45 protein-coding genes and 1 pseudogene (1 of these 46 running past the window's edge) are annotated in these 57,671 nt (G+C 68.2%); 24 read left to right on the top strand and 22 right to left on the bottom strand.

Going from position 1 to position 57,671, the window contains the following annotated elements; genetic code table 11:
* From SAHL_RS13835 to rpmH, 5 genes are all read right to left on the bottom strand, one after another.
* Positions 1-784, bottom strand: the beginning of a protein-coding gene (locus SAHL_RS13835) for an FMN-binding glutamate synthase family protein (protein ID WP_123592005.1). Its footprint begins 833 nt before the window's first position; 784 of the gene's 1,617 nt are visible here — the first part of the coding sequence; its start codon is at positions 782-784; its stop codon lies beyond the left edge, outside the window.
* 74 nt (positions 785-858) lie between these two features.
* Positions 859-2,214, bottom strand: a complete 1,356-nt coding sequence (gene mnmE, locus SAHL_RS13830) for a tRNA uridine-5-carboxymethylaminomethyl(34) synthesis GTPase MnmE (protein WP_123592004.1) — start codon at positions 2,212-2,214, stop codon at positions 859-861.
* Positions 2,215-2,224: 10 nt separating this feature from the next.
* Positions 2,225-3,973 carry a membrane protein insertase YidC gene (gene yidC / locus SAHL_RS13825; RefSeq protein WP_123592003.1) on the bottom strand — a complete coding sequence of 583 codons (1,749 nt, stop codon included), beginning with the start codon at positions 3,971-3,973 and terminating at the stop codon, positions 2,225-2,227.
* A gap of 14 nt (positions 3,974-3,987) precedes the next feature.
* On the bottom strand, positions 3,988-4,386 hold the full coding sequence (gene rnpA / locus SAHL_RS13820) for a ribonuclease P protein component (RefSeq protein ID WP_123592002.1): 399 nt from the start codon (positions 4,384-4,386) through the stop codon (positions 3,988-3,990).
* Between the two features lie 9 nt (positions 4,387-4,395).
* Positions 4,396-4,530 (bottom strand): 50S ribosomal protein L34, encoded by a 135-nt coding sequence (rpmH, locus tag SAHL_RS13815; protein ID WP_123592001.1) that lies wholly within the window; start codon positions 4,528-4,530, stop codon positions 4,396-4,398.
* Positions 4,531-4,692: 162 nt separating this feature from the next.
* Between rpmH and dnaA the strand changes: the two genes are divergently transcribed.
* The 4 genes from dnaA to gyrB all read left to right on the top strand — a co-directional run bounded on the left by dnaA (position 4,693) and on the right by gyrB (position 10,942).
* Positions 4,693-6,021: a chromosomal replication initiator protein DnaA gene (gene dnaA, locus SAHL_RS13810; protein ID WP_123592000.1), complete on the top strand. Its 1,329-nt coding sequence runs from the start codon at positions 4,693-4,695 to the stop codon at positions 6,019-6,021.
* Positions 6,022-6,277: 256 nt separating this feature from the next.
* Entirely contained in the window at positions 6,278-7,378 is a 1,101-nt protein-coding gene (gene dnaN, locus SAHL_RS13805) for a DNA polymerase III subunit beta (RefSeq protein WP_123591999.1), read from the top strand.
* Positions 7,379-7,388: 10 nt separating this feature from the next.
* Positions 7,389-8,477: a DNA replication/repair protein RecF gene (recF, locus tag SAHL_RS13800; RefSeq protein WP_123591998.1), complete on the top strand. Its 1,089-nt coding sequence runs from the start codon at positions 7,389-7,391 to the stop codon at positions 8,475-8,477.
* Between the two features lie 44 nt (positions 8,478-8,521).
* Positions 8,522-10,942, top strand: coding sequence for a DNA topoisomerase (ATP-hydrolyzing) subunit B (gene gyrB / locus SAHL_RS13795; protein WP_123591997.1), 2,421 nt, complete (start codon positions 8,522-8,524; stop codon positions 10,940-10,942).
* A 38-nt stretch (positions 10,943-10,980) separates the two neighbouring features.
* Here gyrB and gmhB read toward each other — a convergent pair whose 3' ends face one another.
* From gmhB to glyQ, 3 genes are read right to left on the bottom strand one after another with little or no spacing between them, the layout of a single operon-like run.
* On the bottom strand, positions 10,981-11,535 hold the full coding sequence (gene gmhB, locus SAHL_RS13790) for a D-glycero-beta-D-manno-heptose 1,7-bisphosphate 7-phosphatase (protein ID WP_123591996.1): 555 nt from the start codon (positions 11,533-11,535) through the stop codon (positions 10,981-10,983).
* Between the two features lie 4 nt (positions 11,536-11,539).
* Entirely contained in the window at positions 11,540-13,612 is a 2,073-nt protein-coding gene (glyS, locus tag SAHL_RS13785; RefSeq protein ID WP_123591995.1) for a glycine--tRNA ligase subunit beta, read from the bottom strand.
* Positions 13,609-14,505 carry a glycine--tRNA ligase subunit alpha gene (gene glyQ, locus SAHL_RS13780; RefSeq protein ID WP_123591994.1) on the bottom strand — a complete coding sequence of 299 codons (897 nt, stop codon included), beginning with the start codon at positions 14,503-14,505 and terminating at the stop codon, positions 13,609-13,611. The genes glyS and glyQ overlap by 4 nt, the downstream gene beginning before the upstream one ends.
* 256 nt (positions 14,506-14,761) lie before the next feature.
* Here glyQ and glnA point away from each other — a divergent pair, with 256 nt between their 5' ends.
* The 4 genes from glnA (at position 14,762) to glnG (ending at position 19,587) form a co-directional block, all read left to right on the top strand.
* Entirely contained in the window at positions 14,762-16,171 is a 1,410-nt protein-coding gene (gene glnA, locus SAHL_RS13775) for a glutamate--ammonia ligase (RefSeq protein WP_123591993.1), read from the top strand.
* Positions 16,172-16,274: 103 nt separating this feature from the next.
* Entirely contained in the window at positions 16,275-16,964 is a 690-nt protein-coding gene (locus SAHL_RS13770) for a DUF4124 domain-containing protein (protein ID WP_123591992.1), read from the top strand.
* Positions 16,965-17,033: 69 nt separating this feature from the next.
* Positions 17,034-18,110, top strand: coding sequence for a nitrogen regulation protein NR(II) (glnL, locus tag SAHL_RS13765; protein WP_123591991.1), 1,077 nt, complete (start codon positions 17,034-17,036; stop codon positions 18,108-18,110).
* On the top strand, positions 18,100-19,587 hold the full coding sequence (gene glnG / locus SAHL_RS13760; protein ID WP_416235848.1) for a nitrogen regulation protein NR(I): 1,488 nt from the start codon (positions 18,100-18,102) through the stop codon (positions 19,585-19,587). Before glnL ends, glnG begins: the two co-directional genes overlap by 11 nt.
* A gap of 3 nt (positions 19,588-19,590) precedes the next feature.
* Here glnG and SAHL_RS13755 read toward each other — a convergent pair whose 3' ends face one another.
* Positions 19,591-20,949: an NAD(P)/FAD-dependent oxidoreductase gene (locus SAHL_RS13755; protein ID WP_123591989.1), complete on the bottom strand. Its 1,359-nt coding sequence runs from the start codon at positions 20,947-20,949 to the stop codon at positions 19,591-19,593.
* Between the two features lie 74 nt (positions 20,950-21,023).
* On the opposite strand from SAHL_RS13755, the gene SAHL_RS13750 reads away from it, so the two are divergent.
* The 4 genes from SAHL_RS13750 to SAHL_RS13735 all read left to right on the top strand — a co-directional run bounded on the left by SAHL_RS13750 (position 21,024) and on the right by SAHL_RS13735 (position 29,647).
* Positions 21,024-21,806, top strand: a complete 783-nt coding sequence (locus SAHL_RS13750) for an NRDE family protein (protein WP_184947703.1) — start codon at positions 21,024-21,026, stop codon at positions 21,804-21,806.
* Complete coding sequence (locus SAHL_RS13745; RefSeq protein ID WP_123591987.1) at positions 21,803-23,758, top strand: S9 family peptidase; 1,956 nt, start codon at positions 21,803-21,805, stop codon at positions 23,756-23,758. Before SAHL_RS13750 ends, SAHL_RS13745 begins: the two co-directional genes overlap by 4 nt.
* 151 nt (positions 23,759-23,909) lie before the next feature.
* Entirely contained in the window at positions 23,910-25,769 is a 1,860-nt protein-coding gene (locus SAHL_RS13740) for an autotransporter assembly complex protein TamA (RefSeq protein WP_245968546.1), read from the top strand.
* The gene (locus SAHL_RS13735) at positions 25,766-29,647 is read left to right on the top strand and encodes a translocation/assembly module TamB domain-containing protein (protein WP_123591985.1); all 3,882 of its coding nucleotides are present in this window, start codon (positions 25,766-25,768) and stop codon (positions 29,645-29,647) included. Before SAHL_RS13740 ends, SAHL_RS13735 begins: the two co-directional genes overlap by 4 nt.
* A 184-nt stretch (positions 29,648-29,831) precedes the next feature.
* On the opposite strand, the gene SAHL_RS13730 is transcribed toward SAHL_RS13735, so the two are convergent.
* Both SAHL_RS13730 and SAHL_RS13725 read right to left on the bottom strand, forming a co-directional pair.
* Entirely contained in the window at positions 29,832-30,413 is a 582-nt protein-coding gene (locus SAHL_RS13730) for a DedA family protein (protein ID WP_123591984.1), read from the bottom strand.
* Between the two features lie 7 nt (positions 30,414-30,420).
* On the bottom strand, positions 30,421-31,083 hold the full coding sequence (locus SAHL_RS13725) for an alpha/beta hydrolase (RefSeq protein WP_123591983.1): 663 nt from the start codon (positions 31,081-31,083) through the stop codon (positions 30,421-30,423).
* A 178-nt stretch (positions 31,084-31,261) separates the two neighbouring features.
* On the opposite strand from SAHL_RS13725, the gene SAHL_RS13720 reads away from it, so the two are divergent.
* From SAHL_RS13720 to polA, 5 genes and pseudogenes are all read left to right on the top strand, one after another.
* Positions 31,262-32,371, top strand: coding sequence for an S-(hydroxymethyl)glutathione dehydrogenase/class III alcohol dehydrogenase (locus SAHL_RS13720; RefSeq protein ID WP_123591982.1), 1,110 nt, complete (start codon positions 31,262-31,264; stop codon positions 32,369-32,371).
* Positions 32,372-32,455: 84 nt separating this feature from the next.
* On the top strand, positions 32,456-33,304 hold the full coding sequence (gene fghA / locus SAHL_RS13715) for an S-formylglutathione hydrolase (protein WP_123591981.1): 849 nt from the start codon (positions 32,456-32,458) through the stop codon (positions 33,302-33,304).
* A gap of 64 nt (positions 33,305-33,368) precedes the next feature.
* Positions 33,369-33,479, top strand: a pseudogene (gene lptM, locus SAHL_RS18540) (LPS translocon maturation chaperone LptM); the annotation flags it as partial.
* Between the two features lie 125 nt (positions 33,480-33,604).
* A complete protein-coding gene (gene lysA / locus SAHL_RS13705) occupies positions 33,605-34,867 on the top strand; it encodes a diaminopimelate decarboxylase (RefSeq protein WP_123591979.1) in 1,263 nt (420 codons plus the stop codon).
* Between the two features lie 357 nt (positions 34,868-35,224).
* Complete coding sequence (polA, locus tag SAHL_RS13700) at positions 35,225-37,927, top strand: DNA polymerase I (protein WP_123591978.1); 2,703 nt, start codon at positions 35,225-35,227, stop codon at positions 37,925-37,927.
* Between the two features lie 742 nt (positions 37,928-38,669).
* On the opposite strand, the gene SAHL_RS13695 is transcribed toward polA, so the two are convergent.
* Together SAHL_RS13695 and yihA are read right to left on the bottom strand one after the other, a co-directional pair.
* Positions 38,670-38,873: a hypothetical protein gene (locus tag SAHL_RS13695; protein ID WP_123591977.1), complete on the bottom strand. Its 204-nt coding sequence runs from the start codon at positions 38,871-38,873 to the stop codon at positions 38,670-38,672.
* Positions 38,874-38,927: 54 nt separating this feature from the next.
* On the bottom strand, positions 38,928-39,539 hold the full coding sequence (gene yihA, locus SAHL_RS13690) for a ribosome biogenesis GTP-binding protein YihA/YsxC (RefSeq protein ID WP_245968543.1): 612 nt from the start codon (positions 39,537-39,539) through the stop codon (positions 38,928-38,930).
* 171 nt (positions 39,540-39,710) lie between these two features.
* Between yihA and SAHL_RS13685 the strand changes: the two genes are divergently transcribed.
* Positions 39,711-40,676, top strand: coding sequence for a c-type cytochrome (locus SAHL_RS13685; protein ID WP_123591976.1), 966 nt, complete (start codon positions 39,711-39,713; stop codon positions 40,674-40,676).
* Between the two features lie 2 nt (positions 40,677-40,678).
* Entirely contained in the window at positions 40,679-41,332 is a 654-nt protein-coding gene (locus SAHL_RS13680; protein ID WP_123591975.1) for a thiol:disulfide interchange protein DsbA/DsbL, read from the top strand.
* A gap of 24 nt (positions 41,333-41,356) precedes the next feature.
* Here the strand turns inward: SAHL_RS13680 and SAHL_RS13675 are convergent, their stop codons facing one another.
* Together SAHL_RS13675 and SAHL_RS13670 are read right to left on the bottom strand one after the other, a co-directional pair.
* Positions 41,357-42,580 carry a L,D-transpeptidase family protein gene (locus tag SAHL_RS13675; RefSeq protein WP_123591974.1) on the bottom strand — a complete coding sequence of 408 codons (1,224 nt, stop codon included), beginning with the start codon at positions 42,578-42,580 and terminating at the stop codon, positions 41,357-41,359.
* The gene (locus tag SAHL_RS13670; RefSeq protein WP_184947700.1) at positions 42,577-43,539 is read right to left on the bottom strand and encodes a nuclear transport factor 2 family protein; all 963 of its coding nucleotides are present in this window, start codon (positions 43,537-43,539) and stop codon (positions 42,577-42,579) included. The genes SAHL_RS13675 and SAHL_RS13670 overlap by 4 nt, the downstream gene beginning before the upstream one ends.
* A 230-nt stretch (positions 43,540-43,769) precedes the next feature.
* Between SAHL_RS13670 and SAHL_RS13665 the strand changes: the two genes are divergently transcribed.
* From SAHL_RS13665 to mtnA, 3 genes are read left to right on the top strand one after another with little or no spacing between them, the layout of a single operon-like run.
* Positions 43,770-45,224, top strand: a complete 1,455-nt coding sequence (locus tag SAHL_RS13665; RefSeq protein WP_123592054.1) for a mannose-1-phosphate guanylyltransferase/mannose-6-phosphate isomerase — start codon at positions 43,770-43,772, stop codon at positions 45,222-45,224.
* Positions 45,224-46,579 carry a phosphohexomutase domain-containing protein gene (locus SAHL_RS13660; RefSeq protein WP_123591972.1) on the top strand — a complete coding sequence of 452 codons (1,356 nt, stop codon included), beginning with the start codon at positions 45,224-45,226 and terminating at the stop codon, positions 46,577-46,579. Before SAHL_RS13665 ends, SAHL_RS13660 begins: the two co-directional genes overlap by 1 nt.
* Positions 46,580-46,584: 5 nt before the next feature.
* The gene (mtnA, locus tag SAHL_RS13655) at positions 46,585-47,637 is read left to right on the top strand and encodes an S-methyl-5-thioribose-1-phosphate isomerase (protein WP_123591971.1); all 1,053 of its coding nucleotides are present in this window, start codon (positions 46,585-46,587) and stop codon (positions 47,635-47,637) included.
* A gap of 768 nt (positions 47,638-48,405) precedes the next feature.
* On the opposite strand, the gene SAHL_RS13650 is transcribed toward mtnA, so the two are convergent.
* The 6 genes from SAHL_RS13650 to SAHL_RS13625 all read right to left on the bottom strand — a co-directional run bounded on the left by SAHL_RS13650 (position 48,406) and on the right by SAHL_RS13625 (position 54,102).
* A complete protein-coding gene (locus SAHL_RS13650; RefSeq protein WP_123591970.1) occupies positions 48,406-49,080 on the bottom strand; it encodes an HAD family hydrolase in 675 nt (224 codons plus the stop codon).
* A gap of 29 nt (positions 49,081-49,109) precedes the next feature.
* Positions 49,110-49,727: a glutathione S-transferase family protein gene (locus tag SAHL_RS13645; RefSeq protein WP_123591969.1), complete on the bottom strand. Its 618-nt coding sequence runs from the start codon at positions 49,725-49,727 to the stop codon at positions 49,110-49,112.
* Positions 49,728-49,761: 34 nt separating this feature from the next.
* Positions 49,762-50,829, bottom strand: a complete 1,068-nt coding sequence (locus SAHL_RS13640) for a phosphotransferase family protein (RefSeq protein ID WP_123591968.1) — start codon at positions 50,827-50,829, stop codon at positions 49,762-49,764.
* Positions 50,830-50,842: 13 nt separating this feature from the next.
* A complete protein-coding gene (locus SAHL_RS13635) occupies positions 50,843-51,559 on the bottom strand; it encodes a TetR/AcrR family transcriptional regulator (RefSeq protein ID WP_123591967.1) in 717 nt (238 codons plus the stop codon).
* A gap of 2 nt (positions 51,560-51,561) precedes the next feature.
* Positions 51,562-52,263: a histidine phosphatase family protein gene (locus SAHL_RS13630; protein ID WP_123591966.1), complete on the bottom strand. Its 702-nt coding sequence runs from the start codon at positions 52,261-52,263 to the stop codon at positions 51,562-51,564.
* A 999-nt stretch (positions 52,264-53,262) separates the two neighbouring features.
* Positions 53,263-54,102 (bottom strand): M90 family metallopeptidase, encoded by an 840-nt coding sequence (locus SAHL_RS13625; RefSeq protein WP_123591965.1) that lies wholly within the window; start codon positions 54,100-54,102, stop codon positions 53,263-53,265.
* 60 nt (positions 54,103-54,162) lie between these two features.
* Between SAHL_RS13625 and SAHL_RS13620 the strand changes: the two genes are divergently transcribed.
* Entirely contained in the window at positions 54,163-54,747 is a 585-nt protein-coding gene (locus tag SAHL_RS13620; protein ID WP_123591964.1) for a hypothetical protein, read from the top strand.
* 295 nt (positions 54,748-55,042) lie between these two features.
* Here the strand turns inward: SAHL_RS13620 and SAHL_RS13615 are convergent, their stop codons facing one another.
* The gene (locus SAHL_RS13615; RefSeq protein ID WP_123591963.1) at positions 55,043-55,939 is read right to left on the bottom strand and encodes a 5'-nucleotidase; all 897 of its coding nucleotides are present in this window, start codon (positions 55,937-55,939) and stop codon (positions 55,043-55,045) included.
* Between the two features lie 238 nt (positions 55,940-56,177).
* Between SAHL_RS13615 and SAHL_RS13610 the strand changes: the two genes are divergently transcribed.
* Entirely contained in the window at positions 56,178-57,632 is a 1,455-nt protein-coding gene (locus SAHL_RS13610) for a DcaP family trimeric outer membrane transporter (RefSeq protein WP_123591962.1), read from the top strand.
* The last annotated feature ends 39 nt before the right edge of the window (positions 57,633-57,671 follow it).

Raw genomic sequence — 57,671 nt, 5'->3', positions numbered from 1 at the left:
CGTCGGTGACCTTCGCGCCCGGCAGCAGGCCGCCGTGGCCGGGCTTCGCGCCCTGCGAGATCTTGATCTCGATCATCCGGACCTGATCGGTGCGGGCCTTGCTCGCGAACTCGTCGGGGTCGAAGCGGCCCTCGTCCGTGCGGCAGCCGAAGTAGGCCGAAGCGATCTCCCAGATCAGATCGCCGCCGTGGGCCCGGTGGTGATCGCTGATCGCCCCCTCGCCGGTGTCCTGCGCGAAGCCGCCGAGCGCGGCGCCGCGGTTCATCGCCGCCACCGCGTTGCCGGACAGGGAGCCGAAGCTCATCGCCGAGACGTTGAGCCGGGAGGCGTCATAGGGTCGGCGACACTGATGATTGCCGATGACGAGCCGGCCGTGGCGGGCGTCGACCGACTTCGGCGCCATCGAGTGCAGGGCGAAGTTGTAGCCGGGGGCCTCGAAATCGCGAATGGTGCCGAATGGGGCGGTATCCGGCGCCGCGGCCCCGCGCGCATAGACCATCTCGCGCTGCTCGCGTGAGAACGGCCGGCCGCTGGTCTCGGATTCGAAGAAATACTGGCGCAGCTCCGGGCGGATGAATTCGAGCATGTAGCGCAGATGACCCACGATCGGGAAGTTGCGCAGCACGTTCCGGTCGGAAGCGAGATCGAACGCGCCGACCCCGACCAGCGCGGCGGGTATCAGCCACAGCACCAGCCACGCCGGCGCCAGCCAGACGAGCAGCCCGCCGGCGAGCAGCGTCAGCGCGACGAAACCGGCGTAGATCAGGCGTGGATAACCGAACATGCGACCCCTCGCATCCTATGTCGATGCATACAGCATGTGCCGGCCGATCGCGGCAGGACAATCGGGGCACCTACCTACTTGCCGATACAGAAGCTCGAGAAGATCGCGCCCAGCAGATCCTCGCTGGTGAAGGCGCCGGTGATTTCGCCGAGGGCGGTCTGGGCCACGCGCAGTTCCTCGGCCAGCAGTTCACCCGCGGCATCCACGACGAGCCGGTCGTGGCCGCGGTCGAGCGCGGCGTCGGCGCGGGCCAGCGCCTCGAGATGCCGCCGGCGCGCGACGAAATCGGGTTCGCTGTCGCCGGCCAGACCCGCGGCGCGACGCAGATGTGCCGCCAGCGCGTCGAGGCCGTCACCGGTCGTGGCCGAGAGCCGAACCGCCTCGCGGCCCGCGAGCGTCGTCTCCCCGGCCGCCGCGCCGCTGAGATCGATCTTGTTGGCGATCACGCTGACCGGGCAGCGGTCGCCGATCTCCTCGAGCAGGCAATGGTCGTCCGGACCGGGGCCGCGGCTGTCGTCCACGACCAGCAGCACCCGATCGGCCTGGGCAAGCTCGGCGCGGGCGCGGCGCACGCCTTCGGCCTCGATCGGGTCGTCGGTCTCGCGCAGGCCCGCGGTGTCCACGAGCGTCAGCGGCAGGCCGTCGATCGCCAGCTGCTCGTGCAGGACATCGCGCGTGGTCCCGGCGATTTCGGTGACGATGGCGGTGTCGCGCCGGGCCAGCCGGTTGAGCAGACTGGATTTGCCGACGTTCGGCGCGCCCAGGATCACCAGCCGCAGGCCCTCGCGCAGCCGCGCGCCCTCGCGCGCCCGATCGATGAGCGCAGCCAGCCGCCGGCGGATGTCGGCCAGGCGTCCGGCGATCTCGCCGTCGCCGAGGAAATCGACATCGTCCTCGTCTGGGAAGTCGATCGCGGCCTCGGTATAGACCCGCAGCTCGATCAGCGCGCTGCGCAGCGCCTCGATCTCGCGGGCGAAGACGCCCTCGAGCGAGCGCATGGCGGCTGACGCCGCGGCGCTGCTGCCGGCGTCGATGGCATCCGCGATGGCTTCGGCCTGATCGAGACTGAGCTTGTCGTTGAGAAAGGCGCGGCGCGAGAATTCGCCGGGTTCGGCCAGGCGCGCGCCCAGTTCGAGCAATCGGGCCAGCAGCCGATCCACGAGCACCGGGCTGCCGTGGCCCTGCAGCTCCAGTACGTGTTCGCCGGTGAACGACGCCGGGGCCGGAAGATACAGGGCCACGCCGCGGTCGAGCGCGCGGCCGTCGGCCCCGGCGAAGGCCGCAACGACGGCCCGGCGCGGCGACGGCAGCCGACCGAGCAGGGCACGGGCGATGGCCGGCACCGCCGGCCCGGAGACGCGAATCACGGCGACCCCGGCCCGACCGGCGCCGCTGGCGAGCGCGGCGATCGTGTCGGGGCCGTCGCTCACGCCGGCGCGGTCAGCTGTTGGCGGCCTTGTGGCCGAGGCCCTCGGCGTCGAGCTTGCGGTAGATGTACCACTGCTGGCCGATCGACAGCAGGTTGTTGGTGCACCAGTAGAGCACCAGGCCCGCCGGGAAGAAGGCGAAGAACACGGCCAGACCCACCGGCATGATCTGCATGATGCGCTGCTGCATCGGGTCCATGGTCACGTTCGTGGTCAGCCGCTGCTGCAGGAACATGGTCACGCCGAAGACCACCGGCAGGATGTAGTACGGGTCCGGCGCGGACAGATCCTGGATCCAGAGCATGAACGGCGCATGGCGCAGTTCCACCGATTCCCGCAGCACCCAGTATAGCGAGATGAACACCGGCATCTGCACGAGCATCGGCCAACAGCCGGCCAGCGGGTTGAAGCCCTCCTTCTTGTAGAGCTCCATCATCTTGGACTGCAGCTTCTGGCGGTCGTCGCCGTACTGCTCCTTGAGCTGCTGCATGCGCGGTGCGAACTTGCGCATGCGCGCCATCGCCCGGAACTGCGTCTCGGAGAGCTTGTAGAAGCAGAGCTTGATGAGGAAGGTCAGCAGGATGATCGCCACACCCCAGTTGCCGACCAGCGCGTGCAGGTGCTCCAGCACCCAGAAGATGGGCTTGGCGAGCACCGTCAGCCAGCCGTAGTCCACGGTCAACCCCAGCCCCGGCGCCACGGCGTCGAGCTGGTCCTGCAGCTTGGGACCGACGAACAGCGTGGTCTCGAACTCGGCGCTCGCATCGGCCGCGATCGATTCCTTGGTGCCGATGAACCCGCTGGCAAACCCGCCCTGCGCCCCGGAGACGTCCTTGGGCCGGGCGAAAAAGCGCGCCTTCGCGTCGGGGGGCGGAATCGCCGCACCGATGAAGTAGTGCTGGATCATGGCGATCCAGCCGCCCTCCTGGGTCAGCTGGACGGGGTTCTCGGCGAGCTCGCCGTGGGATTCGTTGCGATAGCTGTAGCTCCCCTCGTCCTTGCGCTCGTACCAGCCGACGCCGAAGAACGCCTGGGCGAAGGGCACATCGCCGGTGATCTCGTGCGGGGTGCGCCAGAAGCGCACGTACTGCGACAGCGTCCAGGGTTCGCCGGACCGGTTGCGGACCTCGTGGCTGAGCCCGATCCGGTAGCTGTCGCGGTGGAAGGTATAGACCTTCGTGACCTCGTGGCCGGTGTCGTTGGTCCAGGTCAGCGGGACCCGCAGGGTATCCTCGCCGTCGGCGAGCTTGTATTCGTTCTTTTCGCTGCGATAGGTCGTGTTGTGATCGGGCGCGTCCGCCGAATCGCCCACCAGGCCGCTCTGAGCGATGAAGAAGTTGGGCAGGCTGTCGTTGATCAGCCGCAGATTGGTGTCGGGCCGATCGGAGGAGACCGGCACGCCGCGCAGCTGAACCTGACGCAGGTCGCCGCCGCGGGTATCGATCACGAGATCGAACTTGTCGGTAACGACGTGAACGCGCTGTCCCTGAGCCATGGCATCGCCGACGACCTGACCGGGCGCACTCGCGTCATCCGAGGCGGCGCCGCGATCGCCGTCACTCGTGCCGGCTTCGTCGCCCGCATCCGGTGCCGAGGCCAGATCCGGCACGTCGTCATCTTGGCGGTAGTCCCCGGCCGTGGCGTCGGCGCTGTCGGCCGTGGCCTCCGCCTGCGTCGGCGCATAGTCCGTCTGCCAAGCCTGATACAGAAAGAAGCAGATGACGCCGACGGCGCAGAGCAGAGCGAAACGAATGTTTTCCATGCGCGGCTAGATCCCTAACGTTGGCGGTCGCCGCCGGCCGCGGCATCGAGGGCCGCGACAGGTGCCGCGTTGCGGGCCACTCGGGGCCAGACGCCGGCAAGTTGCGCGAACAGCGCCTTGTTGTCCATGGCCGCCGTCCGGCTGCGTGCCAGCACCACGACATCCACCGAACCGAGCTCGGGGCGTGCGTGCCGAAACGATTCGCGCAGGACGCGCTTTATCCGATTCCGGTCCACCGCCCGCGCGATTCGCCGCTTGGCCAGCGCGAGGCCCAGCCGTGCCGGCTGGCCGTCACCGGCTGCCGCAATCAGCACGAACCCCGGGCAGACCGTCTTGTCGCCCTGAGCGAACACCGCTCGGAACTCGGCTGCATTGCGCAGGCGCGCTCGCGGCGGAAATGACGCCTGCGACACCCGGGGCGGCTAGGGCGCGAGGCGCTTGCGGCCCTTGGCGCGGCGCGCGGACAGAACGCGGCGACCGTTCTTGGTCGCCATGCGCGCACGAAAGCCGTGCGTGCGCTTGCGATGCAGATTACTCGGCTGATACGTGCGTTTCATGAGGCTCTCGATCCGGCGCCCGGCAGGGCACTCTTCGTTAAAAGACCGCGGATTCTAGTCGCCCGTACGGCCGCGTTGCAAGCCTGAATCGAGCTGTGGATAACCTGTCGACACTGCGCTACCGTAGTCGGCCGGGCGTCGCGGTGCACGCCCATCCCGGCGATGGAGTTCACGACTTTGGCTGAAACGCTCTGGCAACGCTGTCTTACGCATATCGAAACGCGTCTGCCCGAGAAGGACGTCAACCTCTGGCTTCGGCCGCTGGAGGCCGATTTCAACGAAGGCGGACTCGATCTGATGGCGCCCAACGAGGTGGTACGGGATCAGGTCGAGCGCGAGCTGCGCACCCCGATCGCGAACGCGCTCAGCGAGATGGGCGAGCTGCCCAAGCGCATTCGCGTACTCGTCGGCGGCGGCCAACGCACGAGCGCACCGGCCACCGCGGAACCGGCGGCGGCCCCCTCGGCCACGCGCCACAACCTGGACGGTCGCTATACCTTCGAGACCTTCGTCCAGGGCAAGTCCAACCAGATCGCCCGGGCGGCAGCCGAACAGGCCGCCGATCCCGACAACGTCGCCTACAACCCGCTGCTCATCTACGGCGGTGTGGGTCTGGGCAAGACCCACCTGATGCAGAGCGTGGGCAACCGGCTGCTCGCCAATCAGCCGCAGGCGAAGGTCGCCTACGTACGCTCGGAGCACTTCGTCAACGAAATGGTCACCGCCATCCGGCACAACCGGATGGATCGCTTCAAGGGCCATTACCGTTCGCTCGACGCCCTGCTGATAGACGACATCCAGTTCTTCGCCGGCAAGGACCGTTCGCAGGAGGAATTCTTCCACACCTTCAACTCGCTGCTCGAATCGAACCAGCGGATCGTGATCACCTGCGACCGATTTCCGAAGGAGGTGGAAGGCCTCGAGGACCGACTCAAGTCGCGATTTTCCTGGGGCCTGTCGGTGGCCGTGGAACCGCCCGAGCTGGAAACCCGGGTCGCCATCATGCTCTCGAAGGCCGACTACCACGGGATCACACTCCCCCAGGAGGTCGCTTTCTTCATCGCCAAGCGGGTGCGCTCGAACGTTCGCGATCTGGAAGGCGCGCTGCACCGGCTCAAGGCCTCCGCGCAGATCACCGGCACGCCGATCACGGTGGACTTCGCCAAGCAGGCGCTGCACGACATGCTCGCGGTCTACGACCGGCTGGTCACGCTCGAGAACATTCAGCGCACCGTCGCCGAGTACTACAAAATGCGCCTCACGGACCTCCTCGGCAAGAAACGGACGCGATCGATCGCGCGACCGAGGCAACTCGCCATGGCGCTGGCCAAGGAACTGACCAATCACAGTCTGCCGGAAATCGGCCAGGGATTCGGTGGACGCGATCACACGACCGTTCTCCACGCCTGCCGCAAAGTCAAGGAACTGCGAGAGACGGATGCACGGGTGGACGAAGACTACGCGAACCTCAGCCGGATACTCACAAGCTGACTGTGGATAAGCCCGGGACAAACAGAAGACAGCGACAAACTCCGCAAGCCAGGAGCAATTGACCACATTCCATCCACAGCTGTGCCACAGCCTTCAAGCGATTCGGACAGCAGAGTTATAAACAAGACATATCGTTGTTTATAAATGGAAAACAAGAGAAATCAACAGCCAAGTCAGTCGTCTATTGTTACTACTACTATCTTTTCTTAGGGACTCTCAAGACAACAGGGACCACGGCTAAACGGGAGCCGCAGCCATGCAATTTTCGATACAGCGCAGGGATCTACTATCGGCCCTTCAGACCGTCATCGGCGTCGTCGAGCGACGCCAGACCATGCCGATTCTCTCCAACGTGCTGTTCAAGGCCGATAACGATCGACTCGTACTGACGGCGACCGACCTCGAACTTGAACTGATAACCGAATGTAGCGCTGTCGTCGGTCAACCCGGCAGCGCTGCCGTACCCGCACGAAAACTTCTCGACATCTGCCGAGGTCTTCCGGACGACGCCGAGGTACAGTTATCACAGGAACAACAGCAAACGCGTGTGCAATCGGGCCGATCACGCTTCACGCTCGCCACCCTATCCGCCCAGGATTGGCCCCATCTTGATGAAGTCGAAGCCGGCGATCACTTCACGATCCCGGAAAACACACTGCGAGGACTGCTCGAGCGCACTCATTTCGCGATGGCCCACCAGGATGTGCGGTATTACCTCAACGGTCTGCTACTGGCACTGCGTTCCGACCGCCTGCGATGTGTCGCCACAGACGGTCACCGCCTCGCACTCAGCGACGCCGAAGCGACCATCGACATCGAAGAACCTACGCAGGCGATCATTCCACGCAAAGCGATCACCGAGCTCGTACGCCTTCTGGACAACAGCGATGCCGAGATCAGTATCCAGTTGTCCAGCAAACACCTGCGGCTACAGCTGCCCGGCCTCGTATTCACCACGAAGCTGATCGATGGCCGTTTTCCCGACTACGAGCGGGTCATTCCGACCGACGTCGACAAGATCATGGCCGCCAACCGCGACGTCATCCGCCAGGCCTTGTCGCGCACCGCGATTCTGTCGAACGAGAAGTTCGGTGGTGTCCGACTGGCCCTGAGCGAACATACGCTTCGTCTACAGGCTCAGAACGTGGAGCGTGAGGAAGCCGAAGACGAGCTCCAGGTCAGCTACGATAATCAACCGATGGAGATCGGATTCAACGTGAATTATCTGCTGGAAGCGCTCGGTGCGATGCGCAGCGAAGAGTTCACCCTCTCACTTTCCGGCCCGGACAGCAGCGGACTACTGCAGGCGACGGACGACCCGTCGACGCGCTACGTCGTCATGCCCATGCGACTCTAGTCCCGCAAAAATGCAATTGACCCGGCTTCGATTGACCGATTTTCGCTGTTTCGAGGCACTCGAGATCAATCCAGGCCCGGGCGTCAACGTCATCACGGGCGATAACGCCTCCGGGAAAACCAGTCTCCTGGAGGCGCTTTACATTCTGGGCCGCGGCCAATCGTTTCGACACGCAACGGCTCGTCCCGCGGTCCGGGAGGGACAGACCGCATTCACGGTGCACGGCTTGATCGAGTCCGGCGAACAACGCAGCCGGCAGTTGGCGGTGCAGCGCGATCGTCGCGGCATGCACTATCGCTGTGATGGCAACCCAAGCACTACCCGCCTCGATCTCGTCAACGCATTCCCGCTCCAGCTCATCGACCCGAATCTGCATCGCCTTCTGGAACAGGGGCCGCGTTATCGCCGGCATTTTCTCGACTGGGGCGTGTTCCACGTGGAACAGGCGTTCTTTCCCGCATGGCATCGGTACCGACGCGCTCTGCGGCAGCGCAATCGCGCGTTGAAGGCGCGCTGGGCTAAAAAGGACGTCATTGCATGGGACGCCGAGCTCGTGCACAACGCCGAAATCGTTGACGCCTGCCGACGTGCCTATATCGAGGATATACGCCGTTATATGCCGGCCCAGGCGGAACGCCTGCTCGGTGAGGCGACGATCGCCATCGACTATGAACCCGGCTGGCGCCACGATGAGGGGTTCGGCGCCGCCTTGGCGGCCGGTTTGGATCAGGATCAACGCATGGGTTTCACCCAGCGCGGCCCCCACCGTGCCGATCTCCGGATATCAGTCGCTGAAACGACGGCCCGGGACTGGGTATCACGGGGGCAACAGAAAGTCCTTACAGCGGCGTTGCTGATTGTCCAGGCCCGTTTGCTGCACTTACGGCGCGGCGTGCAGCCGATCCTTCTTGTCGATGACCTCGCGGCCGAGCTGGGGCCGCAGTACCGCGACGGGCTCGCCGCGGAGATCGCCGGCCTCGGCGGTCAGTGCTTCGTTACGTTTCTGGAGGCCGCACTCGTTCCGGCCGCGCTGACACCGCGACGATTGTTCCACGTGGAACAAGGGCGCGTGACGGCCCATGGCGACGACGCGTGCTAAAATCACGCGGTTAAGCGCGAGTTCCCACTAACGGCGGTCTGGTCATGGCGGAAAACAACGGCGAATACAATTCCAGCAGCATCAAGGTGCTCAAGGGGCTGGAGGCCGTCCGCAAGCGCCCCGGGATGTACATCGGCGACACCGATGACGGTACCGGTCTGCATCACATGGTGTTCGAGGTCGTCGACAACGCGATCGACGAAGCGCTGGCCGGATACTGCCACGAGATCAAGGTCATCATCCATCGGGATCAGAGCATCACCGTCACCGATGACGGCCGTGGCATCCCCGTGGACATGCACGAGGGCGAAGGCAAGCCGGCCGCCGAAGTGATCATGACCGTGCTGCATGCCGGCGGCAAATTCGACGCCAATTCGTACAAGGTTTCCGGCGGTCTCCACGGCGTGGGCGTATCGGTCGTCAACGCGCTTTCGGACCGGCTGGAGCTCGATATTCATCGTGATGGGCAGAATTACCGCCAGCGTTACAGCATGGGTGAGCCGCTCGACGCGTTGAGTGCCGTCGGACCCACCGAACAGACCGGTACCTCGATTCATTTTCATCCGAGCGCCGATGTCTTCAGCAACATCGCCTACAGCTACGATATTCTCGCCAAACGCCTGCGCGAGTTGTCGTTCCTCAATTCGGGGGTCCGCATCCGGCTCATCGAGGAGGCCAGCGAACGCGACGTCGTATTCGAGTACGAGGGCGGCATTCGCGCGTTCGTGGAGAATCTGAACGAAAACAAGACGAAGCTTCACGAAACGGTCTGTTATTTCACCGCCGAGCGCGACGACATGGTCGTTGAAGTGGCGATGCAGTGGAATGATTCCTACCAGGAAAGCGTGTTCTGTTACACGAACAACATTCCCCAGCGTGACGGCGGCACCCATCTGGCCGGATTCCGCGGCGCGCTGACCCGCACGCTCAACGGTTACATCGAGACCGAAGGCCTGGCCAAGCGTGAAAAGGTCAATCCGGCGGGCGATGACGCTCGCGAGGGGCTGACTGCCGTCATCTCCGTGAAGGTGCCGGATCCGAAGTTCTCCTCGCAGACCAAGGAAAAGCTGGTTTCCTCGGAGGTGCGCGCCGCTGTCGAATCCTCCGTCAACGCCCATCTGAGCGATTTTCTGCTTGAAAACCCACGCGAGGCCCGCCTGATCGCCGGCAAGATCATCGAGGCGGCCCGCGCCCGGGATGCGGCGCGGCGCGCCCGTGACATGACGCGCCGGAAGGGCGCGCTCGATATCGCGGGTCTCCCCGGCAAGCTGGCGGACTGCCAGGAAAAGGATCCGGCGGCCTCCGAGCTGTTTCTGGTCGAGGGCGACTCGGCCGGCGGGTCGGCCAAACAGGGGCGGGACCGCCACTATCAGGCGATTCTGCCCCTCAAGGGCAAGATCCTGAACGTCGAGAAGGCGCGTTTCGACAAGATGCTGTCCTCGGTCGAGGTGGGAACCCTGATCACGGCGCTGGGCTGCGGGATCGGTCGCGACGAATTCGACCCCACCAAGCTGCGCTATCACCGCATCATCATCATGACCGACGCGGACGTCGACGGTTCGCATATCCGGACGCTGCTGCTGACGTTCTTCTACCGCCAGATGTTCGCCCTGATCGAGGCGGGCTACGTCTATATCGCGCAGCCGCCGCTGTACAAGGTCAAGAGCGGCAAGCAGGAACATTACGTCAAGGACGACCGCGAGCTGAGCAACTATCTGCTGCGGCTGGCGCTGGGCAAGGCGCAGCTGCGCGTGTCGGCGGACGCCCCGCCGATCGCCGACGAGGCGCTGGCGGATCTGTCGCAGCGCTACATGGACATGCTCGAGGACATCGACCGCCTGACCCGGCGTTTCGATCCGGCGACGCTCATGGAGATGACGTATCTGGAGGCGGTGACGACCGACATGTTCGCCGACGAGGGGCGCATGCAGGCCTGGGCCGACGCGCTGCAGGCGCGGCTGGATGCACGAAACGAAGCCCGCCACCGCTATGCGGTCCAGATCAAGCCGGCGACCGACGACCGGCCGCTGCATCTGCAGGTCACGCGTTTCAGCCACGGGATCCCGCATACCTTCGTCTGGCACGAGGACTTCTTCACCGGCCCTGAATACCAGCGCATGGCAACACTCGGCGGCGAGCTGCGGGCCCTGATGGGCGACGACGCGGTGGTGTCGCGTGGCGAACGCAGTGCGACGGTGGATACCTTCGATGCGGCCTACCGCTGGTTGCTCGAGGAGGCCAAGCGCGGGCTCAACGTGCAGCGCTACAAGGGCCTGGGCGAGATGAATCCGGAACAGCTCTGGGAAACTACGATGGATCCGGATAGCCGCCGGCTGATGCAGGTCAAGATCGAGGACGCGGTCGGCGCGGATCAGATCTTCACCACGCTCATGGGCGATCACGTCGAACCGCGGCGCGCTTTCATCGAGCGCAATGCGCTGATGGTCTCCAACCTGGACGTGTAACCCGGCCAGCGGCGGCCAGACCGACCGCGTGCCGGCTGCTACTGGCGCCGGCGCCTGTTCTTGCGGGCGGCGATCAAGGCGTCGGCGGCGGCGGCGAGATCCGTATGGCTCTCGACGTCCGCGAGTGCCGGAGCGTCGGTATCGACGCGCTTGCCGGTTTCGACGAATATCGGGTGCAGGCCCGCGGCCCGTGCGGCCTCGACGTCCGTGACGCTGTCACCGACGAAGGGCGCACCGCGGATCGTGCGCCCGAGTCGGCGTCCCATGTCCTCGAACAGCCCGATTTGCGGCTTGCGACAGCCGCAGCCGTCGTCGGGGCCGTGTGGGCAGAAGAAGATGCCGTCGACGTGGGTGCCAAGATCGGCGAGCATGCGTGTCATCTTGTCATGCACGGCGAACAGGCCGTCGTAATCGAACAGGCCGCGGGCGAGGCCGGACTGGTTGCTGGCCACCATCACGGTCAGACCCGCGTGCTTGAGCCGCACGATGGCCTCGAGGCTGCCCGGGATCGGCCGCCACTCCGCCGGCGACTTGATGAAGTCGTCGCTGTCTTCGTTGATGACGCCGTCGCGATCGAGGATGACCAGATTCATGGGACTAGTCTAGCGCCAATCGCGAGACGTCCACCACCTGGCGGCACAGGCCGTCGAGCGCCTTCAGCAGGGCGAGGCGGTTGTCGCGCAGCGCCGGGTCGTCGACCATCACCATGACCTGATCGAAAAAGGCGTCAAGCGGTTCGGCCAGCATCGCGACCTGCTCCAGGGCCGGTTCATAGCGCCGAGTCTGCACCGCCTCCGCGATCGCATTTTGGCGTGCCGCCATGCTTTCGGCCAGCGCACGCTCGGCCGGTTCGGTAAGACGCGCGGGCTCGAAACCCGTGCCATCCGCGGCTACCGCGTTCTTGCGCAGGATGTTGCGTATCCGCTTGTGGGCGGCGCAGACGACAGCGGCCGCGGGCAGTTCGGCGAAGGCGGTTACGGCCCGGATGCGCGCCTCGAAATCGGTCATGTCCACGAGGTCGAGGGCGGCCACGGCATCGAAGCGGTCGCCGCTGATGCCGCGATCGCCGTAATAGCCGCGCAGACGTTCCATGTGGAACATCCAGAGCGCGGCGGCCGTATCCTCGGCACCTTCAACCGGCTGCATTGCGACGGCGGTGTCGATCGCACTCGCGAGGTCGATCGGAAGCTCGGCTTCGATCAGCGTGCGCAGCACGCCGAGGGCGGCCCGGCGCAGCCCGAACGGATCCTTGTCGCCGCTCGGGCGCTTGCCGATGGCGAAGATGCCCGCCAGCGTGTCGAGACGATCCGCCAGCGCGAGCAGTTGGCCGACGCGGGTCGATGCGATCGGCGCTCCGGCGGCTGCCGGGGCGTACTGCTCGGCCAGGGCCGTGGCGACGGCCTCCGGCTCGCCGGCGTCGCGGGCGTAATAGCAGCCCATCACGCCCTGCAGGTCGGGAAACTCGTCGACCATTTCGGTCAGGAGGTCGGTCTTGGCCAGTGCCGCGGCGCGTTCGACGTGGTCGTGCTCGGCCCCGACGGCGGCGTTGAGATGCCGCATGAGGCGGCCGATGCGCGCGCTCTTGTCGGCCAGCGATCCCAGCTCCTTCTGGAAGCTCACGCGGGCCAGGCCGTCGATGTGGGCCTCGAGACCGTGCTGGCGATCCTGCTCCCAGAAGAACAGGGCGTCGGCCAGCCGTGGCCGCACCACCCGTTCGTTGCCCGCGATCACCTGGGCCACGTCGGCGCTGTCGATGTTGGCCACCGTCACGAAGGCGGGCAGGAGTGCGCCGTCCGGCCCCTCGACCGGGAAGTAGCGCTGGTGTCCTTCCAGCGTGGAGATCAGTACCTCGCGTGGCAGGACCATGAAGCGCGCGTCGAAGTCGCCGCTGATCCCCACCGGCCATTCCACGAGTGCGGATACCTCCTCCGCCAGGGCGTCGTCGATCAACGCCCGTCCGCCGCACTCGGCGGCGGCGGCCTCGACCTGCTCGACGATGCGGGCCTTGCGATGGTCGGGATCGACGATCACGCAGCCGGGATCGCGCAGCCGGGCGGCATAGTCGGCCGCTCGAGCGAGTGCGATGGGCTCGGGGTGATGGAATCGGTGCCCGCGGGTGACGCGATCCGCGCTTTCTTCGAACACCGTCAGCGGAACGATGGTGTCGTCGTGCAGCGCCACCACCCAGTGAACCGGCCGCACGAAGGCCGCCTCGGAGTCGCCCCAGCGCATGCGTTTTGGGATCGGCAGGCGGCGCAGCACCTCGTCGACCGCCGGCTGAAGCAACGACGCGAGCGGTTTGCCCGGTTCGGTGCTGCGATAGACGAGGCGTTCGCCCTTATCGCTATCCTCGCGTACGAGTGCTTCGACCCGAGTGCCCAGCGATCGGGCGAAGCCCTCGGCCGCGGCCGTCGGCGCGCCCTCGTCGTCGAAGGCGATCGCCACCGTCGGGCCGGCCTTCTCGATGGCCGCCGGCGCGGTTTCGGCCGCGACGTCGTCGATGGTCACGGCCAGACGGCGCGGCGTCGCGTGACGCGTGACGGCGCCGCGCTCCAGGCCCGCCTCGTCCAGAGCAAGGGCGAGACCGTCGGCGAATGCATCGGCCAGCCGACGCATGGCGTTCGGCGGCAGCTCCTCGACGCCGATCTCGATGAGCAGCGGTGCGGTCATGCGGCCTCGTGGGTGTTGTCGAGCATGGGAAAACCGAGCGCTTCGCGCGAGTCGTAGTAAGCCTGCGCGCAGGCGCGTGCGAGGGTCCGCACACGCAGGATGTAGCCCTGGCGTTCGGTCACGGAAATGGCGTGTCGGGCATCGAGCAGATTGAACACGTGCGAGCACTCGAGCATGCGTTCATAGGCCGGTAGGGGCAGTTCGGCCTCCACCAGCCGCCCGCACTCGCGCTCGAGTGCATCGAAGCGCGCCAGCAGCGCGTCCACGTCGGCGTACTCGAAGTTATAACGGGACTGCTCCACCTCGTTCTGATGGTAGACGTCGCCGTAGCGGATCGTACCCGCCGGCGAGGAGGACCACACCAGGTCGTAGACGCTCTCGACGTTCTGCAGATACATCGCGATGCGCTCCAGGCCGTAGGTGATCTCCCCGGCGACCGGCCGGCAGTCGAGCCCGCCGACCTGCTGGAAATAGGTGAACTGGGTGATCTCCATGCCGTTGAGCCAGATTTCCCAGCCCAGGCCCCAGGCGCCGAGCGTGGGCGATTCCCAGTTGTCCTCGACGAAACGCACGTCGTGAATCGTCATGTCCAGGCCCAGAGCCTCGAGCGACGCCAGATACAGCGATTGAATGTCCTTCGGCGACGGCTTGAGCAGCACCTGGAACTGATAATAGTGCTGCAGCCGGTTCGGGTTGTCGCCGTAGCGGCCGTCGGTGGGACGTCGCGAGGGCTGTACATAGGCCGCGCGCCACGGCTCGGGACCGATCGAGCGCAGGAATGTGGCCGGATGGAACGTGCCGGCGCCCACCGGCATGTCCAGCGGCTGCACGATGGCGCAGCCCTGTTCGGCCCAGAATGTCTGCAGCCGGAAGATGAGCTGTTGGAAATCCATGCCAGAACCCCTTGAAACAGGCCGGAAGTATAACGGAAGCCGCCCCGTTCACGGCAGATCGCGGTATGAACCAAAACAGTGCATATCGCCTCGAAAGCATCGTTTTAGTGCATTTGATGCGCGATAATGTGGCGTTTGCCGCCCCTGTGCCCCGATGAAGCGCGTCCGTGACGTGGCATGGAAACTGCGTTTATAGTGGTTGTCCTCGCGACACTGCCGCCGACACGGCAGCCGAGTCCACACACAAGGAGTCATCATGTCGAGTAGCGAAGCGCTCAAACTCATTAAGGAAAGCGAAGCCAAGTTCGTGGACTTCCGCTTCTGTGACACGCGCGGCAAGGAACAGCACATGACCATGCCGGCGCATGTCGTCGACGAAGAGTTCATGGAAGAAGGCAAGATGTTCGACGGCTCGTCCATCGACGGCTGGAAGGGCATCAACGATTCCGACATGGTGATGATGCCGGACGACAGCACCGCGGTGCTGGATCCGTTCTTCGAGGAGCCCACGGTCATCATCCGCTGTGACGTCCTCGAGCCCAACACGATGATGGGCTACGAGCGCGACCCGCGTACCGTCGCCAAGCGTGCCGAGGCCTATCTCGCCTCCACCGGCATCGCCGACACCGCCCTGTTCGGGCCGGAGGCCGAGTTCTTCGTGTTCGACTCCGTGTCCTGGCACAACGAGATGAAGGGTGCCGGCTTCTCGATCGATTCCGAAGAGGCCTGGTGGAGCAGCAACAAGGCCTATCCGGAAGGCAACATGGGCCATCGCCCCGGGATCAAGGGCGGCTATGTCCCCGTGCCGCCCGTCGACTCCCACCAGGACGTGCGCTCGGCCATGTGCCTGGCCATGGAAGAGATGGGTCTGACCATCGAAGTGCACCACCACGAAGTGGGCACTGCCGGTCAGGGCGAGATCGGCATGCTGTTCAACACGCTGGTGAAGAAGGCCGATGAGCTGCTCGTCTACAAGTACTGCGTGGCCAACGTCGCCCACAGCTTCGGCAAGACCGCGACCTTCATGCCCAAGCCCCTGGTCGGCGACAACGGCACCGGCATGCACGTGCACCAGTCGCTGTCCAAGGACGGCAAGAATATCTTCTCCGGCGAGGAGTACGGCGGCCTGTCCGAGGAAGCGCTGTTCTACATCGGCGGCATCATCAAGCACGCCAAGGCGATCAATGCCTTCGCCAATGCCTCGACCAACAGCTACAAGCGCCTGGTCAAGGGCTTCGAGGCCCCGGTGCTGCTGGCCTATTCCGCCCGCAACCGCTCGGCCTCGATCCGCATCCCGTGGGTCTCCAGCCCGAAGGCGCGTCGCATCGAGGTCCGCTTCCCGGATCCGACCGCGAACCCGTATCTCGCCTTCACCGCGATGATGATGGCCGGTCTCGACGGCATCCAGAACAAGATCCATCCCGGCGAGGCCATGGACAAGGATCTCTACGATCTGCCGCCGGAAGAGGAAAAGGCCATCCCGACGGTGGCCCAGTCGCTGGAGGAGGCGCTCAAGGCCCTGTCCGACGACCGCGACTTCCTCAAGAAGGGCGACGTGTTCACCGACGACCTCATCGACGGCTACATCGAGCTCAAGATGGAGGAAGTGCTGCGTCTCAAGATGAGCACGCACCCGGCCGAGTTCGAGATGTACTACTCCTGCTGATTCAGGGGAGATCGGAGCCGGCGTCGCCGGCCCCGATTGGCGGGGCGCGTCCGTTGTCGGGCGCGCCCTTTTTTATGTCCGGTCGCTGCGCTAGATTCGTCGCATGAGGATGCTCGCCACCGTCGTCGTCGCTATTCTGTTCGCCACGGGCCCGGCCCACGCCGACATCTATACCTGGGTCGGCGCCGACGGCGTGCGCCATTACAGCGACAGCCCCGCCAGCAGTCGAGCCGAGCGCGCCGATCTGCCGGGCATCCAGAGTGTCGAGAGCGATCCCGACGCGCTGCAGCGGCTGCAGGACGAGTACCAGGCCGGCCGGGCCGAGGACGAGCCCCCCGATTCACGCCGGCCCGAGCTGGTTCGGCCCGAGGCCGGGCGTACCTTCCGGGACGCCCGCGGCGTCGTGCCGATATCGCTGACCATCGGCGGCGAAGCCGATCTGCGCGACGGCGAGCAGATCACCTATTATCTGGACGGCAGTCCGATCCCGGAGTCGCCCACCGACGAGACCCGCCTGGAACTGGCCAACGTCGCCCGCGGCTCGCACACGCTCAGCGCCGCACTGCTCTACGAAGGTCGGGAACTGCGTCGCACCGAGCCGGTGACCTTCTATGTCCAGCCGCCCGCCGCGATATCGCCGCTCAATCCGGACTCGCAGAGCGGGGGCGGCGACGACGGTGGCGAGAATGCCGACGGGGTCGCGACCGCGCCGCCGGCGGGCAACGCCGACGGCGCACCGGCCGCACCGCGATTCACGCCGGGCAGCGGCGGTGCGCCGTCGCCGCCGAGGTAGCGCGTCGCCCGGCGGCGACGTATGTTGTAGGCCGCACATACTGGCCCGAGTCTTGCTTCTGCAGTGGCCATGACACCTCGCGACAGTACCGGTATCCGCCCCGACACCATCCTCGACAATCTCAAGACGGCGGTGGTGTGTCTGGACCACCGCATGCGCGTGACCTACCTCAACACCGCCAGCGAGATGCTGTTCGGAGTCTCGGCGCGCCACTGCGGGCGCGAACCGTTCGACAAGGCGCTGCCCTACCTCGCGGATCACCGCGAAAAGCTCGCCAGCGCACTGGCCGAAGGCGCGGCCTTCACCGAGCGGGAGCTGCATCTTCGCGCCGGCGGTGGCGAACCGCTGACCGTGGACTGCACGGTCACGCCCTTCACCGATCGCAACGGCGAAGCGGCCCTGCTGCTGGAATTCCTGTCGCTGGATCGCCAGCTGCGGATCTCCCGCGACGATCAGATGCGCATCCAGAATCTGGCCAACCGCGAGATGATCCGGGGGCTGGCCCACGAGATCAAGAATCCGCTCGGCGGGCTGCGGGGCGCGGCCCAGCTGCTCGAGCGCGAGATCGGCGATGACGAGCTCAAGGAATTCACCGCCGTCATCATCCGCGAGGCCGATCGGCTGCAGAACCTGGTCGACGGTCTGCTCGGGCCGCGCCGGCCGCCGAACAAGCAGGCGATCAACATCCACGAGCCGCTGGAACACGTGCGCGCGCTGGTCGGTGCCGACCTGAGCGCCGACGTCGCGCTGGTGCGCGACTACGATCCGAGCATTCCCGAGATCGAGGCCGACCGCGAGCAGCTCATCCAGACGTTCTTCAACGTGGTCGGCAACGCCGTGACCGCGCTCGACGGCTCCGGCGAAATCTTGCTGCGCACCCGGACCCAGCGCCTGTTCACCATCGGCGGCGTGCAGCATCGGCTGGTGCTCCGGGTGGACGTCATCGACAACGGGCCGGGCATCCCCGCCGACCTGCTGCCGCGCATCTTCCATCCGATGGTCAGCTCGCGGGCCGAGGGCACGGGCATGGGCCTGCCGATCGCGCAGTATCTGGTGCACCTGCACCAGGGCCTGATCGAGTGCGAAAGTCGCCCGGGCCAGACCATGTTCAGCGTATTTCTGCCTTTGGAGGCGATTGATGAGTGATCTGAAGGCCTGGATCGTGGACGACGACGAGTCGATCCGCTGGGTCCTCGAGCGCGCGCTGAAGAGTGCCGGCATCGAGGTCACCAGTTTTCCCGGCGGCGCCGAGTTGCTCGACGCCATCGACGACAGCGCGCCCGACGTGCTGCTCACCGATATCCGCATGCCGGGTATCTCCGGGCTGGATCTGCTCGACCGGGTCAACGAGATCCGCCCGGATCTGCCGATCATCATCATGACCGCGCATTCGGATCTGGACAGCGCGGTCTCGGCCTATCGCGGCGGCGCCTTCGAGTATCTGCCCAAGCCGTTCGACCTCGACGAGGCGGTGGAGCTGGTCACCCGGGCCGCCCATATCAGCGGTGAATTCGGCGAGGCCGCCCAGCGCTCGGCGGCGGCGGAATCGATCATCATCGGCGAGGCGCCGGCGATGCAGGAGGTCTTTCGCGCCATCGGCCGGTTGTCGGCCTCCCACATCACGGTGCTGATCACCGGCGAGTCGGGGACCGGCAAGGAGCTGGTCGCACACGCCCTGCACGAGCACAGCCCGCGGGGGGCGCATCCCTTCATCGCGGTCAACACCGCCGCGATCCCCAAGGACCTGATGGAATCCGAGTTCTTCGGCCACGAGAAGGGGGCTTTCACGGGCGCCGTCGCCCAGCGCCGCGGCCGCTTCGAGCAGGCCCACGGCGGTTCGCTGTTTCTCGACGAGATCGGCGAGATGCCGGCCGATCTGCAGACGCGCCTGCTGCGCGTGCTCCAGGACGGCCAGTTCTACCGTGTCGGCGGCCACACGCCGGTGTCGGTGGACGTGCGCATCATCGCCGCGACCAACCGGGATCTCGAAGCGGAAGTGAAGAAGGGCCGTTTCCGCGAGGATCTGTTCCACCGCCTCAACGTCATCCGCCTGCGGGTGCCGCCGCTGCGCGAGCGCCGCGAGGACATCCCGCTGCTGCTCGACTTCTTTCTCGGCCGCGCGGCCACCGAACTGCAGATGGAGTCCAAGACGCTCAGCGCCGCGGCCCGGGATCATCTGGCCACGCTGGACTGGGCCGGCAACGTTCGCCAGCTGGAGAACCTCTGTCGCTGGCTCACGGTGATGGCGCCCGGCCGCGAGGTCATGCCCGAGGATCTGCCGCACGAGCTGCGCGGCCACGTCGACACGACCGAGGGCCCCGCGGCGGTCCCGGGGCCGGGGGAGACCGCGACGCCGTCGCCCCCGACTGCGACGCCCGCGGCGGGTGTGACCACGACCGGCGGCTGGGACGAGCAGCTCGCCCACTGGGCCGAGCACCGGCTGGCCGAGGGCGCGGATCACCTGCTCGACGAGGCGATCCCGAGCCTGGAGCGGGTGATGATCCGGACCGCGCTCGCGCGGACCGACGGCCATCGTCAGGAGGCCGCTCGCCTGCTTGGCTGGGGTCGCAACACTCTGACCCGCAAGATCAAGGAGCTCGGCATGGACGCCGAGGCGGGCTAGCGTCTAGCCGCCGCGATCGGGCGGATTCGTGCCGGTTTCACCGGCATCGCGGTCGTGCAGACGCCGCGTGTTCGGCGGTCGGCCGGTGATCAGGCGGTCGCCGGTGCGGCGGGTGAAGTATTTCCACACCCACTGCAGCATCACCCGCAGCCGGCGCTCGCTGCCGATCAGCGCGTAGATGTGGACGAGCACCCAGAGCAGCCAGGCCGAGAAACCGGACACGGTCATCCACGGCAGATTGCCCACCGCACGGTTGCGGCCGATCACGGCCATGCTGCCCTGGTCCCGGAAGGCGAAATCGCGCACCGGCTTGCCGGCGGCCCGGCGCTTGAGCAGACGGGCGACGTATTCGCCCTGCTGGATCGCGGCCGGCGCCAGCCCCGGCACGGCCCGACCGCGGCGATCGGTGGCCGCGGCCAGGTCGCCGATGACGAAGATCTCCGGATAGCCGGGCAGTGACAGATCGGGGGCCACACGCAGCCGGCCGCCGCGCTCCGGGCGCGTGCCGGTGCGCTCGGCCAGGATCTCGCCGAAGACCGAGGCCCGCACACCGGCGGCCCAGAGCACCGTGTGCGAGGCCACACGCCGCTCGCCGTCCGGCCCTTTCATGACCACCCCGTCGCTGTCGATGTCGGAGACCAGGGTGTCGGTCACGATCTCGACGCCGAGTTCGGCGAGCATCGCCTCGGCCTTGCGCGAGAGTTTCTCCGGATAGACCGGCAGCACGCGGCTCGCGCCCTCCACCAGCATGATGCGGGCCGACTGCGGGTCGATGGCACGGAAGTCGTCGACCATGGTGCGATGGGCGAGTTCGGCGATCGCACCGGCCAGCTCCACCCCGGTGGGTCCGGCGCCGACGATGACGAAGTTCAGCCAGGGCGCGCGTTCATCCCTGTCGCTGGTAAGCTCGGCGGTCTCGAAGGCATGGAAGATCCGGCGGCGCATGCGCAGCGCGTGTTCCACGGTCTTCAGGCCCGGGGCGTCGGCGGCCCACTGGTCGTTGCCGAAATAGGCGTGCTTGACGCCGGTGGCCACGATCAGCGTGTCGTAGGTGAGCGTGCCCGCCTCGTGACGGATCGCCCGGCGCGCCGGGTCGATGTCGTAGACGGTGCTCATGAGCGTGCGCACGTTCTTCTTGCGCCGCAGCGTCACGCGGTGCGGCGTACAGACGTCGCCGGTGGTCAGCATGCCGGCGGCGACCTGGTAGAGCAGAGGCTGGAAGGTATGGAAGTTTCGCTTGTCGAGCAGGGTCACGTCGAAGCCGGTGGCGCCGAGCTTGCGGGCGGCGAACAGGCCGCCGAAGCCGCCACCGACGATGACCACGCGGTGGCGTTCGTTATTGTTATGGCTGGTTTCAGTCATGCTTTCCCCCGTGAAGCAGCACCGCTGAGCTTAGCAAGAAAGCGGCGCGTCCCCGCGCCGCGATGGTGCCCGGCATGTGCCTGATCGCCTTCGCCTGGCAGCGTCATCCGCGCTGGCCGCTGCTGGTGGCGGCCAACCGCGACGAGTTCCACGCCCGGCCCACACGGTCGGCGACGTGGTGGCGGCATCCCCGCGGCCTGTTCGCCGGGCTGGACGAGCGCGGCGGCGGCAGCTGGTGTGGCGTCGACCGGCGGGGACGTTTCGCGGCCGTGACCAACGTCCGCGGCAGCACCCCGGCGGCGGCGGACGCCCGTTCCCGCGGCCTGCTCGTGCGCGGCTACTTCGAGCAGACCGCGGGGGCGGCCGTCTGGGCGCGGCACATCCACGCCGAGGGCGCGGCGTTCGGCCCCTTCAATCTGCTGGTCGGTGACCGCGATGCGCTGTGGTTCGTCTCCAACCGCGGCCCGGTGCGCCACCGGTCGCTGCGGCCCGGGATCCATGCGATCTCCAACGGCCACTGGGGCGATCACTGGCCGAAGACCGAACGCGCGCAGGCGCGGCTCGGCGAGTGCGTTGCCGCGGACGACGTCGAGCCGCCGACGCTGTTCGAGCTGCTCGCCGACACCGACGGCGCCCCGGATGCCGCCCTGCCGGATACCGGCATCGGGACCGAGCGCGAACGCTTTCTCTCGCCGCTGTTCATTGCCGGTGCCGCCTACGGCACGCGGGCGTCGACGGTGATCCGCCGGCGCGCCGACGACCGGATCGAGTTTCACGAACGCAGCTTCGACGCCACGGGCACGATAGCCGACCGCGTCGACGAACACTGGACGATGACCCGGGAGACACCGACATGAGCGAGATCCGCGCCTACGGCAGCTGGCCGTCGCCGATACGGGCCGCGCACGTGGCTGCCGCCGGCCGTCGCTTCACCGATCTGGCGGTCGATCCGGCCGCCCCGGCGGGCGAGGGCCTCTACTGGCTGGAAAGCCGGCCGGCGGAAGCCGGCCGCAACACCATCATGCGGCGGACCGCGGATGGCGGGGTCGAATCGCTGCTGGCTGCGCCTACGGGCGCGCGCAGTGCGGTGCACGAATACGGGGGCGGCGCGTTCACCGTGCACGCCGGGGTGGTCTGGTTCGTCGACGCGGCGGATCAGGCGATCCGGCAGCGCGATACGGCGGGTCGGCTGAGCGCGGTGACGGACATCGGCGCCGGCGTGCACCACGCGGATCTGCAGTACGACGCCGGCCGGGGCCGGCTGATCGCGGTGGTCGAGACCCCGCGCGGCGAGACCGAGCCCCGGGCCACGATCGAGGCGATCACGCTCGAGGGCGAGCGCACGGTGATCGCCGAGGGCCACGACTTCTACGCCAGCCCGCGGCTGTCGCCCGACGGCTCGCGTCTCGTCTGGCTGGCCTGGAACCACCCGGACATGCCCTGGGACGCGACCGAACTGTGGCAGGCCGAACTGGCCGCCGACGGCGGCATCGGCGCGCCCCGCTGTCTGTGGGCGCCCGCGGATGCCTCCCTGTTCGGGCCGCTGTTCGACCCCGCCGGCCGGCTCTACATCGTCTGCGACGCCGACGACTGGTGGAACATTCACCGCGAGACCGCGACCGGCTTCGAAGCCCTCACCCGCGAGCGCGCGGAATTCGGCCAGCCGCAGTGGGTGTTCGGCCAGAGCACCTGTGCGTTCGCCGACGACGGCACGCTCTACGCCCTGGCCACGCGGGACGGCATCTGGCAGCTCGGCCGCGTGGATACGGTCAGCGGCGCGTTCACCCCGCTGCCCACGGCCGCCGATTTCTTCGAGCATCTGCACGTGCTCGGCGAGCGGCCGGTCGCGGTCGCGGCGAACGCGGCCATGCCCAAGCAGGTCCTCGCCTTCGCGGCCGACGGCGCCGCCGAGGTCCTGCGTGCCGGCGACGGCCTGCCGGACACCGCCGTACTCTCCCGGCCCGAGGCCGTGACCTGGCCCACCGCCGATGGCGACGTCGCCCACGGCCTGTTCTATCCCCCGGCCAGCGCGGACAGCGTCGGTCCGGCGGACGAGCGGCCGCCGCTCATTCTGAAGTGTCACGGCGGGCCGACCGGGGCAACCAGTACGGCGCTGGATGCGCGCATCCAGTACTGGACGTCGCGCGGCTACGCCCTGCTGGACGTCAACTATCGCGGCAGTACCGGCTATGGCCGTGCCTACCGCGGCAAACTGGGCGGCGCCTGGGGCATCGCCGACGTCGAGGACTGCGTGCACGGCGCGCGTTATCTGGCCGAACGTGACGCCATCGACGCCGATCGTGTGTTGATCTCGGGCAGCAGCGCGGGCGGCTACACGGTCCTCTGCGTGCTCACCTTCACCGACATCGCCGCCGCCGGGGCCAGCTATTACGGCATCGGTGATCTGACGCGTCTGCTGGCCTCCACGCACAAGTTCGAGTCCCGCTACCTCAAGCGCCTGATCGGCGAGGAGGAATCCCTGCTGGTCGCGCGCTCGCCGCTGGCGCATGCCGACCGCCTGAGCTGTCCGGTGCTGTTCCTGCAGGGGCTCAGGGACCGGGTCGTGCCGCCCGATCAGGCCGAGACCATGGCCCGGGCGCTGGCCGATCGCGGTGTGCCGGTCGCCCACGTGACCTTTCCGGAGGAGCGCCATGGCTTTCGCGACGCCGACAACATCGTCCACGCGATCGAGGCCGAGCGCAGCTTCTACAGCCGCGTGCTCGCCATACCCGCCGCCGAGGCCCCGATCGAGCTCACGATCGCGAACGTCGACGACCTCGGGGCATCGGCTGCCGGCCCTCGCACGTAAGGACACGACCGGCACATGTTTTTTGGGTCGCGGCCCGCGGGTCGGCTAAGCTGGAACGTCTCGCGCGGGCCCGGCGTGTCGGGGCCGGTTCACCAGGGCGGATCGTTTTGACGGGGTTGGCGATGACACAAACCGATTGCGCGCGGTGGATATGCTGAAGCCGTGCCGCACGGGCCGGCGCCTGCGCCACGCCTCGCTGTGGCTGGGCATCGCTGCGAGCGCCGGGCTCGGCGTCGTGCTGATCGCGCCCGCCTTCGCGGATACCGTGAACGTTCGCATCGAGGGTCTGGGCGATCCGCTGCGGGCCAATGTGCGCAAGTCGTTGTCGGTGGCCGCCGAGCACGAGGAACCCTGGTCGACGCGCCAGATCGAGCGCCTCTACCGGCTTGCGCCCAACGAGATCCGGAACGCGCTCGCGCCGTACGGCTACTACAACCCCGAGATCGACAACACGCTGACCGAGCCCCAGGGCGAGACCGGCGCCTGGCGGGCGGCGTTCGACATCGAGCAGGGGCCGCCGACGAAAGTGACGCGGCTCAACCTGGCGGTGCGCGGGCCGGGCGACGAGTTTCCGGACGTGCGCGAAGCCCTGGCGAACACCCGGCTGGCCGAAGGCGGGCGACTGATTCACGCCGATTATTCGGCGACCAAGTCTGCGCTCTACAACGCCGCCTACGACGCCGGCTATCTCGACGCCCGTTTTCCGGAGGCCGCGATCCGGGTGAACCCGGAGGACAACACGGCCGAGATCGACCTCGTCCTGTACACCGGCGAGCGCTACTACTTCGGCGATGTCCATATCGAGCAGGACATTCTCGACGACGACTTCGCCAACCGCTTCGTGCCGATCCAGCCCGGGGACCCGTTCAACGCCGAGCGGCTGATCGACACCCAGCTGATCCTGTCGGACACCGACTACTTCGACAAGCTCGAGATCCAGGCCGATCGCAACGCCGCCGAGCGCGCCGCGCCGGTGCAGAACTGGTTCTACGACCTGCTGTATCCGCCCCAGGATCCGCTCATGTCCATCGGTCAGCTGCGGGTGCCGGTCAACGTCGAGGCCTCGCCGAGCAAGCCGCAGAGCTACACGATATCCGGCGGCTACGGCACCGACACCGGCCCGCGCATCGGCTTCGGCGTGCGCTTCCGGCATCTGAACAGACGCGGCCACCAGTTCCGCAGCGACCTGCGTCTGTCGGCCGTCGAACAGACCCTGCAGGCGGCCTACGACATTCCGATCGAGGACGTGGCCGAGGACAGGCTCAGCTTCACCGCCAACGTCTCGAATCAGGAGTTCGGCGACATCACGTCGATCAACTACGGCATCGGCGCGGTGCGCGATACCGGCTGGTCGCTCGGGCGCAAGCGCGCCTACATCAATCTCGAGCGTGAGAGCTACGATCTGGGCGACGGCGCCGGCGATCGCAATGCGACCCTGCTCTATCCCGGCTACACGCTGACGCTGCAGAAAGCCGACGATCTGCTCAACACCCGCAAGGGCGTGAGCGCCTCACTGGACGTGCACGGCGCCAGCGAGGCGCTGCTCTCGAGCGTGGATTTCGTCCAGGCCAAGTTCACGGGCAACGCGGTGCTGCCGCTGACCTCGCGTTCGCGGCTGCTGCTGCGCACCGAAATCGGGGCCACCGAGGTCGACGACTTCGCCCGCCTGCCGCCCTCGCAGCGTTTCTTCGCCGGCGGCGACCGCAACGTGCGCGGCTACGGCTACCAGCAGATCAGCCCGGAGAACGGCGACGGCGAGAACATCGGCGGGCGCTATCTCGCGGTCGGCAGCATCGAGGCCGACTACCGCGTCTACAAGGACTACGGCGTGGCCGCCTTCTTCGACATGGGCGATGCCGCCAACACGACCAGCTTCGACTTCAAGCGCGGCGTGGGCATCGGTTTCCGCTGGGCCTCGCCGGTGGGCATGATCCGGCTGGATCTGGCGCACCCGCTGGACGACGAGGACAGCGACTTCCGCATCCACTTCAGCCTCGGCCCCGACCTGTGACTGCGACGGGGGACAACCGGCCGGCAGACGGCAAGCCCGCCGCGCCCGAACCGAAGAAGCGGCGACGGCGCGGACGCCGGCTGTGGCGGGTCCTGAAGTGGACGCTGCTGGTGCTGCTGCTGCTCATCGTGGTGTTGGTCGGCCTCGTGGCCTGGATCGCCGGCACCCGTTCCGGTCTGGATTTCGCCTGGGGCCAGATCGGCCCGCGCCTGCCCGAGGGCATCGAGGTGGCGAGTGTGTCCGGGCGCCTGATCGGACCGCTCGAGGTGCGCGGCGTGTCGGTCGAGACCGATACCATGGACCTGTCCGTCGATGCGGTGGACCTCGACTGGACCGCGGCGGAACTGCTCTCGCGCACCTTGCATCTGAAGAATCTCGCCGTGCGCGGCGTGGATTACAAAGCGACTGGGGTCGCCGCAGAGGAACCGGAGCCCGAGTCCTCCGACGAGCCGTTCTCCCTCCCCGAGGCCATCGACCTGCCCGTGGTGGTGCAGATCGACCGCGTCGCCCTCGACGACGTCTCGGCGACCACGGCACCCGAGGCCGAGCCGTTCGTGGTCGATCGGGCCCGGCTGGTCAACGCGCGGCTCGACGACACCGACTGGCGCATCGAGTCGCTGACCGGCACCGGGCCGATGTTCGATCTGGAGGCCGGCGCCCGGGTCACCCCGCGCGGCGGTTATGCCACCAATCTGGATCTCGACGCCACGCTGCGGCTGCCCGACCTGGCGCCGATCGAGGCCGAGGCGCGGCTCGAGGGCGAGCTCGCCGACCTCGATCTCAGCGCCGCTGTGGCCGCCCCCTACAATCTGGACCTGACGGCCCATCTGACCGATGCGCTGAGTGCACCCGCGGTCGACGCCCGGCTTGCGCTCCAGGACGTGCGTACCCGGGCCATCCGCGAGGACCTGCCCGAGATCGGCGCGGACGCGACCGTCACCGCGACAGGCCCGATCGATGCGCTGGCGGTGAACCTCGACGCGGCCGTCGACAGCGCCGACTACGGCCGCGCCAACCTGTCGACGGCGCTCGAGTACACCCCGGAAGCGGTGCGCATCGACCGTCTGGAGCTGACCAGCCCGGACATGCCCGGCGAGCTCGGGGCCGAGGGGCGCATCGCCCTGTCCGAGGGCAACGCCATGGACGTGACCCTGGACTGGACGCAACTGCAGTGGCCGCTGGCCGGGGAACCGGCCTATCGATCCGAGCAGGGCCGCGTGACGCTCACCGGCGAGCTCACCGACTACGCCCTGGACACCGAACTGGCCTGGCAGGTGATCGGCCAGACCGAGGGCCGGCTCGCGCTCAACGGCACCGGCAGCATGGAGGCCTTCGAACTTGAGAACCTCGACGTCAGCGGCGGCCCGGGGGAGATCGGCGGCAACGCCAGTGTGCGCTGGGCGCCGGCGCTCGATGTCAGCGCGCATCTTGAAGGCAACGGCATCAATCCCGGCGCGATCGTCGCCGATGTGCCCGGCGACTTCGACCTCGTAGTCGATGTGCGCGCACGCCAGGAGGGGGAGCGTCTGACCGCCGACATCGATCGCCTGACCGCGAACGGACGCCTGCGCGGACAGCCGTTGGAGCTGGACGCCCGGGCCCGGTATCTGGGCGATCACGTGCAGGTCGAGCGCTTCCGTCTGGTGTCCGGGGCCACGACGGCGGACATCAGCGGCCGCTTCGGCTGGACCCCCGAGGCCGCCCTCGACGGGCGCTGGTCGATCGACTCCAGCGATCTGTCCACCGCCTGGCCGACGCTGGCGGGCCGTCTCGAGAGCAGCGGCCGGGTCACCGGCCGCGTGCAGGCGCCCAGCGTCGAGGCCACGCTCGATGCCGACGATATCGTCTTCGGCGAGAATCGGGTGGCCCGGGCCGCGCTGGACGCGCGCGTGGACTGGTCCGGCCGCAGTGCCTCCGAGGTGGCACTGGAGGTCACCGGGGTCGATGCGGGCGGCCAGGCCATCGACCGGGTCGCACTCACCCTGGACGGGACGCCCGCCGAGCACGCGCTCACCGCCGAGCTCGACAGCGATATCGCCCGTGCCGACATCGGCCTCGACGCCAGCCTGGACAAGGCGAGCATGAACTGGCGCTATACCCTGCAGCGGTTGCAGGCCGCCTACGGCGAGCTGGCGCCGTGGACGTTGGCGGGGCCGGCCTCCGGGCGCGTATCCGCCGCTGCCCAGTCGATCGAGGACGCCTGTCTGACCTCGGGCGAGGCGCGGCTGTGCCTGAGCGGGGCCAACGACGGCCAGGGCAGCCGCGCGCAGATCGAGCTCGCCGATCTTGCCTATGCGTACGCCCGGCCCTTTTTCCCGGAAGGGCTGGACGTGGACGGCGCGCTCTCGGGCCGCATCGAGGCCGCGCTGCCGGCCGGCGCCGAGCCCGACATCGACGCCCGGCTGACCACCAGCGGCGGCGCCGTGCGCATGACCCAGCCCGACGACAGCGTGGTCGAGGTGATCGACCTGGCACCGGGCACGGTCGACCTGCGCCTGGACAACGGCGCGCTCGACGCCGCCGTCGACCTGCCGCTGGTCGACCGCGGCGGCCTGAGTGCGGATATCGGCGTCGAGCCCGGTTCGGCGCCGCTGACCGAGCGCGCGCTGGCCGGGTGGGTGAAACTGGATATCCCCGATCTGGGCGTCATCGCCCGGCTGTCACCGGAGGTGGACGAGTTCGCGGGCGGCATCGCGGGCGATCTCGGCATCGACGGCAGCATCGCCCGGCCCGATGTCCGCGGCGATCTGGCGCTGGAGGCATCGCGCATCGTGCTGGTCTCGCCCGGGCTCACGCTCACCGGCGTGCGCCTGGCCGCCACCGGCCGCGGCGACGTCATCGACATCGACGCGGCCGCCGAGTCCGGCGGCGGCACGCTGAACGCCGACGGCGCGATCGCACTCAACGACGACGGCCAGGACGTGAACCTGTCGATCCGCGGGGATCGGTTCCAGGTGGTCAACATCCCCGACGCCACCGCCTACGCCAGCCCGGACCTCGACATCGAGGTCACGCCGGAGCGCGTCGACGTCAGCGGCCGCGTGACCGTGCCGGAAGCCTCGATCACCCCGCGCGACCTGCCGGAGTCCGGGGTGACCACGGTCTCCGGCGACCAGGTCATCGTCACCGACGAAGCCGCCGGCGACAGCGCGGTCGCCCGCGCCGTGCACGCCGATGTCGAGGTCGTGCTCGGCGATGCGGTGCGCATCGACGGCTTCGGACTCACGGCCAACCTCGAGGGCGGCCTGCGGGTGGTGCAGCAGCCGGGCGACGCCACCACCGGTACCGGCGAGATCCGCATCGTCGACGGCGCCTATCGGGCCTACGGCCAGAATCTGGATATTCAGGAGGGCCGCATTCTGTTCGCCGGCGGGCCGGTGAGTCAGCCCGGACTGGATATCCGCGCGGCCCGCTATCCCGCGGAGGACATCACCGTGGGCGTGGAGGTCCGCGGCAGCATCGCCGATCCGCGCCTGACGCTGTTCTCGGAGCCCGGCATGGGCCAGTCCGAGCAGCTGTCCTGGCTGCTGCTCGGACGGCCGCTGGACGGCGCCTCGGGTCAGCAATCGAGCCTGGTGGCGCGCGCCGCGCTGGCACTCGGCATGGATCGCGGCAACAACGTGCTCAAGGGCGTGGGCGACCGGCTCGGCGTGGACGAGATCGGCATCGGCAGCGGCGCGGGTCAGAGTAATGATCAGGCCGCCTTCACGGTCGGCAAGTATCTCTCGCCCAAACTCTATGTCAGCTACGGCATCGGGCTGTTCCAGCCGGTGTCGACGGTATCGCTGCGCTACACCCTGAGCTCGCGCTGGCGGCTGGAGACCCAGTCGAGCAGCATCGCCTCGGGCGGCGACCTGATCTATTCGTTCGACCGCTGAAGGTCGGCTCGTGGCGACGGTGGCCCGGATCGGCGCGTCGGGTCGGCGGGGTACGCGCACGCCCGAGCGCGATCGATGGCACCGGCGATCCGCCTCTGCGCAACCGGGGCTCTACGCATGAACGACGTCCAGGCCTTGCGTGAGGCCCGCGTCCTCGCCCGGCGGCTGGGTCGGTGAACGCGGTTCAGCCGCGTGAAGGTGGCGGTGTCCGCCGGCCGCGCAGGCGATACACCGCGTAGCCGATCAACGCCGCGGCGAGGACCACGACCACCAGGATCTGTTCCACGTCCTGGATATGGGCCAGCGCCTTCTGCACGGCATCGGCGAGATAGACGCCGATGGTGGTGATGGTGCCGACCCAGAGCAGGGTGCCGAGGCCGGCGAGCATGAAGAAGCGCCACGGCGAGACGCCCAGCGAGCCGAGCACGAACGGGGTGACGTAGCGCAGCCCGTAGAGAAAGCGAAAGCCGATCATCACCGGCGCGCCGTAGCGATCGAGCAGTCCTTCCACCCGAGCGGTCTTGGCGCGCCAGCCGGGCCGCCGGTCGAGGGCCGGCCGGCCCATGCGGCGGCCGATATGAAAGAAGAGGTTGTCGCCGATCACGGTGCCCGCGATCGCGGCCACGGCCACGCCCTCGACCGTGAGCATGTCGCGCAGGGCGGCGAAGACGCCGACGAGAATCGAGGTCTCGCCCTCGAAGAAGCAGCCGATCGCCACGGCGACATAGCCGTACTGGCCGATCAGATGGTGCAGGGTTTCGGTCATGGCCGGTTCAGCCGCACAGCCGCTCGGAGAGCCAGCGGCCGATGGTCGCGATCTGGGGCAGGCAGACCTGGTGCTGCATCGGGTATTCGTGCCAGGCCACGTCGTAGCCGGCGTCGGTCAGCGCATCGCGACTGTCGCGCCCGAGCGCGATCGGCACCACCGGATCCTCGGTGCCGTGGGCCATCAGGATCGGCGTGTCGCGGTTGGCCGGCGTGGCCTCGGCGGCCAGCGTGTCCGCCAGCGGCAGATACGTCGACAGCCCCATGATGCCGGCCAGGCGCTCGCCGTGACGCACGCCCGTGTGCAGCGCGATGGCCCCGCCCTGGGAGAAACCGGCGATGACGATGCGCTGGGCCGGAATCCGGCGCTCGATCTCGGCGGCGATCAGCGCCTCGATCTCGGCAGCGCTGGCGTGGATGCCCTCGGCGTCCTGCTTGTCGGCGATCGCCATGCCCTTGATGTCGTACCAGGCGCGCATCGGCATGCCGTTGTTGACCGTCACCGGTCGCGTCGGTGCATTGGGAAACACGAAGCGGATGCCGTGATCCGCCGGCAGACCCAGTTCGTCGACCACGGGGACGAAGTCGTTGCCGTCGGCGCCCAGGCCGTGCAGCCAGATGACGCTGGCGCGGGCATCCGTGTCGGGGGCGATCTCGATACAGTCGAGCATGATGGAGCCGGTGTCGAAGTGAGCCAGACGCGGGATTCTGGCCAGCGGCACTCACGCATGCAAGGAAATTTTGGTTGCGCATAAGGCCGGGCTATGCGATAGACTCCGGTATCCACGCCTTATACAACAATGTTCAGCGCCTCGCGGCGCGACAGCAATCAGCGAGGAGACGATCTACATGAAATCTCGTGCAGCCATCGCCTGGGAAGCAGGCAAACCCCTCTCGGTCGAGGAAATCGACGTCGAGGGCCCGAAAAAGGGCGAAGCGCTCGTTCGCATCGTCGCCACCGGCGTGTGTCACACCGACGCCTTCACCCTCTCGGGTGCCGATCCGGAGGGTTTCTTTCCCCGCATTCTCGGGCACGAGGGTGGCGGCATCGTCGAGGAAGTCGGCGAGGGCGTGACCTCGATCAAGCCGGGCGACCACGTCATTCCGCTGTATACCGCCGAGTGCGGCGAGTGCAAGTTCTGCAAGTCCGGCAAGACCAACCTCTGCGGGGCGGTGCGCGAGACCCAGGGTCAGGGCCTGATGCCCGACGGCACCACCCGCTTCAAGAAGGACGGCAAGGATCTCTACCATTACATGGGTACGTCGACCTTCTCCGAATACACGGTCGTGCCCGAGGTCTCGCTGGCCAAGATCAGCCCGGATGCGCCGCTGGACAAGGTCTGTCTGTTGGGCTGCGGCGTGACCACGGGCATCGGCGCGGTGTTCAACACCGCCGAGGTCGAGGAAGGCTCGACGGTGGCCGTGTTCGGCCTCGGCGCCATCGGCCTGTCGGTGATCCAGGGTGCGCGCATGGCCAACTGCTCGCGCATCATCGCCATCGACATCAATCCGTCCAAGTTCGAGTTCGCCAAGCAGCTCGGCGCCACCGAGTGCGTGAATCCGAAGGACTACGACGACCCGATCCAGCAGGTCATCGTCGAACTGACCGGCGGCGGCGTCGACTACTCCTTCGAGTGCATCGGCAACGTCAACATCATGCGCAGCGCGCTCGAGTGCTGCCACAAGGGGTGGGGCGAATCGACCATCATCGGCGTGGCCGGCGCGGGCGAGGAGATCTCGACCCGGCCGTTCCAGCTGGTCACCGGCCGCGTGTGGCGCGGTTCCGCCTTCGGCGGCGTCAAGGGCCGCACGCAGCTGCCGGACTATGTCGGCCGCTACATGGCCGGCGACATCAACATCGACGACTTCGTCACCCACGATCTGAAGTTCGAGCAGATCAACGAAGCGTTCGACCTGCTCCACGAAGGCAAGGCGATTCGTTCGGTCCTGCACTTCTGATCGAGCGCAGCCGAACCGGCCATACGCCGCGGCGCCGTATCGGTGCCGCGGCGTTTTGCGCTCCACCATCCGAGAGATCCGATCATGGAAAAGATTGACGAGCACAAGGCGTTCGGCGGCTGGCAGCGCCGCTACACGCATGCCTCCAAGGTCTGCAACTGCGACATGACGTTCGCGCTCTACGTGCCGCCGCAGGCGGACACCCAGCGCGTGCCGGTCGTCTACTGGCTGTCGGGCCTGACCTGCACCGACGAGAACTTCGTCAACAAGGCCGGGGCCCAGCGCGTGGCCGCCGAGCTCGGCGTGGCCGTCGTGGCGCCGGACACCAGCCCCCGGGGCGACGACGTCGCCGACGAGGACGTATTCGATATGGGCAAGGGCGCGGGCTTCTACGTCAACGCCACCCAGGCGCCGTGGGCGTCGCACTACCAGATGTACGACTACGTGGTCAGCGAACTGCCGGCGCTGCTGGCCGACGAGTTCAACACCACGCTCGACCTGTCCCGCGAGGCCATCTTCGGGCACTCCATGGGCGGCCACGGGGCGCTGGTCATCGGCCTGCGCAACATCGACCGGTTCGCGGCGATCTCGGCGTTCTCCCCGATCTGCGCGCCCACCGAGGTGCCGTGGGGCCACAAGGCCTTTCCGAAGTATCTCGGCGACGACCGCCAGGCGTGGCTGGCCTACGATGCCACCCATCTGCTGTCGAACGCCGACAACGCCGAGGCGCTGCCGCCGATCCGGGTGGAGCAGGGTCTGGCGGACAACTTCCTCGACGAGCAGCTGCACCCGCATCGGCTCGAGGAGGCCGCGAAGCAGGTCGGCGCCGACGTCGAGGTCAACCGGCGCGAAGGCTACGATCACAGCTATTTCTTCATCGCCAGCTTCATGGAGGACCACCTGCGCTTTCTCGGCCGCCATCTCGGCGTCTAGGCGCGACGGTCACGGCGGCGCCGCACTGCTAGACTGAGCGCCTCACTCCGCTGTCCCGACGACGATGAAGGCGAGCTCCATCGCACTGGCGCTGACCGTGTTCGCGACCGCCCTTCTGGCCGGCTGTGGCCAGAAGGGTCCGCTCTATCTGCCCGGCGAGGCGCCGGAATCCCAGACCGACGGCGCCTTCGGTCTGGACGACGAAGACGAGTCGGAAGCCGCGACCGGGAACGCCGCCGGCCGCTCCGGCGACGCGTCGTCGAACGACGGCGTGTCGATGCCCGACGACGCCTCCTAGCCATGGATCATTTCGTCTACCGCGGCGGCGTGCTGCACGCCGAGGACGTGCCGCTGCCCGATATCGCGGCGCGCTTCGGCACGCCGTGCTATGTCTACAGCGCAGCCACGATCACGCGCCATTACCGGGTCTTCGAGGCGGCCCTGGCCGACGTCGACCACGAGATCTGCTTCGCCGTGAAGGCCAACGGCAATCTCGGCGTGCTCGGCCTGCTGGCGGATCTGGGCAGCGGCTTCGATATCGTCTCGGTGGGCGAGCTCGAACGCGTGATCACGGCCGGCGGCGATCCGTCGCGGGTGGTGTTTTCCGGCGTGGGCAAGCGCGTCGACGAGATCGAGCGCGCGCTCGAGGTCGGCATCGCCTGCTTCAACGTCGAGTCGGAGGCCGAGCTGGTGCGCATCGACGCGGTCGCGCAGCGTCTGGGGGTGCGGGCGCCGATCTCGCTGCGCGTGAATCCGGACGTCGACGCGGGCACGCACCCCTACATCGCCACCGGGCTCAAGGAGAACAAGTTCGGGGTGGACATCGGCCGGGCGGAGACCCTGTATGCGCGGGCCGCGGACATGCCCGGGCTGGCCGTCCGCGGGGTCGACTGCCACATCGGCTCCCAACTGACGCGGCTGGCGCCGTTTCGCGATGCCATCGATCGTGTGCTGGCGCTGATCGACCGGCTCGCCGCGCGCGGCATCGCCGTCGACCACCTCGATGTCGGCGGTGGGCTCGGCATCCGCTATCGCGACGAGACCCCGCCCTCGCCGGCCGAGTACGCGGCCGCGCTGAGCGAGCGCGTGGCCGGACGCGATCTCAAGCTGGTCTGCGAGCCCGGACGGGTGCTGGTCGGCAATGCGGGCATCCTGCTCACGCGGGTCGAGCTGCTCAAGCCGGGCGCCGAGCCCGAGGATCGGCATTTCGCGATCGTGGACGCGGCCATGAATGACCTGCTGCGTCCCGCGCTCTACGACGGCTGGCACGCGATCGTGCCGGTCGCCGAAGCCGGCGCGGTCGCCCCGCGCCCCTGGGAGATCGTCGGCCCCATCTGCGAGACGGGCGATTTTCTCGGCCACGATCGCGAACTCGCGCTGGCCGAGGGCGATCTGCTGGCCGTGCGCAGTGCCGGCGCCTACGGCTTTGCCATGGCGTCCACCTACAACGCCCGCCCGCGACCGCCGGAAGTGCTGGTCGACGGCGCGGCGGCGCACGAGGTGCGCGCCCGCGAGACCGTGGCCGATCTGATGCGCGGCGAGCGGCGACTGCCGATCGCCTGAGACCGCTGCGGCCGCGCGAATGCTCTGCCGGGCGGGCCGACGCGTCAGGTGACGGCTAGCCGAAGAGCGCGCACGCGTATCGCGGAATCGCCGCGGCCGGCGGCGATGCCCGGTCCGAGCGAGGCCGCAGAGGTGCCGGTGCTGCTGGTCCTGACGACGGGAACAGCGGGCCTCCCCGGTGATTCGGGTGTCCGGCCGAGCGCCCGCGGCGAGTGGCAAGCATCGGACGACGACGACCGCATTGCGCTGTTCCGGCGTCCGGGCCGAGAACGACCGGCGACGACCGCGTTAAGCTGGTGCCTCCATGTTTCCCCGCCGGCCGGTTCGCCTGTCGGCGCATCGACCTTCGTGACTGCCATGCCCCAAGACACCGCGCCCGCCGGCGGGCCGCTGATTCTCATCGACGGCTCGTCGTGGCTGTATCGCGCCTATCACGTGCTGCCGCCGCTGACCAACGCCGACGGCGAGCCCACGGGCGCGATCTACGGCATGACCAACATGCTGCGCAAGTTCCTGCGCGAATACGAATCGGACCGCATCGTGGTGGTCTTCGATCCCCGCGGGCCCACGTTCCGCAACGAGCTGTTCGCCGACTACAAGGCCAACCGCCCGCCGGTGCCCGAGGAGCTCTCGGCGCAGTTCGCCGGCATCCGCGAGGTCGTGGTCGCCCTCGGTCTGCCCCTGTTGCAGATCGACGGCGTCGAGGCCGACGACGTCATCGGCACGCTCGCGGCACGCGATACCGGCGAGGTGCTGATCGTGACCGGCGACAAGGACATGGCCCAGCTCGTCGACGAGCGCGTGCACCTGCTCGACACGATGCAGGACAAGCGCACCGACGTCGCCCGCGTGCACGAGAAGTTCGGCGTGGGCCCGGCGCTGATCACCGACTATCTCGCCCTCGTCGGCGACAGTTCCGACAATATTCCCGGCGTGCCCAAGGTCGGGCCCAAGACCGCGGCCAAGTGGCTGGATCAGTACGGTTCGCTGGAAGGCGTGATCGCGCACGCGGACGCCATCGGCGGCAAGGTCGCCGACAATCTGCGTGCCGCCCTGGACGATCTGCCGCTGTACAAGGATCTGGCCACGATCCGCTGCGATCTGGACCTCGGCGCGGCCGGTACGGCGCTCACCCGCGGCGCGGCCGATCGCGAACGGCTCGCCGAGCTCTATCGCGGCTACGCCTTTCACAAGTTCCTCGAGGACATGGAGGCCGCGCCGGCGTCTCCCGGCACGCCCGAGGCGCCGGCCGAAACGCACTATCACACCGTGCTCGATGTCGACGCGCTCGAGGCGATGATGGCCAGGCTGGAGGCCGCCGACCTGATCTGCGTGGACACCGAGACCGATTCGCTCTCGGCGATGGCCTCGAATCTGGTTGGTCTGTCCTTCGCCGTCGAGCCGGGCGAGGCCTGGTATGTGCCGGTGGCCCACGACTACATGGGCGCACCGGAGCAGCTCGATCGGCAGACCGTCATCGACCGGGTGCGCGCCGTGCTGGAGGACCCCGCCGTTTCCAAGCTCGGCCAGCACATCAAGTACGACGTCAACGTCCTGCGCCGCCACGGCGTAGACATGGCCGGGCTGGATCACGACACGATGCTGGAGTCCTATGTGCTCAACAGCACGGCCACGCGTCACGACATGGACTCGCTGGCCCAGCGCTACCTCCAGCGCAGCACCACCAAGTTCGAGGACGTCGCCGGCAAGGGCGCCAAGCAGATCACCTTCAACCAGGTGGCGCTGGACGTCGCCACGCCCTACGCCGCGGAGGACGCCGACATCACGCTGCAGCTGCATCGGCGGCTCTACGGCGAGCTGGGCGAAAGCCAGCGACTCAAGGCGCTCTACGAGGACATCGAGATGCCGCTGATGCCCGTGCTCGCCCGCGTCGAGGCCAACGGCGTGCTCGTCGACCGCGATCTGCTGGGCCGGGTCAGCCGGGAAATGGCCGAGCGGATGCAGGCGGTCCAGACGGCCGCCTTCGAGGCCGCGGGCGGCGAGTTCAATCTGGGCTCGCCGGCCCAGCTCAAGGAGATCCTGTTCGACCGGCTCGAACTGCCCGTGATCCGCAAGACGCCCAAGGGCGCGCCGTCGACCGCCGAGGACGTGCTGCGCGAGCTCGCCGACCGGCACACACTGCCGGCGATGATCGTCGACTGGCGCGAGCTGTCGAAGCTGCGCTCGACCTACGCCGACAAGCTGCCGACCCAGATCAATCCGGACACCGGGCGCATCCACACCTCCTATCACCAGGCGGTGGCCGCCACCGGCCGGCTGTCGTCGTCCGATCCCAACCTGCAGAACATCCCCATCCGCACCGAGGCCGGCCGGCGCATCCGCGAGGCGTTCATCGCGCCCCCGGGCCACAAGATCCTGGCCGTGGACTATTCCCAGATCGAACTGCGGATCATGGCGCATCTGTCGGGCGATCCCGGGCTGCTGGCCGCCTTCAACGAGGAGCGCGACATCCACGCCGCGACCGCCGCCGAGGTCTTCGACACGTCGCCGGCCGAGGTGAGCGCCGACCAGCGGCGCGCCGCCAAGGCGATCAACTTCGGGCTGATGTACGGCATGTCGGCCTACGGTCTCGCCAAGCAGCTCGAGACCTCGCGCGAGAACGCGGGCGCCTACATCGAGCGCTTTTTCGAGCGCTTCGCCGGCGTGCGTCGTTACATGGACGCGACGCGCGAACGCGCGCGGGCCGACGGCTACGTCGAAACGCTCTACGGTCGCCGGCTGTACCTGCCGGAGATCAACTCACGCAACGGCGCGCGCCGTCAGGGGGCGGAGCGTGCGGCGATCAACGCGCCGCTGCAGGGCACGGCGGCGGATCTGATCAAGAAGGCGATGATCGATGTCGACGCGTGGTTGCGAAGCTCTGGTGAACCGGCGCGCATGATCATGCAGGTCCACGACGAGCTGGTCTTCGAGGTGCCGGACGCTGAGGCCGAACGGCTGGCCGACGAGATCGCGGCCCGCATGCGCGGCGTGGCCGCGCTGGATGTGCCGCTGCTGGCGGAGGCCGGTATCGCCGACAACTGGCAGAAAGCCCACTGAGTCGTCGAAATAGCAGCCAGGTGACTGTTCTCGCTGGGATAAAAAAATTTCGAAAATTTTCGGAACTCGGTGCATCCGTGCCGGTCTGATATTTCGTAAGCGCGATGCTTGCCCGCTTTTCTCCCTGAGCGGTAACCCAATCCGGTTCTCCCCCAAGACCGGAGTGCTTGCCCCGACGGTATTCCCCCTGCCGTCGGGGTTTCTTTTTGCGCGTCGTCCCGGTCCCGAAATTTTCACGGGCCCGCGGGAACTCGGCCGCAGCGGCCCTGTCTGAATCCATGCAGGCGCAATGCCTGCCCGCTTTTCTCCCTGAGCGGTAACCCCCAATCCGGTTCTTCCCCCGGAACCGGATCATTGGCCCCGACGGTTTCCCCCATCGTCGGGGCTTCTTTTTTGCGCGCCACACAACCACCGGTGTGCCCGGTGCAAACGGTGCGTGGCGTCCGGTTTGAATCTCTACCCGGCCGCGAAAAAGTTTCACCTCCGGCTGGAACTCTTCGCGACGGTGCCGGTCTCATGTCTTGCAAGCGCAAGGCTTGCCCGCTTTTCTCCCTGAGCGGTAACCCCGAATCCGGTCTCCCCAGACCGGATGAATCGCCCCGACGGTATTCCCCCTGCCGTCGGGGCTTTTTTATCCCTGAGCAATCAGCGATCTCGGCTATTTATGACACAGAAAAACCGGCGCGTCGACTCGACGGCGCCGGTTTCCCGACCAATGGTCGTCAGCAGTCGATGAGCGCGCTCATCGCGGCGGAGAAACACCGGTCGAATCAACGAGTTGGTCGCGCAGGCTCAGCAACATGAGCTCATGGAACAGCGATTTGATCGCCTGGGAGCGGTGTTCGCGGGCGTCCCAGGCCATGCGCAGGGTGCCCGACTCGGCGTCGAGAATCTCGAGCCGCGGCGAGCCTTCACGATCGAGCCATGCCTTGATGTCGTACGCCATTGTGATCGCCCTCTGGTGGATGGCGATTCGAGAATACATAGGAATGATTCTCATTTACAAGTCGTCGACGTCCGGCGGATACGCCAGCGCCGCAATCGTCTCGCGCGCCTCGTCGATGCCGAAACGCTTGCTGGCCGAGAACAGCTGCGCGCTGGCACCGTCGACCCTGCGCCCCACGCCCCGCAGCGCCTCGATCTGCTGGCTCCGGGGCAGCTTATCCGCCTTGGTCAGCACCAGGTGAAAGGCCAGCCCGTAGGCGCCGCCCCATTCGAGCAGCTGGCGATCGAAATCGGTCAGCGGCCGGCGCGCGTCCATGATGAGCACCACGCCGGCCAGCGGCTCGCGCTGACCGAGGTAGTGCTCGATGAGCGCCTGCCAGGCGGCCTTGGTCTTCGGCGGCACCCGGGCATAGCCGTAGCCGGGCAGATCGGCGAAGCACAGGGCCTCGCCCACGAAGAAGTTGATCGCCTGAGTGCGCCCCGGCGTCTTGCTCGTGCGCGCCAGGCCCGTGCGCCCGCAGATGGCGTTCAGTGCGCTCGACTTGCCGGCGTTGGAGCGCCCGGCGAATGCGATTTCCGGGCCCGCGGGCGCCGGAAAGGCGCGGGGCGTGGGCGCGGAGCACACGAATCGCATGTGATTGAAGTCGTTGATGTGGAGCGCACTCATGAACACGGCATCCGGTTGTGGCGTGGTGGCGTGGGGCGTCGCGCCCGGTCGGGACTGCGGCCGTGGCACCGGGTGGTATACAATAAATCCGTTTTCCACTGACGGTTGCAATCCGGTGGTCGCCGGCGCGCCGTCATTGTGCTGCCGATCCGTATCGGGGACGAATAGGACATGACCAAGCGCTTCTTTGTGTTGTTCGGGCTGATGTTGTGTGCGGGTGCCGCCGGTGCCGCGCCGCTGGTTGACGGCGATGCCGAGGCCGGCAAGGAAAAATCCGCGTCCTGTGCAGCCTGCCATGGTCCGCAGGGCAACATGGAATCGGAGCAGTTTCCAAAGCTCGCGGGCCAGGGCGCACCCTATATCTACGAGCAGCTCAAGCTCTTCAAGTCCGGCGATCGACAGAATGCGGTGATGGCCGGCCAAGTTGCGGGTCTGAGCGAGCAGGACATGCGAGACCTCGCGGCCTATTTCGCCGACCAGCAGACCCGCCCGGGGGCCGCGAGCGAGAAGATCGCCCCGGCGGGCGCCAAGCTCTACCATGGCGGCGACACCGAAGAGGGCATTCCCGCCTGCGCCGGCTGCCACGGGCCGGCCGCGCTCGGCAATGCGGCCGCGAAGTATCCGCGGCTGTCGGGTCAGAATCCGCAGTACATCGCAGCCCAGCTCAAGGCCTACCGCGACGGCGAGCGCACCGGCTATGCCAAGGCCGAGATCATGAACGCCGTCGCCGAGGAACTCAGCGATGACGACATCCAGGCGCTGGCGTCCTACGTCGCCGGCATCGCCCCCGCCCAGGAAGGGTTCACCAACGACAAGGGCGCGTTGATGCAGCAGGTCGCCGGACCGGCCGCCGCGGCCGGTGGTGGCTCGAGTTCGGGCGGCGGGTCATCCGATTCCGAGGACGCCTCGAGCGATGACGACGGCGAATCGGAGTCCTCCGGCAGCGATGAGGGCGACAGTGCCGACTCGGAGCAGGCCGGCGGCAGCGACGATGACGGCTCCGATTCCGAGTCTGCAGACGAGAACGGGAACGACGCGGATGAGGACGCCTCCGCCGACTCGGGCAGCGGCGACGAGGATAGCGGCGACGGCCAGGCCGACGACGCGAACGACGGCGAATCGCAGGCCGGTGAATAATCATGCGCGGTCTGGACCATCATCGCATCGCGGCCTTCGTTGTCGGCCTGCTGATGTGCGCGCTTTCGACCAGTAGCTTCGCGCAGGGTCTGGTCTCGCGTTATGTCGAGGGCGAGCACTACCAGGCGATCGAGGCGCCCGTGGCGACGCCGGACGATGACCGGATCCACGTCGTCGAGTTCTTTCTCTACAGTTGCCCGCACTGCTATCACCTTGAGCCCGAGGTCGAGGCTTGGCGTGAGCAGCTCGGCGACGACGTCGCCTTCTCGCGCGTGCCGGTGCTCTTCGGCAACGGCGGTCAGAAGTACGCCCGGCTCTACTACGCCGCACAGCGCCTCGGCGTGCTCGACGAGGTGCACGCGGACATCTTCCGCGCCATTCACGAACAGGGTCGACGCCTGTTGTCGCAGTCGGACATGCGCGCATTCATGGTGGACCACGGCGTCGACGGTAAGCGTTTCGATGCGGCCTTCGACAGCGATGCCGTTCGCGAGAAGGTGGCGGCGGCCGGCGAGATGATGCGTGCGTTCAACGTCACCGCGACCCCGAGCCTGGGTGTCGCCGGGCAGTATTGGATCAGCGGCCGCAGCGCGGGTAGCAACGAGGCCATGTTCGATGTGGCCGACTACCTCATTCGACGGCAGCGCGAGGAATAGACCGGGCGCGCCGACAGTTCTCGCTCAGTCGGCTTCGGTGTCCAGCACGATCCGCCAGCGGCCGTCGTCGTTGCGCTGCCAGTACTGGGTCTTGCGGTCCTTGGAGCGGTAGTTGTTGCTTCGATAGGCCTGGTCGAAGGTGACCTTCACCATCTCTTGCTCGCCGGGATAGCGGAAGATGCTGAGCTGGTCGATATCGACCGATATCTTCTCCTTCCGAGCGTTCACTTTTTTCTTGTAGGCCGCGTAGGCGGCTTTGTCGCGACCTTCGTCGCTGACGAAATCGGCATCGTAGTAGGCCAGATGCGCCGAGGTGTCGATCGCCTCCCAACTGTGGCGCCAGTCCTCGATCGCCGCTCGCACTTCGGTGCGGATGGTTTCGGCCTCGGCGGGCGACACCCAGTCGACGCCCTGGGTCATGATCACCGGCGTGGCGCCCACGTCGACGCGCTCGCGCAGGCGCTCGAAGTCGTCGTTGGCGATCACCACGCAGCCCTCACTGGCCTGCGGCGAGCGGGCATAGGTGGCGCGCGGCACGCCGTGAAGCCAGATTCCGTGCCCGGTGCGGCCACGGGTGCGATCCAGCGCATTCGGGTAATTCACCGGCAGTGCGCCGATGCCGTAGAGTTCCGGCAGCTGGTTGTCGTTGAGATAGCGGGTGACGTGATAGACCCCGACCGGGGTGCGCATGTCGCCCTCGGCCTCCTTGCCCGCGCCGCTGCTGCCGATCGTGGCGTAGAAATCCGCCATCAACCGGGGCGCGCCGTCATCGTTGGCGAACAGATAGACGCGGTTGTGGTCGAGGTCGGCGACGATGGCGTGCTCGTGCTCCGGTGCGAGCTGGACGATCGCGTTCGGTACTCGGCCGTCGGTCGCGGTGTTGCTGCGATGATTCCAGCGCGACTCGGCCTCGGCGAGCAAGGCGTCGCGCCGCTTGGCCACGTCCTCGCCGATCAGCGGATCGATACTGCGCCCGGCGCGCGCGACCATCAGTTCGCCGTAGACGAGCTGGGCTAAACGAAAGTTCGGCCGCTCGTCGATCAGATCGGAGAGATCGTCGATCGCGCGGTTGTAGTCGCCCTGGCGCGCGAGTGCGATCACCGTCATCAGCCGTGTCTCGGCCTCCGAGTGCAGCGGGGGGCGAGAGGTCGCCGGTGGTTCGCTGTCGGCCGTCGCGGACGGCGCCCCGAGGGTGCCGCCGAGCAGGCCCAGGGCGAGTGCGATCAGGCGTGGCGCGGCTGGTGTCATCGTCCCTCGTCGACCGTGGTCTCCCGCAGAATGCGCCAGCCGCCGTCGGTGCGCGTCAGCAGCAGGCGCTTGCGGGTCCGGTCACTGTAGCGCGGTGATTCATAGCGCTGGGTGAAACTCACCCGTACCCGATCCTCGGCGATCCGTTCGATCTGCGGGGCGTCGATATGGATGTGGATATCGTCCGGCCGGGCGAGACGCGCCTTGCGTACCGACAGCCACTGCGCACGGCCGAGGTCGTCGCCGGGATCGAAATCCTCGGCATAGAAATCGGTGTAGGCCGCGAAATCCTGGTTCGACCAGGCGATCGCCCAGGCGCGCACGCTCTGAAGGATGCTGCGATCGTCGCCCGCCGGCGGCGGCTCGCCCGGTGCGGGCGTGTCGCCCGTCACCGGCCGGCGCACGGGCGCCGGCGTCTCGGTCTGCCCCGGGGCGACCGACTCCTGCGCGTAGTAGAAGCGATCGAGCAGGGTCAGCGGGGTCTTGGCGTCGACCGCGTCGGAATCCAGCGCGTTGCGGTAGGCCAGTTCCGCGAGCGCGGTGTAGACATCGCCGAGGTTGCGATGTGCGGTCGCATAGGCGGGCTGCGTGGCCAGCGCCTTCTCCAGCCAGTCGCGGGCGGCCTCGAGCTCGCCGCGCTCGGCGTGCAGGACCGCGAGGTTGTTCGCGGGCTCCGGCCGCAGCGGATAGTCCGTCGCCAGCTCCTCGTAGGCATCGATCGCAGCTTGGATGTCGCCGCGACCGGCCAGCGCCCGGGCGTGCAGGAAGCGGGCGTCGCGATCGCCCGGGTGGGCCTCCAGATAATCCGCGGCCTGGCTCGCGGCCGCCTCGAAATGGCCGGCGTCGATTTCCGAGTGCAGATCGTCCAGCGTGACCGTCGCCGCGATCGCCAACGACGGCAGCACGATCAGTGCGCCGAGACGGCGGGCGCAGCGACGCGCGGCGGATCGTCGCGTCACGGGTGGTTCATCCTCTGTGCCCCTCAGTACATCGCCGAAGCCGGGTCCCGACGATCGCATCTCACAAATGACCGAAAATTATACAAAATCGGTGGCGGTACCCGGGTCGTCCGACAGCAACGCTGGTGGGAGGCCCGCCCGGCAGGGTATTTTAGAATGCTCATTTTTCGCCGAACGCGCAGGCCGGGCCCGTACGAGCCGCCGTGGCCGACTGCAATCTGGAGATCGACATGCTGATACCGGTCCTGCTCGCCGGTGGCACCGGGACGCGTCTGTGGCCGCTTTCGCGCCAGAGCCGTCCCAAGCAGTTTCTGGCGCTCACGGGCGACGCCACCCTGCTCGAACAATCGCTTGCACGGGTGCGCCGGTTGCCGGATCTGGGCGAGCCGCTGCTGATCGGCAGCGCCGAACACCGCTTCGTCATGGCCGAGCAGATGCGCGCCGCCGAGATGCCGGGACGCGTGCTGCTGGAGCCGGCGGCACGCAACACCGCGCCGGCGGTCGCGGCCGCCGCGCTGGAGGCGCGCGCGCGCCACGGCGGCGCGGCCGAGCTGCTGGTCATGCCCACCGACCACGCCATCGGCGACAACGATGTGTTCGCCCGCGCCGTGGCGCAGGCGCGGGCGGGCGCGGCCGCCGGGCGGCTGACGCTGTTCGGCGTGACCCCAGACCGGCCCGAGACCGGCTACGGCTACATCCAGGCGGGCGAGACGCTGGCCGAGGGCACGCGCGCCGTGCAGCGTTTCGTAGAAAAGCCCGACGCCGAGCGTGCCGCGGCATATCTGGCGGCGGGCGACTACTTCTGGAACAGCGGCATGTTCCTGTTCACCGCCGACGACTATCTCGACGCGCTGGCCGAATACGCCCCCGAGATCCACGCCGCCGCCAGCCGCGCCCACGCCGAGGCCGAGGCCGACATCGACTTCCTGCGTCTGGATGCCGAGGCGTTCGCCGCCTGCCCGAGCGATTCCATCGACTACGCCGTCATGGAAAAGACCGAGCGTGCGGTCATGGTCGCGCTCGACGCCGGCTGGAACGATCTCGGCAGCTGGTCCGCCGTGGGCCGCGCGGTCGGCGCCGATGCGGCCGGCAACAGCCGCCGCGGCGACGTCTGGCTCGAGGACGCCGAGAACTGCGTCGTTCACAGCGACGGCCGCCTGGTGGCCGCGCTCGGCCTGCGCGACACCCTGGTCGTGGAGACCGCCGAAGCGGTGCTCGTGGCCGACCGCGGCCGCGAACAGGAGATCAAGGGGCTGGTCGAGTCGCTGCGCGCGGCCGGCCGTGCCGAAGCCACGGAATACCGCAAGGCCTATCGGCCCTGGGGCAGCTACGAACAGATCGCCGCCGGGGCGCGTTTCCAGGTCAAGCACATCCGCGTCACCCCGGGCGGCCGGCTGTCGCTGCAGAAGCATCACCATCGGGCCGAGCACTGGGTCGTCGTCCACGGCACCGCCCGGGTGACCTGTGACGGTCGCGAGAGCCTGCTCACCGAGAACCAGTCCACCTACATACCGCTCGGCGCCGTCCATCGGCTGGAAAACCCCGGCAAGGTCGATCTGGACCTCATCGAGGTCCAGTCCGGAAGCTATCTCGGCGAGGACGACATCGTGCGCTTCGACGACGTCTACGGCCGCGCCGATGCCGCGCCCGAGCCCGCCGCGAGCGACGGCAAGGAGTCTTCCTGATGGGTCAGTACTATCCGTTCTTCAAGGCCTACGACGTTCGCGCCCGGGTGCCGGACGAGCTCGACGCCGATCTCGCCCGCCGCATCGGCCGGGCGTACGCGGCCGAAATCGGCGCGCGGACCGTGGTCGTCGGCCGCGACATGCGCCTGTCCAGCGCCGAACTGGCCGATGCCCTGATCGAGGGCCTGACCGCCGGCGGCGCCGATGTCCTCGACATCGGCCTCTGCGGCACCGAGGAGGTCTACTACGTCACCTTCAGCCAGGCCACGGACGGCGGCATCATGGTCACCGCCAGCCACAACCCGAAGGATTACAACGGCCTGAAGTTCGTGCGCGAGGGCGCGCGGCCGATCTCCAGCGATACCGGCCTGTTCGATATCGAGAAACGCACCCACGACAACGACTTCCCGACCCCGGCGCGCACCGGCGAGCGCCGCGCGCTGGATCATCGGCCGGGCTACATCGACTTCCTGCTCGGCCAGATCCGCCCCGAGAATCTCAGGCCGCTGCGCATTGTGGCCAACCCGGGCAACGGCTGCGCCGGGCTGATCGTCGATCCGCTGTCCGAGCGGCTGCCGCTGGAGATCGTGCGCCTGCACTTCGAGCCGGACGGCGAGCTGCCCAACGGCATTCCCAACCCGCTGCTGCCCGAGAACCGCGAGGCCACGGCCGCCGCGGTGCGCGAACACGGCGCCGATTTCGGCGTCGCCTGGGACGGCGACTTCGACCGCTGTTTCTTCTTCGACGAAAACGGCGAGTTCATCGAGGGCTACTACATCGTCGGCCTGATCGCGCAGATGCTGCTGGCCATGAACCCCGGCGAGGCCATCGTCCACGACCCGCGCCTGACCTGGAACACCCTCGCCCAGGTGCGCGAGAACGGCGGCACGCCGGTCCAGTCCAAGTCCGGCCACTCGTTCATGAAACAGGTCATGCGCGAGGCCGACGCCCTCTACGGCGGCGAGATGAGCGCGCACCACTACTTCCGCGACTTCTCCTACGCCGACAACGGCCACATCCCGTGGCTGGTGATGGCGCAGCTGATCTCGGAGTCGGGCAAGCCGTTGTCCACGCTGGTCGCCGAGCGCATCGCGGCCTACCCGGCCTCGGGCGAGATCAACCGCGAGATCGGCGATCCCGACGCCGCCCTGGCCGATCTGGAGCGCCACTACGGCGCGGCCGCCCAGTCGATCGAGCACGTCGACGGCCTGTCCATGGACTTCGGCGAATGGCGCTTCAACGTGCGCAGGTCCAACACCGAGCCGGTGGTCCGCCTCAACGTCGAGACCCGCGGCGACATCGAACTCATGCGCGCGAAGACCGACGAGCTGCTCGCCCGTCTGGCAGCCGGCTGATCGCCATGCAGGATCGTTCGGGGATGGCGCTGCGCGTCGAGGCCGACCGCCTGTACCTGCTGGACCAGTCGCGGCTGCCGCAGGAGCAGCGCTGGCTGGCGATCGACGACGTCGATGCGCTGGTCGAGGCCATCCACGCGCTGCGCACCCGCGGCGCGCCGATGATCGCGATCGCGGCGGCGCTGCTGGTGGCCGTGCGGGCCGAGCGCGGCGACGATCGCGACGCCGTTGCTGCGGCCGTCGCCCGGCTGCGTCGCGCCCGGCCGACCGCGGTCAACCTGATGCACGCCATGGACGCGCTGACCGACGCACTCGCCGCGCCGGACTGGCGCGCGGCCGTGATCGCGAGCGCCGAGGCGCTGCACGACGGCGACCGCGCGCTCTGCGACGCCCTGGCCGCCCACGGCGCGGCCCTGATCGGCCCCGGGGAGCGCATTCTCACCCACTGCAACACCGGCGGTCTGGCCACCGCCGGCATCGGCACCGCCCTGGGCGTCATCCGGCGCGCGCACGAACAGGACAAGGGCGTTTCGGTATGGGTCGACGAGACCCGGCCGCTGCTGCAGGGCGCGCGCCTGACGGCCTGGGAGCTCGGTGAGCTGGGCGTGCCGTACCGCCTGATCACCGACAGCATGGCCGCCGGGCTGATGGCCGCCGGGCGCGTGGACCGGGTGATCGTCGGCGCCGATCGGATCGCCGCGAACGGTGATGTCGCCAACAAGATCGGCACCTACGGCCTGGCGGTGCTCGCCCGCCACCACGGCGTGCCGTTCGCGGTCGCCGCGCCGCACACCACGCTGGATCCGGCCTGCGCGACCGGTGCCGCGATCCCGATCGAACAGCGCGCCGCCGCCGAGGTGCGCGGCGTGACGGGCGCCGCCGGTGAACTGTGCTGGGCGCCCGCCGACGCGCCGGTCGACAACCCGGCCTTCGACGTCACCCCGGCGGCGCTGGTCGACCACTGGGTGCTGGATACGGGCGTATTCGATGCGGCGGCCGTCGCCGCCGGCGCCCTGACCCACGGCGGGGCGGGCCTGCCGGCCACTGCGCCGGCCTGAGCGCCGCGGAGACCGGTGCTCCGATCGACCCGCGGCGGCGACGGATCAGCGCGGGCCCGCGCCTGCGAACGATCGCGGCCCGGATGACGCGAATGCCGGGCCGCGGTGCTGCGTCGTGCGCGCGTCGGCGGGCCGTCGCGGCGTGATCGGACCGGTTTCCGGCGGCCATTGAATGCGGTTCGAGTTCGAGTCCACGCCCGGTAAGGTCCCGCCGCCGTGTCGTGGGCCGACCACTAGGGTGATCTTCGACGACGATGTGCGTCGGGGCGTACCGGGGCAAGGTCGCCTCGCCGCCCGGATGTGTGTCGCGATGGCGATCAGACCGGAACTGCGCGGGTCCGTGCGGTCGCTGCACTCGGCTGCAGCTCGAACGGTGTGTCGTCCGCTCGACTCGGTGATCGCTGCGGTCCAGGGGCTGTTGATGTCTCGTAGGAGTCCGCGCCCAGCGCTTTTGTCCCGCCATACGAGGCGTAGTGCGGCGCCGTGCAGTCACGCTGCACCAGCGTGCTGAAACGCCGGATTACCGCATCTTGTGAATGTCATGGGCGCCTGTCCCGAAGGATTGGGCCACCCATTGAACAAGGGTGCGCGCTCGGCGGCGTTGCAAGCCTGGGCCGTGGCACGCCCAGAGCCGGCGGCCCGGGCCTTGTCGGACACGATGTGCAGTCTCCAACGCGGCGCGTACGAAACGTCAACAGGCCTTGGCGCGCGACGGCCATCCGGCAGGCCACCGGCCGCAGGGCGGCGGTGCCCCGGCGCGGCGGCGTCTCAGAGCAGTTCGATGGCGTCGAAACCGGGCACCCAGGGGTGGGTTTCCCGGCGTTCGGCCCGTTCCGCGGCAGCGTCGTCGCGGGCGATCCAGCAGGTCTGCCAGCCGGCGGCCGCGGCGGCGTCCAGCGCATCGCCGCGGCTGGACAGGAACAGCAGGGCGGCCGGCCGTTCGCCCAGCGCCTCGGCGATCGCCCGGTAGCTGGCCTGGCGCGTGGTCCCGCCCATGCGGGTGTCGAAGTGGCCGCCGAACAGGTCGCCGAGATCGCCGCGGTCGCTGCAGGCGAGCATCAGCCGCTGCACCGGGGCCGGCACCGCGGCATAGACGAACAGCGCCCGGTGATCGTCGGCCCAGGCCTGGAGCCCCGCCGCGGCGTCGGCGTGGATGCGGGCGGCGATGTCGGGGTCGGCCACGCGATCCGAGCCGACGGGCGGGGCGTCCGGGTCGGCGGCCGGCAGCTGCGCGGCGAGCTCGGCCAGCACGCGCTCGACGTCGGCCTCGGGTTCGCCGGCCTGTTCGCGCAGGGCGTCGAGACAGGCCAGGACCGCCGGATCGTCCGGATGCGCCCGGACGTAGCGGGGCAGGTCGTCGGCGGCGGTGGTGGCGTCGACCGTGGTACCGACGAGATCGGTGACGATGGCCACCACGTCGGGACTGGTGTTCTCCGGGTTCATCGGCGCGTTCCGGGCGGGTTAATGGGGCTTCAGGCGCGGGCGCTGGGGCGCTCGGACACGGCCGCGTGCCAGCGCGCGAGGTTCGGCCGCTCGTCGCCGATGCGCAGCTTGATCACCCGCGCGAAGTCCACGGCGCAGACGGCGGTGATATCGGCCACGGTGAAGGCCTCGCCGGCGACATGGCTGTGCTCGGCGAGGTGGCGGTCCATGAAGTCGAACATGGCCGTGGCGCGCTCGAAGCTGATCTCGCCGAACTCGGCCGAGCAGCGTTCGCGGTCCTTGAAATGGCCGGTGATGTTGCGGAATGCCATGGCGACCGGGAACAGCAGGTTAAGCTCCATGCGCCGGTTCCACATCTCGACCACGGCCCGGTCGCGGGCGTCGCGGCCGAGCAGCGGCGGTTCGGGGTGGAGTTCCTCGAAATAGCGACTGATCGCCATGGAATCGCCGAGGCACAGGCCGTCGTCCAGCTCCAGCGTGGGCACCGTTCCCATGGGATTGCGGCGCCGGTAGTCGTCGCCGAGGTTGTCGCCGGCGGCGAGATCGAGCTGCACCACCTCGATACTGTCGAGGTCGATGCCCTTTTCGGCCATGAACATGCGCGCCCGGCGCGGATTCGGGGCCTGCTGGGTGTCGTAGAGCTTCATGTCGGGTCTCCTGGTGGGTGGGTCGTCGCCGCGTTCAGGCCGCGGCGCGGATTTCGCGTTCGCACTGCGCGGCGAGCACGTTGACCGCCTGCCCGAAGCCGGCGAAGCGTTCGTCCTGCGTCTTGCCCTCCACGTAGCGCTTGTAGATCTGCTGGAGGATGGCCGCCAGCCGGAACAGGCCGAACACGCGGTAGAAGGGCCAGTCGTCGATGGCGAAGCCGGTCTTCTCGCGATAGCGGGCGAGCATCTCGTCGCGGGTGAGCATGCCGGGCAGCTGGGTCGGGCCCATGCGGATGTCGATCAGCGGCTGCGGATCGTCGGCCTGCACCCAGTAGGCCATGGAGCAGCCGAAGTCCATCACCGGGTCGCCGACGGTGGCCATCTCCCAGTCGAGCACGCCCACGATCCGGGTCAGGTCCGCGTCGAAGACCACGTTGTCGAGCTTGTAGTCGTTGTGGATGATCGCGCGCCGCTGTACGTCGGGCATGCGCGCGTCGAGCCAGTCCATGATCGTCTCGCAGTCGGCCACGTCGTCGGTGCGGGCGTTGCGATAGCGCTTGTTCCAGCCGCCGATCTGGCGCTCGATGTAGCCCTCGGGGCGGCCGAAGTCGGCCATGCCGGCGGCATCCACGTCGGTGGTGTGCAGCGCGGCCTGCACGTCGAGCAGCTGCTCGCACAGGCGCGCGGCTCCGGCTTTCGAGAGTTCGACGTCGGCGGGCAGGTCGCGGCGCAGGATCACGCCCCGCAGCCGCGCCATGATGTAGAACTCGGCGCCGATCACGGATTCGTCGGTGCAGTGCAGGATCGGCCGCGGCGCCGGGTCGAAGACCGCGTGCAGGCGGCTGAGCACGCCGTATTCCCGCCCCATGTCGTGGGCGGAGGCCACGTTGCTGCCGAACGGCGGCCGGCGCAGCACGTACTCGGCGCCGTCGACGACCAGCAGATAGGTCAGGTTCGAGGCGCCGCCCGGGAACTGGCGCACCTCGATGTCGCCGGCGGCCGGGACGAGTTCGGGCGCGTGCTCGCGGCAGTAGGCGGTCAGCGCGGCGGCGTCGAGCGCTTCGCCTTCGCGGACGTCGGTCGCGGAGTCGATATCGGTCATGGTTGCGAGCCTCTCATGGTTCGGCGGTCAGGTGGGCCTCGGCGGCGGCGATCACCATCGCCGCGTAGGCGTCGACGTCCAGACCGCGGTCGCTGTGCTTGCGGCGCTTGAGATACCAGTCCTGCAGCATGGCCTTGATCAGCCCGGCCGCGGGTTCGGGCGCCAGCGCGCGATAGTGGCCGGCCGCCTGGCCGGCGCGGATGATGTCGGCGAGCACGGTCTCGGAGGCGCGCTCCATGGCCATCGCCTCGCGGCGGCGCGGCGCGGCCAGATGGTGGGCCTCCATGTAGAGAAAGAAAAACCAGTCGCGCAGCGCCTCGGTCACGTAGATATGGGCGTGCACCGCCGCCGCCAGCCGCTCGCGGGGGCCGGCGACCTCGGCCAGGGTGTCGTCGAGCACGCGGTGCAGCGTACGCCCGATCTGGCGCTGGACGATCTGGGCGAGCTCGTCCTTGCTGCGGATGTAGGCGTAGAGCCCGCCCAGCGACAGGCCGCTGGCGGTGGCCAGCTCGCGCAGCGTCATGCCCGCGAAGCCGCTGCGATTGGCCAGGCGCAGCATGGCGCCGACGATACGGGCGAGATTGTCGGCCGCCACCGCGGGTTTGCGCACGCTGATCGAGTGCTCGCCGTCGGCCACGATCTGTGCGCACAGCGCGGTCGTGGTCAGTTCGTGGCGCTGCGCGAAGCGGCGCAGCGAGGGCACGGGCTCGGACGCGGCGTCGGCAGTCATGGTCAGCGAAACGTGACCAGCGCGGGATCGCCCGCGGCGTGCTGGGCGGATATGTCGTTGAAACCGGTCAGTCGCCAGCCGGCGCGGGTCGAACGCAGGCTGCTGACGGCGCCGTTGTGGACCGACCAGTTGAGCTCGAGCGTGCGCGCGGGGCCGGCGTCGGTCGCCGCGGCCACGGCCACCGCGATCGGGCCCCCGGAGGTGAATACGGCGACGCGGGCGTCCCGCGGCTGCTCGCGGTGGAGCCGATCCAGGGCGGCCTGCACCCGGGCCCGGAATGCGTCCCAGCGCTCGCCCACCGCCTCGGCCCGCGGCGCGTCGGCGATCCAGGCGCGGGTCACGGCCTCGAAGGTCTTCTGGAACAGCCGCCTATCGCGGGTGATCTCCTCGCGCCGGGCGGCGAGCCCGGCATCGGCCTCGAGCACGCCGGGCAGATAGGCCGTGAACAGCGCTTCGGCGTCGTACTCCGCGAACCCGGTATCGGTCGTCAGGGTCTGCGCGGGGTCCCAGTGGACCAAGGCCAGCTCGGCGGTGTGGCGTTGACGCTGCATGCCGCCCGTCAGCGCGGCGTCGACGTGCAGGCCGCGTTCGGCCAGCTGTCGGCCGACCAAGCGCGCCTGGCGTTGTCCGGTCTCCGACAGCCGGTCGTAGTCGTCGGTGCCGAAGCGGGCCTGGCCGTGGCGGATGAGCAGCAACTCGGACATCGGGCGACTATAGGCAGGCCGCCGGTCGCGGTCAACGAAAAACGGACGTTCGTTCGATGGACTGGCTTCGCCGTGAGGTCATACCGAACGGGCGATGACGGCGAGTCGGTCGAGCGCGGCTCGGACGCCGCCGTGTTGCACGACGGCACCGACAGTGGCCGCGGCTTCAGACGGAGTCGGGCTGGCGGTACCCGGCGTTTCAGTTCGTTCAAACGTCCGGTGGGCGTGTCACCGGTACGGGCCGCGAGTCGGCCGGGCGCGTGCTCGGCCGCGGCATTTCGGAATCGTACCGCGCGGCGGTCGCCGCTTCGGGTCCTTGGCCCCGTGATCGCCTCGTCAAACCTGCGACTTCGGCGTCGGCTCATGCCGGCCTGGGACGGTGCCCGTGGGTACGGGCGACCGCCCCCGACGGCGCCCGCGCGGCACGCCTCGATGGGCGCTCACAAAGACACTGACAGTGGCGGAGTCGGCACGTCCCGTGGCAGGTTCACGATGCCGTCGGCCGCATCCATGGGCCGAGTCCGCACTCGCGCGGCCCGGCCGATTGACGGCCGTGGCCGAGCGGCGGCTGGGCGTTGCGTCGCTGCATGACGCCGGCGTGTCCGGTGCGGAGACGAGCGGAAAGCACTTTACCGCGCCGGGAGCGAATATCGGCACGGGTTCGGTCGTGACGGCTCGCGGTATCGGCTGATACCGGGGCTGTGACGGGTCGCGGCGGTGTCGATGCCCTGCGTGCGTGAGCTTGCCCGGTATGACGTCCTCACCCCGCATCAGGCCGATGTTGCGATCGGCGTGCCTCGAGCGGCTGCGTTCGCCTCGCGTGCCGGCAAGACCGCGGCCCGTGGCGGCGCCGTGCCCGTTCGCTCGAACCGTACGCGGCGAGACACCGGGCAGCGACCCGTGGCGGCGCCCGGCGTGACCGTCATCGACGTCGCTAGGCCGGCCGCCGTGGGTGCCGCGGCTTCTCGCTTCGGGTCGCGCCTCGGATGAGGCGTGCGCTCACGTGCCGTCTTCTTCGCCGGCGCCGGCTGGCGGGCCGAAGTCGGGCGGCCGGGCGGCGGTGTCGATGTCGAAATAGGCCACCATCACGGCGTGGAGCCGGGGATGCGCCGCGGCGAGTGCATCGCCGCGCTGGAAGAAGGCCTCGACGGCGACGGCGAAGAACTCGGTGGGGTTTTCGGCGCCGTAGACGTCGATCACCGGCGAGCCCTCGGCGCGCAGCCGTTCGAAGGCGTCGCCGAAGGCGCCCGACCAGCCGGCGAAGTCGTGCATCGGCGGCGCGCCCTCCGCTTCGGGGGCGGCGAAGTCCAGCAGGTGCGCGAACTCGTGCAGCACCACGTTGTGATCGGCGCCGGCCAGGGCCTCCACGATGTCGCGCCACGACAGGATCACGCGGCCGCCGGCCCAGGCCTCGCCGGAGGCGAGCATGGGCAGATCGTCCACCAGGCCGTGCTCGTCCGGGTCGTCCTGCGGGATGTAGAAGGCGTCCGGATAGACGAGAATCTCCCGCGGCAGGACGAAGTCGCCGGGCTCGGCGCCCAGACAGAGCAGGCTCGCCTGGCCGGCGATCACCCGTTCCATTCCGCGGGTCACGGTGAGGCCGTTGCAGCCGATGAACGACACCTCGGCCAGCAGGCGCGCGCTGTGCTCGAGCAGCCGCTCGCGCTGATCCGCATCCAGCAGGTCGCGCCACGGCAGCGCCGCGACGAGGGCGTCGCGCTCCCGCGAATCCAGATCCGCCGGCGCCCGCCAGCGGCGCCGCAGGTGCGGATAGGCCATAATCAGCGCAGCAATCGCCAGCGCCCCGGCGATGACCAGTATCGCGCCGCCCGCGTTCATGCCGGTGGCCGGGGACTAGGATGGCGGAGGGCGTCACGCACGGGCGGGTCGGGCTGGATCATGTCGTTGCTGTCGATCGTACAGAGCATTTTCGGAACCGTGACGTCCTTCGTCATCTGGTCGGGGCTCGTGTATCTGTTCTACGTGCTGCGCAACCGCAGCCTGGAGCACAAACTGCGGCAGCTCATCCGGCCTTCGCGCAGCGACCCCGACGAGGATCGCGTGCACGTCATCTGCGCCAACGGCACCGATGTGCGCGTGACCGTGCGGGACGTGCGCCTGATCACCACCGACGACAACCACATCAGCCTGACCTATCTCGGCGACACCGGCGACGTGATATCGCCGCGCCGGCCCAACGACATCATCGCGCGTCGCCGCAACGGCGTGACCATGAGCGAGGAGAAGGCCGGCCTGATCGAGCGCAACTTCGTCGAGCTGCCGGCCCAGACCGCCGGGCTCTGGGCGCTGACCGCGGCCCAGGTGGGTCAGGCGGATTCGCGCTTCGCCCAGTGTCTGCTCGTCATCGACTATCCGACCCTGCTCAACACCCGCAAGCTGATGGTGGTCACCGCGACCGACGACATCGTCGCGGCGCTCAACGACGATTTCCGCACCTATCTCGCCGAGCGCGATCTCGGTTAGAGCCTGTTGACGTGCCGTAAGCACGCCGCGTTGGAGGCCGCAAACCGTGGCTGGCAAGGCGCGGGCCGCCGGCTCTGGGCGTGCCACGCCCCCGGCCTGCAACGCCGCCGGACGCCCATCGTTATCGAATGGGCGGCCCAACCCAACCCTTCGGGACAAGCGCCTATGGAATTAACAAGAGGCCGCAATCCAGCGTTGCAGCACGTGGGTGCAGCGTGACTGCACGGCGCGCACTACGCCTCGTCTCGTCGAAAAACTGCGCTTGGCGCGGACGCGGACGAAACCTCAACAAACTCTAGGACGGCTCGTTGGCCACGCCGTGGGGCACGTGGCCGGCGGCGACCCGGCCCGCGGCCCGGCCGATGTGGCTGGCCTGGTCGTCGAAGAAGATGTCGGCGCCGAAGGCCTCCAGGAAGCGTTCCTTGCTCATGCCGCCGAGAAACAGCGCCTCGTCGATGCGGATGTGCCAGGCCCGCAGCGTGCGGATCACGCGCTCGTGCGCGGGGGCGCTGCGCGAGGTCACCAGCGCGGTGCGGATGGGGCAGTCGGCCGGATCGAACTCGCCCTGAATCCGGGTGAGCGCTTCCAGGAACGCCTTGAACGGCCCGCCGGGCAGCGGCTCGTCGGCGGCGCTGGCCTCGCTGGCCGTGAACGCCGCCAGCCCCTGCTCCTTGAAGATGCGTTCGGCGTCGTCCGAGAACAGCACCGCATCCCCGTCGAAGGCGATCCGGAGCGCGCCCTCGCCCCGGTCGAGCGACTGGCCCGGACCAATGGTCGCCGCGGCGCAGCCGGCATTCAGCGCCGCGCGCACGTCGTCCGGATCTGCGGACAGGAACAGATCGGCCCCGAAGGCGCCCACGTAGCGGTACGGCGAACTGCCGCTGGTGAACGCCGCTCGTGTGATCGGCAGGGCGTGGTGGGCGATGGAGTTGAACACCCGCAGGCCCGTATCGGCACTGTTGCGCGACAGCAGGATCACCTCCACGCGCTCGTGCTCGGCGTCGTTGAGCGCGAGCAGCTTGCGCACCAGGTCGAAGGCCACCCCCGGCGCGAGCACGTCCTCCTCGTGCGCCATCTGGTAGTCGCAGTAGGCCTCGCGGCCGTGCTCCTCGAACACGCGATGGCTGTCCTCGAGGTCGAACAGCGCCCGCGACGAGATCCCGATGACGAGTTTCTGCTTGGGCTGATTCACGACCGCCAGTGTAGCGTCGCCGGGACGCCGCGCCTACGGGCGGACCGGGTCCGGGCCCCGGCCCGCGAGTTCATGTCTGCCCTATGTATGTGCATGATTTGTGCGACATATTCGTGCACCAATTTTTCGGGAATCTTTGATTCAGCGGCGTGGCGCGCGTGTGAAGAATGGGTTACAGTCCCCTGAACCGGATCGTGTTTGGGGCACGGTTTGGGGGGTTTATCACAGGGAGAAAATCATGAGCACGACACCGAAGCGCACCACGCGTGTGGGCGCAGCCGTCCGCGGCGTACTGGGCACGACCATCGCCGTACCGCTGTTGTTCTCGGCCATGCCGGCCGCGGCGCAGAGCCAGCAGCAGCAGATGCAGGAACTGCGTCAGCAGATCCAGGAGTTGCAGGGCCGTTTCAACGATCTGCAGGCCCAGCAGCAGCGCACCGAACAGCGTGCGGAACAGGCCGAACAGGCCGCCGCGGAGACGTCCGCCTCCGATGACGACGCATCCGGCTTCAAGGTGGGCAACACCACCATCGAGCTGACCGGTTACATCAAGGCCGACGCCGTGTACGGCTTCGAGGACGACTACGGCGCCTCGCTCGGCCCGTCCGATGCGATCGGCACCCGCCTCGCCGAAGGCACCGACAGCCCGGGCGACGAGACCCTCGGTGCCACCGTCAAGCAGACGCGGCTCAAGCTGGCCACGACCACGCCCACGGCCCTTGGCGACCTCGGCGGCTATATCGAGATGGACTTCTACGGCCGCGGCGACTTCGGCTTCGACACCGGCCCGCAGCCGCGCGTGCGCCGCGCCTATTTGACGCTGGGCAACTGGCTGATCGGCCGCGACTGGTCCACCTTCTCGGACTTCAACTACGGCACGATGCTCAACTTCTACGGCCCGCAGGCCCAGCTGTTCGAGCGTCAGGCCCAGGTGCGCTACACCTTCGATCTTTCCGAGGACAGCTCGCTGGACGTCGCCCTCGAGGCGCCGCAGGGCCAGGGCTTCTTCGGTCCGGACGATAACAACGTCGCGAACGTCGGTTTCGGGTCCACCGCGGACAGCAACGCGATCGATGATACCGATCAGCCGCTGCCGGACTTCACGTTCCGCTACAAGGCGGCGCCCACTGACAGCTTCAGCTTCCAGTTCGCGGGCGTGGCCCGGAAGCTGCAGGGCGATGTGCTTAGTGAAACGGTAGACGCGGATGGTAATACCGTTGCGTCATACGGTTTCGATTCCGGTGAGGAGAGCACATTCGCATGGGGTTTGGATGCCGGTGCGAGCTGGAGTCTGCCGACCGGCACGACGCTCATGGCGACCGTCTCCGGCGGTGAAGGCATCGCCAAGTACATCTATGCCCCCGCCGGCGCCCCGGACGGCTACGTGACCAGCGACGGCGATCTAGAGCCGATCAGGCAGTGGGGCTTCATCGGCACGATCTCGCAGGATCTGGCCGAGAAGTGGACCACCAATCTGGTCTACGGTCAGGCCTACTCCGAGGATCCGGACGACGCCGCCTTCGATACCGGGGATCTCCACGACGAGTCGTCCTCGCTGGCGGTCAACCTGCTGTACACGCCGGTGGATCCGTTCACCGTCGGTATCGAGTACAACCACGTGGACTACGAGCAGCAGAACGGCCTCGACGCCGACGCCGATACGGTGCAGGCCTCGGCGATCTACAACTTCTAGATCGCAGTCGTCTGTCGCGGCGCGACCGCGTCACGAAAA

Origin of the sequence: Salinisphaera orenii subsp. halophila YIM 95161 (genome assembly GCF_003732545.1) — a bacterium.
GTDB lineage: Bacteria > Pseudomonadota > Gammaproteobacteria > Nevskiales > Salinisphaeraceae > Salinisphaera > Salinisphaera orenii_A.
This window is presented reverse-complemented; position numbering and strand designations above follow the sequence as displayed.

Coding starts and splice junctions, on each gene's coding strand:
- gyrB (WP_123591997.1), top strand. CDS start 8,522: ATGGCGGAAAACAACGGCGAATACAATTCCAGCAGCATCAAGGTGCTC.
- SAHL_RS13755 (WP_123591989.1), bottom strand. CDS start 20,949: ATGACTGAAACCAGCCATAACAATAACGAACGCCACCGCGTGGTCATC.
- SAHL_RS13660 (WP_123591972.1), top strand. CDS start 45,224: ATGGGTCAGTACTATCCGTTCTTCAAGGCCTACGACGTTCGCGCCCGG.
- SAHL_RS13725 (WP_123591983.1), bottom strand. CDS start 31,083: ATGCTCGACTGTATCGAGATCGCCCCCGACACGGATGCCCGCGCCAGC.
- glnL (WP_123591991.1), top strand. CDS start 17,034: ATGACACCTCGCGACAGTACCGGTATCCGCCCCGACACCATCCTCGAC.
- SAHL_RS13620 (WP_123591964.1), top strand. CDS start 54,163: ATGTCGTTGCTGTCGATCGTACAGAGCATTTTCGGAACCGTGACGTCC.
- SAHL_RS13695 (WP_123591977.1), bottom strand. CDS start 38,873: ATGGCGTACGACATCAAGGCATGGCTCGATCGTGAAGGCTCGCCGCGG.
- gmhB (WP_123591996.1), bottom strand. CDS start 11,535: ATGAATCTGGTCATCCTCGATCGCGACGGCGTCATCAACGAAGACAGC.
- SAHL_RS13740 (WP_245968546.1), top strand. CDS start 23,910: ATGCTGAAGCCGTGCCGCACGGGCCGGCGCCTGCGCCACGCCTCGCTG.
- glnA (WP_123591993.1), top strand. CDS start 14,762: ATGTCGAGTAGCGAAGCGCTCAAACTCATTAAGGAAAGCGAAGCCAAG.
- dnaA (WP_123592000.1), top strand. CDS start 4,693: ATGGAGTTCACGACTTTGGCTGAAACGCTCTGGCAACGCTGTCTTACG.
- yihA (WP_245968543.1), bottom strand. CDS start 39,539: ATGAGTGCGCTCCACATCAACGACTTCAATCACATGCGATTCGTGTGC.
- SAHL_RS13625 (WP_123591965.1), bottom strand. CDS start 54,102: ATGAACGCGGGCGGCGCGATACTGGTCATCGCCGGGGCGCTGGCGATT.
- recF (WP_123591998.1), top strand. CDS start 7,389: ATGCAATTGACCCGGCTTCGATTGACCGATTTTCGCTGTTTCGAGGCA.
- SAHL_RS13610 (WP_123591962.1), top strand. CDS start 56,178: ATGAGCACGACACCGAAGCGCACCACGCGTGTGGGCGCAGCCGTCCGC.
- SAHL_RS13635 (WP_123591967.1), bottom strand. CDS start 51,559: ATGACTGCCGACGCCGCGTCCGAGCCCGTGCCCTCGCTGCGCCGCTTC.
- SAHL_RS13720 (WP_123591982.1), top strand. CDS start 31,262: ATGAAATCTCGTGCAGCCATCGCCTGGGAAGCAGGCAAACCCCTCTCG.
- rpmH (WP_123592001.1), bottom strand. CDS start 4,530: ATGAAACGCACGTATCAGCCGAGTAATCTGCATCGCAAGCGCACGCAC.
- SAHL_RS13630 (WP_123591966.1), bottom strand. CDS start 52,263: ATGTCCGAGTTGCTGCTCATCCGCCACGGCCAGGCCCGCTTCGGCACC.
- SAHL_RS13685 (WP_123591976.1), top strand. CDS start 39,711: ATGACCAAGCGCTTCTTTGTGTTGTTCGGGCTGATGTTGTGTGCGGGT.
- yidC (WP_123592003.1), bottom strand. CDS start 3,973: ATGGAAAACATTCGTTTCGCTCTGCTCTGCGCCGTCGGCGTCATCTGC.
- SAHL_RS13680 (WP_123591975.1), top strand. CDS start 40,679: ATGCGCGGTCTGGACCATCATCGCATCGCGGCCTTCGTTGTCGGCCTG.
- polA (WP_123591978.1), top strand. CDS start 35,225: ATGCCCCAAGACACCGCGCCCGCCGGCGGGCCGCTGATTCTCATCGAC.
- SAHL_RS13650 (WP_123591970.1), bottom strand. CDS start 49,080: ATGAACCCGGAGAACACCAGTCCCGACGTGGTGGCCATCGTCACCGAT.
- SAHL_RS13750 (WP_184947703.1), top strand. CDS start 21,024: ATGTGCCTGATCGCCTTCGCCTGGCAGCGTCATCCGCGCTGGCCGCTG.
- SAHL_RS13645 (WP_123591969.1), bottom strand. CDS start 49,727: ATGAAGCTCTACGACACCCAGCAGGCCCCGAATCCGCGCCGGGCGCGC.
- SAHL_RS13770 (WP_123591992.1), top strand. CDS start 16,275: ATGAGGATGCTCGCCACCGTCGTCGTCGCTATTCTGTTCGCCACGGGC.
- SAHL_RS13640 (WP_123591968.1), bottom strand. CDS start 50,829: ATGACCGATATCGACTCCGCGACCGACGTCCGCGAAGGCGAAGCGCTC.
- lysA (WP_123591979.1), top strand. CDS start 33,605: ATGGATCATTTCGTCTACCGCGGCGGCGTGCTGCACGCCGAGGACGTG.
- SAHL_RS13665 (WP_123592054.1), top strand. CDS start 43,770: ATGCTGATACCGGTCCTGCTCGCCGGTGGCACCGGGACGCGTCTGTGG.
- fghA (WP_123591981.1), top strand. CDS start 32,456: ATGGAAAAGATTGACGAGCACAAGGCGTTCGGCGGCTGGCAGCGCCGC.
- mtnA (WP_123591971.1), top strand. CDS start 46,585: ATGCAGGATCGTTCGGGGATGGCGCTGCGCGTCGAGGCCGACCGCCTG.
- SAHL_RS13745 (WP_123591987.1), top strand. CDS start 21,803: ATGAGCGAGATCCGCGCCTACGGCAGCTGGCCGTCGCCGATACGGGCC.
- SAHL_RS13675 (WP_123591974.1), bottom strand. CDS start 42,580: ATGACACCAGCCGCGCCACGCCTGATCGCACTCGCCCTGGGCCTGCTC.
- glyS (WP_123591995.1), bottom strand. CDS start 13,612: ATGACCGCACCGCTGCTCATCGAGATCGGCGTCGAGGAGCTGCCGCCG.
- glyQ (WP_123591994.1), bottom strand. CDS start 14,505: ATGGATTTCCAACAGCTCATCTTCCGGCTGCAGACATTCTGGGCCGAA.
- SAHL_RS13730 (WP_123591984.1), bottom strand. CDS start 30,413: ATGACCGAAACCCTGCACCATCTGATCGGCCAGTACGGCTATGTCGCC.
- dnaN (WP_123591999.1), top strand. CDS start 6,278: ATGCAATTTTCGATACAGCGCAGGGATCTACTATCGGCCCTTCAGACC.